General features: G+C 33.2%; 48 protein-coding genes, 1 tRNA gene and 1 pseudogene (1 of these 50 running past the window's edge). 28 read left to right on the forward strand and 22 right to left on the reverse strand.

Annotation, left to right across the window (positions count from 1 at the left end; translation table 11 throughout):
• Together ACXAHM_RS15565 and atpD are read right to left on the reverse strand one after the other, a co-directional pair.
• A partial coding sequence (locus tag ACXAHM_RS15565; protein ID WP_474961403.1) for a F0F1 ATP synthase subunit delta/epsilon occupies positions 1 to 194 on the reverse strand: 194 nt, incomplete at its 3' end.
• Positions 195 to 356: 162 nt separating this feature from the next.
• A complete protein-coding gene (gene atpD / locus ACXAHM_RS15570) occupies positions 357 to 1,862 on the reverse strand; it encodes a F0F1 ATP synthase subunit beta (RefSeq protein WP_474961405.1) in 1,506 nt (501 codons plus the stop codon).
• Between the two features lie 450 nt (positions 1,863 to 2,312).
• Here atpD and ACXAHM_RS15575 point away from each other — a divergent pair, with 450 nt between their 5' ends.
• The 5 genes from ACXAHM_RS15575 to ACXAHM_RS15595 all read left to right on the forward strand — a co-directional run bounded on the left by ACXAHM_RS15575 (position 2,313) and on the right by ACXAHM_RS15595 (position 6,724).
• Positions 2,313 to 2,996 (forward strand): hypothetical protein, encoded by a 684-nt coding sequence (locus ACXAHM_RS15575; RefSeq protein ID WP_474961409.1) that lies wholly within the window; start codon positions 2,313 to 2,315, stop codon positions 2,994 to 2,996.
• A gap of 161 nt (positions 2,997 to 3,157) precedes the next feature.
• The gene (locus tag ACXAHM_RS15580; RefSeq protein WP_474961413.1) at positions 3,158 to 3,820 is read left to right on the forward strand and encodes a carboxypeptidase-like regulatory domain-containing protein; all 663 of its coding nucleotides are present in this window, start codon (positions 3,158 to 3,160) and stop codon (positions 3,818 to 3,820) included.
• 289 nt (positions 3,821 to 4,109) lie between these two features.
• Positions 4,110 to 5,135 (forward strand): rod shape-determining protein, encoded by a 1,026-nt coding sequence (locus ACXAHM_RS15585; protein WP_474961417.1) that lies wholly within the window; start codon positions 4,110 to 4,112, stop codon positions 5,133 to 5,135.
• A gap of 157 nt (positions 5,136 to 5,292) precedes the next feature.
• A complete protein-coding gene (mreC, locus tag ACXAHM_RS15590) occupies positions 5,293 to 6,150 on the forward strand; it encodes a rod shape-determining protein MreC (RefSeq protein ID WP_474961420.1) in 858 nt (285 codons plus the stop codon).
• Positions 6,151 to 6,193: 43 nt separating this feature from the next.
• Positions 6,194 to 6,724 (forward strand): rod shape-determining protein MreD, encoded by a 531-nt coding sequence (locus tag ACXAHM_RS15595; protein ID WP_474961422.1) that lies wholly within the window; start codon positions 6,194 to 6,196, stop codon positions 6,722 to 6,724.
• A 79-nt stretch (positions 6,725 to 6,803) separates the two neighbouring features.
• On the opposite strand, the gene mnmA is transcribed toward ACXAHM_RS15595, so the two are convergent.
• Complete coding sequence (gene mnmA / locus ACXAHM_RS15600; protein WP_474961426.1) at positions 6,804 to 8,009, reverse strand: tRNA 2-thiouridine(34) synthase MnmA; 1,206 nt, start codon at positions 8,007 to 8,009, stop codon at positions 6,804 to 6,806.
• Positions 8,010 to 8,296: 287 nt separating this feature from the next.
• On the opposite strand from mnmA, the gene ACXAHM_RS15605 reads away from it, so the two are divergent.
• The 4 genes from ACXAHM_RS15605 (at position 8,297) to ACXAHM_RS15620 (ending at position 12,262) form a co-directional block, all read left to right on the forward strand.
• Positions 8,297 to 8,378 (forward strand) — tRNA-Leu (locus ACXAHM_RS15605).
• Between the two features lie 212 nt (positions 8,379 to 8,590).
• Positions 8,591 to 10,969 (forward strand): GAF domain-containing protein, encoded by a 2,379-nt coding sequence (locus ACXAHM_RS15610; RefSeq protein ID WP_474961429.1) that lies wholly within the window; start codon positions 8,591 to 8,593, stop codon positions 10,967 to 10,969.
• Positions 10,970 to 11,046: 77 nt separating this feature from the next.
• Positions 11,047 to 11,733, forward strand: coding sequence for a hypothetical protein (locus ACXAHM_RS15615; RefSeq protein ID WP_474961433.1), 687 nt, complete (start codon positions 11,047 to 11,049; stop codon positions 11,731 to 11,733).
• A 1-nt stretch (position 11,734) separates the two neighbouring features.
• The gene (locus ACXAHM_RS15620; protein ID WP_474961436.1) at positions 11,735 to 12,262 is read left to right on the forward strand and encodes a YceI family protein; all 528 of its coding nucleotides are present in this window, start codon (positions 11,735 to 11,737) and stop codon (positions 12,260 to 12,262) included.
• A 79-nt stretch (positions 12,263 to 12,341) separates the two neighbouring features.
• Here ACXAHM_RS15620 and ACXAHM_RS15625 read toward each other — a convergent pair whose 3' ends face one another.
• Positions 12,342 to 14,381: a BatA domain-containing protein gene (locus ACXAHM_RS15625; RefSeq protein WP_474961440.1), complete on the reverse strand. Its 2,040-nt coding sequence runs from the start codon at positions 14,379 to 14,381 to the stop codon at positions 12,342 to 12,344.
• A gap of 229 nt (positions 14,382 to 14,610) precedes the next feature.
• On the opposite strand from ACXAHM_RS15625, the gene ACXAHM_RS15630 reads away from it, so the two are divergent.
• Both ACXAHM_RS15630 and ACXAHM_RS15635 read left to right on the forward strand, forming a co-directional pair.
• Positions 14,611 to 15,210, forward strand: coding sequence for an OmpH/Skp family outer membrane protein (locus ACXAHM_RS15630; protein ID WP_474961443.1), 600 nt, complete (start codon positions 14,611 to 14,613; stop codon positions 15,208 to 15,210).
• A gap of 109 nt (positions 15,211 to 15,319) precedes the next feature.
• Positions 15,320 to 15,853 (forward strand): hypothetical protein, encoded by a 534-nt coding sequence (locus ACXAHM_RS15635; protein ID WP_474961446.1) that lies wholly within the window; start codon positions 15,320 to 15,322, stop codon positions 15,851 to 15,853.
• A 255-nt stretch (positions 15,854 to 16,108) separates the two neighbouring features.
• Here the strand turns inward: ACXAHM_RS15635 and uvrA are convergent, their stop codons facing one another.
• Together uvrA and ACXAHM_RS15645 are read right to left on the reverse strand one after the other, a co-directional pair.
• Positions 16,109 to 18,958, reverse strand: coding sequence for an excinuclease ABC subunit UvrA (gene uvrA / locus ACXAHM_RS15640; RefSeq protein ID WP_474961449.1), 2,850 nt, complete (start codon positions 18,956 to 18,958; stop codon positions 16,109 to 16,111).
• A gap of 191 nt (positions 18,959 to 19,149) precedes the next feature.
• The gene (locus ACXAHM_RS15645; protein WP_474961452.1) at positions 19,150 to 19,539 is read right to left on the reverse strand and encodes an N-acetyltransferase; all 390 of its coding nucleotides are present in this window, start codon (positions 19,537 to 19,539) and stop codon (positions 19,150 to 19,152) included.
• A 223-nt stretch (positions 19,540 to 19,762) separates the two neighbouring features.
• On the opposite strand from ACXAHM_RS15645, the gene pruA reads away from it, so the two are divergent.
• Positions 19,763 to 21,397: an L-glutamate gamma-semialdehyde dehydrogenase gene (gene pruA / locus ACXAHM_RS15650; protein WP_474961455.1), complete on the forward strand. Its 1,635-nt coding sequence runs from the start codon at positions 19,763 to 19,765 to the stop codon at positions 21,395 to 21,397.
• Between the two features lie 214 nt (positions 21,398 to 21,611).
• Here the strand turns inward: pruA and ACXAHM_RS15655 are convergent, their stop codons facing one another.
• Genes ACXAHM_RS15655 through pxpA form a run of 3 tightly spaced genes read right to left on the reverse strand, consistent with a single transcriptional unit; the run spans position 21,612 to position 23,880 of the window.
• Entirely contained in the window at positions 21,612 to 22,475 is an 864-nt protein-coding gene (locus ACXAHM_RS15655) for a 5-oxoprolinase subunit C family protein (RefSeq protein WP_474961458.1), read from the reverse strand.
• Complete coding sequence (pxpB, locus tag ACXAHM_RS15660) at positions 22,472 to 23,137, reverse strand: 5-oxoprolinase subunit PxpB (RefSeq protein ID WP_474961462.1); 666 nt, start codon at positions 23,135 to 23,137, stop codon at positions 22,472 to 22,474. The genes ACXAHM_RS15655 and pxpB overlap by 4 nt, the downstream gene beginning before the upstream one ends.
• A 2-nt stretch (positions 23,138 to 23,139) precedes the next feature.
• Positions 23,140 to 23,880, reverse strand: coding sequence for a 5-oxoprolinase subunit PxpA (gene pxpA / locus ACXAHM_RS15665; protein WP_474961464.1), 741 nt, complete (start codon positions 23,878 to 23,880; stop codon positions 23,140 to 23,142).
• Between the two features lie 257 nt (positions 23,881 to 24,137).
• On the opposite strand from pxpA, the gene ACXAHM_RS15670 reads away from it, so the two are divergent.
• From ACXAHM_RS15670 to ACXAHM_RS15680, 3 genes are all read left to right on the forward strand, one after another.
• Entirely contained in the window at positions 24,138 to 24,590 is a 453-nt protein-coding gene (locus ACXAHM_RS15670; RefSeq protein ID WP_474961466.1) for a hypothetical protein, read from the forward strand.
• Positions 24,591 to 24,828: 238 nt separating this feature from the next.
• Positions 24,829 to 25,272: a hypothetical protein gene (locus ACXAHM_RS15675; RefSeq protein WP_474961469.1), complete on the forward strand. Its 444-nt coding sequence runs from the start codon at positions 24,829 to 24,831 to the stop codon at positions 25,270 to 25,272.
• Between the two features lie 15 nt (positions 25,273 to 25,287).
• Positions 25,288 to 25,746, forward strand: a complete 459-nt coding sequence (locus ACXAHM_RS15680) for a hypothetical protein (RefSeq protein ID WP_474961471.1) — start codon at positions 25,288 to 25,290, stop codon at positions 25,744 to 25,746.
• Between the two features lie 79 nt (positions 25,747 to 25,825).
• On the opposite strand, the gene ACXAHM_RS15685 is transcribed toward ACXAHM_RS15680, so the two are convergent.
• The 4 genes from ACXAHM_RS15685 to ACXAHM_RS15700 form a co-directional block, all read right to left on the reverse strand.
• Positions 25,826 to 26,533, reverse strand: coding sequence for a Bax inhibitor-1/YccA family protein (locus tag ACXAHM_RS15685; protein ID WP_474961474.1), 708 nt, complete (start codon positions 26,531 to 26,533; stop codon positions 25,826 to 25,828).
• A 60-nt stretch (positions 26,534 to 26,593) separates the two neighbouring features.
• Positions 26,594 to 27,286, reverse strand: a complete 693-nt coding sequence (locus ACXAHM_RS15690) for a YggS family pyridoxal phosphate-dependent enzyme (RefSeq protein ID WP_474961477.1) — start codon at positions 27,284 to 27,286, stop codon at positions 26,594 to 26,596.
• Between the two features lies 1 nt (position 27,287).
• The gene (locus ACXAHM_RS15695; protein ID WP_474961481.1) at positions 27,288 to 27,842 is read right to left on the reverse strand and encodes a hypothetical protein; all 555 of its coding nucleotides are present in this window, start codon (positions 27,840 to 27,842) and stop codon (positions 27,288 to 27,290) included.
• Between the two features lie 109 nt (positions 27,843 to 27,951).
• Positions 27,952 to 29,994: a PP2C family protein-serine/threonine phosphatase gene (locus ACXAHM_RS15700; RefSeq protein ID WP_474961485.1), complete on the reverse strand. Its 2,043-nt coding sequence runs from the start codon at positions 29,992 to 29,994 to the stop codon at positions 27,952 to 27,954.
• Between the two features lie 355 nt (positions 29,995 to 30,349).
• Here ACXAHM_RS15700 and ACXAHM_RS15705 point away from each other — a divergent pair, with 355 nt between their 5' ends.
• Complete coding sequence (locus ACXAHM_RS15705) at positions 30,350 to 31,714, forward strand: BamA/TamA family outer membrane protein (RefSeq protein ID WP_474961489.1); 1,365 nt, start codon at positions 30,350 to 30,352, stop codon at positions 31,712 to 31,714.
• Here ACXAHM_RS15705 and ACXAHM_RS15710 read toward each other — a convergent pair.
• The 3 genes from ACXAHM_RS15710 to ACXAHM_RS15720 form a co-directional block, all read right to left on the reverse strand.
• Positions 31,711 to 32,007 carry an ArsR/SmtB family transcription factor gene (locus tag ACXAHM_RS15710; protein WP_474961493.1) on the reverse strand — a complete coding sequence of 99 codons (297 nt, stop codon included), beginning with the start codon at positions 32,005 to 32,007 and terminating at the stop codon, positions 31,711 to 31,713. The two genes, ACXAHM_RS15705 and ACXAHM_RS15710, sit on opposite strands and share 4 nt — an antisense overlap.
• Before the next feature lie 74 nt (positions 32,008 to 32,081).
• On the reverse strand, positions 32,082 to 33,374 hold the full coding sequence (locus ACXAHM_RS15715; protein ID WP_474961497.1) for a DUF2851 family protein: 1,293 nt from the start codon (positions 33,372 to 33,374) through the stop codon (positions 32,082 to 32,084).
• A gap of 139 nt (positions 33,375 to 33,513) precedes the next feature.
• Entirely contained in the window at positions 33,514 to 33,921 is a 408-nt protein-coding gene (locus ACXAHM_RS15720) for a hypothetical protein (RefSeq protein ID WP_474961499.1), read from the reverse strand.
• A gap of 273 nt (positions 33,922 to 34,194) precedes the next feature.
• Here ACXAHM_RS15720 and ACXAHM_RS15725 point away from each other — a divergent pair, with 273 nt between their 5' ends.
• Complete coding sequence (locus tag ACXAHM_RS15725; RefSeq protein WP_474961502.1) at positions 34,195 to 36,273, forward strand: S9 family peptidase; 2,079 nt, start codon at positions 34,195 to 34,197, stop codon at positions 36,271 to 36,273.
• A 262-nt stretch (positions 36,274 to 36,535) separates the two neighbouring features.
• The gene (locus ACXAHM_RS15730) at positions 36,536 to 37,015 is read left to right on the forward strand and encodes a Dps family protein (protein ID WP_474961506.1); all 480 of its coding nucleotides are present in this window, start codon (positions 36,536 to 36,538) and stop codon (positions 37,013 to 37,015) included.
• A 121-nt stretch (positions 37,016 to 37,136) separates the two neighbouring features.
• On the opposite strand, the gene obgE is transcribed toward ACXAHM_RS15730, so the two are convergent.
• The 4 genes from obgE to ACXAHM_RS15750 form a co-directional block, all read right to left on the reverse strand.
• Positions 37,137 to 38,243, reverse strand: coding sequence for a GTPase ObgE (obgE, locus tag ACXAHM_RS15735; RefSeq protein ID WP_474961509.1), 1,107 nt, complete (start codon positions 38,241 to 38,243; stop codon positions 37,137 to 37,139).
• A gap of 267 nt (positions 38,244 to 38,510) precedes the next feature.
• Entirely contained in the window at positions 38,511 to 39,083 is a 573-nt protein-coding gene (locus ACXAHM_RS15740; RefSeq protein WP_474961512.1) for an adenylate kinase, read from the reverse strand.
• A 142-nt stretch (positions 39,084 to 39,225) separates the two neighbouring features.
• Positions 39,226 to 39,750 (reverse strand): RNA polymerase sigma factor, encoded by a 525-nt coding sequence (locus tag ACXAHM_RS15745; protein ID WP_474961514.1) that lies wholly within the window; start codon positions 39,748 to 39,750, stop codon positions 39,226 to 39,228.
• 246 nt (positions 39,751 to 39,996) lie between these two features.
• Positions 39,997 to 41,775: an ABC transporter ATP-binding protein gene (locus ACXAHM_RS15750; RefSeq protein WP_474961517.1), complete on the reverse strand. Its 1,779-nt coding sequence runs from the start codon at positions 41,773 to 41,775 to the stop codon at positions 39,997 to 39,999.
• Between the two features lie 304 nt (positions 41,776 to 42,079).
• Between ACXAHM_RS15750 and ACXAHM_RS15755 the strand changes: the two genes are divergently transcribed.
• The 7 genes from ACXAHM_RS15755 to ACXAHM_RS15785 all read left to right on the forward strand — a co-directional run bounded on the left by ACXAHM_RS15755 (position 42,080) and on the right by ACXAHM_RS15785 (position 50,175).
• Positions 42,080 to 42,598 (forward strand): MarR family winged helix-turn-helix transcriptional regulator, encoded by a 519-nt coding sequence (locus tag ACXAHM_RS15755; RefSeq protein ID WP_474961520.1) that lies wholly within the window; start codon positions 42,080 to 42,082, stop codon positions 42,596 to 42,598.
• Between the two features lie 81 nt (positions 42,599 to 42,679).
• Complete coding sequence (locus ACXAHM_RS15760) at positions 42,680 to 45,088, forward strand: 3-hydroxyacyl-CoA dehydrogenase/enoyl-CoA hydratase family protein (protein WP_474961524.1); 2,409 nt, start codon at positions 42,680 to 42,682, stop codon at positions 45,086 to 45,088.
• Between the two features lie 31 nt (positions 45,089 to 45,119).
• Positions 45,120 to 46,298, forward strand: coding sequence for an acetyl-CoA C-acyltransferase (locus tag ACXAHM_RS15765; protein ID WP_474961528.1), 1,179 nt, complete (start codon positions 45,120 to 45,122; stop codon positions 46,296 to 46,298).
• Between the two features lie 192 nt (positions 46,299 to 46,490).
• On the forward strand, positions 46,491 to 47,444 hold the full coding sequence (locus ACXAHM_RS15770; RefSeq protein WP_474961531.1) for a hypothetical protein: 954 nt from the start codon (positions 46,491 to 46,493) through the stop codon (positions 47,442 to 47,444).
• Entirely contained in the window at positions 47,425 to 48,237 is an 813-nt protein-coding gene (locus ACXAHM_RS15775; protein ID WP_474961533.1) for a DUF6048 family protein, read from the forward strand. Before ACXAHM_RS15770 ends, ACXAHM_RS15775 begins: the two co-directional genes overlap by 20 nt.
• Positions 48,238 to 48,319: 82 nt before the next feature.
• A complete protein-coding gene (locus ACXAHM_RS15780) occupies positions 48,320 to 49,069 on the forward strand; it encodes an outer membrane beta-barrel protein (protein WP_474961535.1) in 750 nt (249 codons plus the stop codon).
• Between the two features lie 11 nt (positions 49,070 to 49,080).
• Positions 49,081 to 50,175, forward strand: a complete 1,095-nt coding sequence (locus ACXAHM_RS15785) for a PCMD domain-containing protein (protein WP_474961538.1) — start codon at positions 49,081 to 49,083, stop codon at positions 50,173 to 50,175.
• 43 nt (positions 50,176 to 50,218) lie between these two features.
• Here the strand turns inward: ACXAHM_RS15785 and ACXAHM_RS15790 are convergent, their stop codons facing one another.
• Both ACXAHM_RS15790 and ACXAHM_RS15795 read right to left on the reverse strand, forming a co-directional pair.
• Positions 50,219 to 52,642 carry a DUF6089 family protein gene (locus ACXAHM_RS15790; RefSeq protein ID WP_474961541.1) on the reverse strand — a complete coding sequence of 808 codons (2,424 nt, stop codon included), beginning with the start codon at positions 52,640 to 52,642 and terminating at the stop codon, positions 50,219 to 50,221.
• 101 nt (positions 52,643 to 52,743) lie between these two features.
• The gene (locus tag ACXAHM_RS15795) at positions 52,744 to 53,388 is read right to left on the reverse strand and encodes an NAD(P)H-binding protein (RefSeq protein ID WP_474961543.1); all 645 of its coding nucleotides are present in this window, start codon (positions 53,386 to 53,388) and stop codon (positions 52,744 to 52,746) included.
• A gap of 143 nt (positions 53,389 to 53,531) precedes the next feature.
• Between ACXAHM_RS15795 and ACXAHM_RS15800 the strand changes: the two genes are divergently transcribed.
• From ACXAHM_RS15800 to ACXAHM_RS15810, 3 genes and pseudogenes are all read left to right on the forward strand, one after another.
• Positions 53,532 to 55,370: an ABC transporter ATP-binding protein gene (locus tag ACXAHM_RS15800; RefSeq protein ID WP_474961547.1), complete on the forward strand. Its 1,839-nt coding sequence runs from the start codon at positions 53,532 to 53,534 to the stop codon at positions 55,368 to 55,370.
• A 5-nt stretch (positions 55,371 to 55,375) separates the two neighbouring features.
• Positions 55,376 to 57,217 carry a glycosyltransferase gene (locus ACXAHM_RS15805; RefSeq protein ID WP_474961550.1) on the forward strand — a complete coding sequence of 614 codons (1,842 nt, stop codon included), beginning with the start codon at positions 55,376 to 55,378 and terminating at the stop codon, positions 57,215 to 57,217.
• Between the two features lie 37 nt (positions 57,218 to 57,254).
• Positions 57,255 to 57,671: pseudogene (locus tag ACXAHM_RS15810) on the forward strand (sulfotransferase family 2 domain-containing protein) (its annotated part continues 324 nt past the right edge of the window); the annotation flags it as partial.

Here is a 57,671-nt window from a genome sequence, read left to right on the forward strand (position 1 = left end):
ATAGTACCACCATCAATAGTGAAGTTAGTAACTGAAGTACCATTAGTAATTCTAACATCACCTTTTGCTAAGCTTGAGATAATGTTGGCGTGTTTGTCTAGCATTTCAAAGTCACCATTAATACCTGGAACTTTCACACCAGAAGCTTCACCTTCGAAATATTTTTTATCAGGAGTAAGTAATTCAACAAACATGATAAATAAATTTATATAGTAAATTTTTTTGAGTGGCAGATATTATAAGTTCATATTTTAATTTATGAATTTGAAATATCAGCTATACAAATTAAAAAAGGCGAAAGTCCGAGAGAAAACCCAGAGACTCTCGCCTTTGAATATTGTGAGCTTATGAAGGAATTACTTCGCTTCAGCAAGCATTTTTTCACCTCTTTCTACAGCTTCCTCGATTGCACCCACGAACATGAATGCAGCTTCAGGAAGGTGATCCCACTTACCATCTAAGATTTCGTTGAAACCACGGATAGTATCTTTAATGTCTACAATTAGACCTGGGATACCTGAGAATTGCTCAGCCACGTGGAATGGTTGAGATAAGTAACGTTGAACTCTACGAGCTCTAGCTACTACTTGCTTATCTTCTTCAGAAAGTTCATCCATACCAAGGATCGCGATAATATCTTGAAGTTCCTTGTAACGTTGGATTGTTTCTTTTACACGTTGAGCTGTATTGTAGTGCTCGTCGCCTAAAACATCTGGAGATAAGATACGTGAAGAAGATTCTAGTGGATCTACACCAGGGAAGATACCCATAGAAGTAATCTTACGTGAAAGTACTGTTTGTGCATCCAAGTGGGCGAATGTTGTCGCTGGAGCAGGGTCAGTAAGGTCATCGGCAGGTACATATACTGCTTGTACCGAAGTAATTGATCCTCTCTTAGTCGAAGTAATACGCTCTTGCATGGCACCCATTTCAGTTGCAAGCGTTGGTTGGTAACCTACGGCTGAAGGCATACGACCTAGAAGGGCTGATACCTCTGAACCTGCTTGAGTGAAACGGAAGATGTTATCAACGAAGAATAAAATATCTCTACCTTCGCCTTCACCTTCACCATCACGGAAGTATTCTGCAATAGTAAGACCTGATAATGCTACACGAGCACGAGCACCTGGAGGTTCGTTCATTTGACCGAACACCAATGTAGCTTGTGAAGTCTGTAACTCATCATGATCTACTTTAGAAAGGTCCCATCCGCCTTTCTCCATATCTTCGATGAATTCTTTACCGTACTTGATTACGCCAGATTCAATCATCTCACGAAGAAGGTCATTACCTTCACGAGTACGTTCACCAACACCAGCAAATACAGAAATACCTGAGTATACTTTTGCAATGTTGTTGATTAATTCCATGATCAATACGGTTTTACCTACACCGGCACCACCGAAAAGACCAATCTTTCCACCTTTAGTATAAGGCTCTAATAAGTCGATTACTTTGATACCTGTATATAGTACTTCTGTTGAAGTTGCTAATTGATCAAATGAAGGAGCAGATCTGTGGATTGGTAATGAAGTTGCACCTGATGGCTGCTTCATACCGTCAATTGCCTCTCCAACTACGTTGAATAGACGTCCTCTTACTTCTTCACCTGTAGGCATTGCAATCGCTGCACCTGTATCAAGTACTTCAGCACCACGCTGAAGACCTTCTGTACCGTCCATCGCTACTGTACGAACGCGTTCCTCGCCAAGGTGTTGTTGAACTTCCAGAATGATCTCTTGACCATTGGATTTCTTCACCTTCAAAGCATTGTAAATCGCAGGTAGCGTAGATCCTTCTGCTTCGAAGCTGACGTCAACTACTGGTCCAATGACTGTGGTAACTTTACCGATATTTGACATCTTGGTATTTTATTATTATATCAATGAATTCAAACACAAGCTTCGAAGCACAAAGACTCCAAAGACTAATTTCAATGCAAAACTATAATACTATCTAATGATTCCAAAGATTATTGACATTTTAAGTGTAAGAATTGTATTTTAATTGCAAATTTTAGTGGAATGGGCTGTGAATTTTGTTTTTTATGCTAATTTTTATCATTTGACAACTATTAAGTCCTATAATAGGTGTAACTTATTAAACTTTATTAGGATTTTACTCGTAAGATTTACTAATTTAGCCAGGACTTTTACATAAATGTTAAAATTTACAGCCAAACATTACACCTATTTAGGCATAATTTTTTAGGTGAATTACACGACCATCAGTTATTCTACGTTACATAATTATGACACTCGCCTAAAGTGTAGGTTACAAACATTTCAGAATAACAACTTACTGTGTGAAAAATGAAATTAAAAGAGACCTTTTATCTATTTCTAGTATTCTCGTTTATTAGCTTGAATGTGCATGCCAATGACCCCTTGAACAAGCCAAAAGTTTGGTCTATGCTTCAGGAGAATCCTACAGATATGAGTTTATGGGCTGCCTATGTTGGCAAGTCATGGATCTGTATGACTATATCTGAGAAAGAAAAAATTGACAATTGGAAATTGATGCTAAAAACAGATGCTCCAATTGCTCAACAAACAACTCATGTCGAGCTTTCAGAGGAACAACAAAAAGAAATACATGAGGAAGTATTCTCTGAAGAAGACGAATTTTGGGAGGGTGAAATTCTTCAATCTGAAGTTCAAGCCAATGAGATTCTAAAAGAAGAAAGAGAATTAAAACAACATTTTGAGGAGATGGAACAACGTATGGTACAAACACCAAGTATCATAACAATGTTGTCTAGAAACCTTAGAGAAAATTTTATTCTTATTGATGATGAGTTCAGAATTGAGTTTGAAACATTGGGATTAGAATACACAGGATATTGGGAAAAATATCCTAAAGGAAACTATTCACCTGAAAAGTGGGTCTATGAAAGAAATGTAGAGCTGAAGAATCTTAAAAAACAAGAGTTTGAAAAGATAAAATCTTCAATGTTAGCCTCAGTTGTTTCTTCAAGAAATACCAGTGGTGACTAAAAACAGAAATAATCAAATGTAAAATCTGATTTTTAAGTAATAAATAAGGGTTTTATTTTAGAAAATATTTAAGAAAAGCCTCATTACACATTTTTTGTATTGAGGCTTTCCTTATATTTGAATAAACTTAATTACATATCATAATTTTTTATAACCGGAGAATGATTCAATTTTTTGAAAAAATAAATATAAAAGCACTTCTGTTCCTTGGGATAGTAGCCTTCTTTGTACAATCTAATGATACATTTGCTCAAGGAGAGCAAAATACCATTCAATTTTCAGGTATTGTCGTTGAAGGAGATAGTTCTTATGGAGTTCCAGGAGCGCACGTTTATATTAAGCAAGCAGGTAGAGGTACAGTAACAAACCATGCAGGTTTCTTTACAATGCCAACACAAGTTGGAGATACTGTTGTTGTCAGTGCTGTAGGTTTTGCTAAGCAAGAAATTGTAATTCCTAGAAGAGATGATTTAGGTTTTACTGTTCTAATTGAAATGAGAGAGGAAGTAACTGAGCTTCCTTTGTTAGAAGTTTTTCCATATCCAACAAAAGAAATCTTTGAGGAAGCATTTTTAGCTTTAGGAGAGCAAAAAGATCAAAGGTTAGAAAATATGGAAAAAAATCTTAGTCAAGATAAACTTACTTATATGTCCAATTCACTGCCAATGGGAGCAAGTGGTAACTATAGGTATTATATGAATTATAGAGCGGATCAAATTGCTACTCAGTATTTTATGGAGACAGCAAACCCACTTCTTAATCCATTTGCATGGGGAGATTTAATCAAATCTATAAAGAGAGGAGATTTTAAGAAGAAAGATTAAGAAAAATTAATTGACCAAAGATATACCATAGGTACATTATTTGTCGTTCATAAAGTAGCCGTATATTATGATACGGTTATTTGTATTGCATTCAACGGTCATTTTTTGAGAATGATCCTAAATAAAATATTAGAGATAGTTTCAATTATTGATCTTATCTTGTTATTCCTTTTCAATACTATTACCTAAATTTAAAAGAGTAACTGATTGAAATCATTATAACTCAGAAGTATTTTTTAACTGCAGTTACACCAATTATCTCGCACAATGAAATTAGAGTAAATTATTAATGGGCTTCTTTGATTTTTTTACAAGTGATCTAGCGATAGATTTAGGAACAGCCAATACGCTGATCCTTACAAAAGGCAAAATTGCGGTAGAGGAACCATCTATTATCGCATTAGACAGACAGACAGGCAAAGTCATTGCTCTTGGTGCAAAAGCGATGCAGATGCACGAAAAGACGCATGAAAATATTAAAACGATTCGTCCTCTTAAAGATGGCGTGATCGCAGATTTCCATGCTGCTGAACAAATGATTCGCGGGTTGATCAAAATGTCTGATGCAAAAAAGAGGTTTTTCACGCCTTCGCACAGAATGGTAATCTGTATTCCTTCAGGAATTACTGAAGTAGAGAAACGTGCCGTTCGAGATTCTGCAGAACATGCTGGAGCAAAAGAAGTATATATGGTACCAGAACCTATTGCAGCGGCAATTGGTATCGGTGTCAATATTGAGGAGCCTATGGGTAGTATGGTTGTAGATATCGGAGGTGGTACAACCGAGATTGCTGTTATTGCAATGTCAGGTATCGTTTGTGATCAATCTGTACGTACTGCTGGTGATGTTTTTAATAGAGATATTTTAGACTATATGCGTCGCCAACATAATTTATTAATTGGTGAACGCTCAGCTGAAAAAATAAAATTTGAAGTAGGAGCAGCACTTGCCGAATTAGATGATGCTCCTGAAGATTATGAAATTAGAGGTAGAGATTTGCTGACAGGAATTCCAAAAGTAATTAATGTTTCTTATGCTGAAGTGGCTTTTGCTTTAGATAAATCCATCTCAAAAATTGAAGAAGCTATTTTAAGAGCATTAGAAACAGCACCTCCAGAACTTTCTGCTGATATTTATGATAGAGGAATTCATCTTACAGGTGGAGGAGCTTTATTGAGAGGATTAGATAAAAGAATATCTCTTAAAACGAAATTACCAGTTCATGTGCCGGACGATCCATTAAGAGCTGTTGTTTTAGGGACTGGACATGTTTTAAAAGATCTAAATAGATATAAAGTGATATTAATTAGCTAATTATTGAAAAAAACGCAGTGAGAACAGAAAGATTCTTAATGCGTTTTTTTTTGGTTCAAATCTTCAGCCTATCTTGCATGATATTTAATAGCATTTCTATTTTATTTACCTATTCTTAATTTTCTGAATAGAAAAACATTTTTTTGCTTGTCATTATATGAGTCAATTATTTGCAATCATATTTAAATACCGAGTGTTTTTAGTTTTTATATTTCTTGAACTTGTTGCAGCAGGTTTAATTGTAAATAATAATAGCTATCAACGTTCAGTTGTTTTATCTTCTTCCAATACTTTAGTTGGTGGTATCTATAGTACATCTTCTAACGTAGAACAATACTTTCATTTAACCTCTGTAAATGAAGATTTGTTGAATGAGAATGCATTATTAAGAAAACAGATCGAACTAAATCAGGTTGCAAATATCTCAGAGGATAGTGTGTCTGATGATAATCAGAAATTATCATCTTTGTTTTATGGAATGAGTGATACCGTAGCGTATGATTTTATTCCTGCAAGAGTCATCAATAATTCGATTTACAGATCAGCAAACTACATTACCCTAAACAAAGGACGGAAAGATGGTATTGTTGAAGGTATGGGATTAATGACAAAAGATGGTGTAGTAGGTCAAGTTAAATCTGTATCTAATCATTTTTCGACTTGTTATTCATTACTACATAGAGATATGGCTATATCTTCAGAACTCAAGAAAAATGGTGCGCTATGTACTGTGAAGTGGGATACTGAAGATCCTACAACTGCTTCTGCAAATTATTTACCTTTGCATTTAGATATTAATGTTGGTGATACTATTACTACTTCTGGTTTTAATACTGTATATCCTGAGGGTGTGATGCTTGGAGTAGTAACAGAAGCAGAAAGAACAGCTTCAGAGCGATTTTGGATTGTGAAAATTGATGTAGCTGTAGATTTTTCTAAACTACACCATGTATATGTTTCTAAATCTTTATTTAGAGCAGAAAAAGATTCATTAGAAGCATTAGAAGATCAATAATTTAATAAGAAAATACTGGACAAGAGACATTCATTCGTAAGTTATGGGAAGAGAAATTTGGTTAAAACAAGCAGGTCTATTTTTGCTCTATCTATTTATTCAAGTATTATTCTTTAGAAATCTTACTTTTTTTGACGGAAACGTAATGGTATTCCCTTATGTAGCCTTTTTAGTCTTACTACCCTTTGGTGCAATGAATATGAGTATTATGCTCATTGCATTTGTAATGGGTTTTGTAATTGATATATTTTATGATTCCATTGGTATACATACTGCATCTTGTGTGATATTGGCGTTTATAAGGACTCAATTAATGCGATGGACAGCACCAACCGGAGGATATGAACAGTTAGAGATTCCTACAATAAATCAAATGGGTATTGGTACTTTTTTAATCTTTGTAATTCCACAAATATTAATACATCATCTAACGCTTTTTATGATTGAGGCAGGAAGAGCAGCATTTATGCCAAAAGCCATTCTAAGAGGTTTTTTAAGTACAATTGCTACCTTAATAATCGTTCTAGCAATTCAATATTTATTTTATGGAAATGTAGGTAGACGAAGACTTTAAGAAAAAAATAATTATAAAAAATGCTCATGTGAATTGAATACACATGAGCATTTTTTCTATAAACAGAAATCAGTCTTTCTTATTGACTAATAACTCCAGAACCAATCAATTCATCCTCTTCATACCAAGAGATAAATTGTCCAGCAGAGATGCCAGATTGTTTATTTTCGAAAATACAATATAGACCATCTTCATTATTGTAAAGTGTCACCTTTTCAAGAGGTTGACGGTAGCGAATTCGAGCCATGTATTCTCGTTTTTCACCAATCTTCATTTTAAGATCTTCACGTACCCAATGAATTTCGTTTGGTTCAACTTTCAAACCAGGTCTATTTAATCCAGGATGTTCACTTCCTTGACCAGTGTAGATTGTATTTGTTTTTGTATCTGTTGCAATAACGAATAAAGGAAGTGGTGTACCACCTACTCCAAGTCCTTTACGTTGACCAATTGTGTAATAATGGGCTCCTTGATGTTCTCCTACCTTTTTACCGTAAGTAGGTTTATAAGAATAAGGCTGAGCTAACAGTTGAAGTTTTTCTTCTTCAGAGGATACATTATTAATGGCCTCTTCACGTTCTTTATAAATAGCATGGTCAGAAGGAATCTCAACAATATTACCCACTTTTGGCATCAATTGTTGTTTTAGGAAATCAGGAAGTTTTACTTTTCCGATAAAACATAAGCCTTGAGAATCCTTTTTATTTGCAGTAATTAAATCTTGTTCTGCTGCAATCGCCCTCACTTCTGGCTTTGTCAATTCACCGATGGGGAATAATGCTTTAGATAATTGTTCTTGATTTAATTGAGATAAGAAATAACTTTGGTCTTTATTTCCATCAACACCGGCTAGTAAACGGAATACCTCTTTCCCATTTTCATCAATGAAAGAATCCTTTCGGCAATAGTGTCCCATGGCTACATAATCAGCACCTAATTTTAGTGCAATATCCATAAAAACATCAAATTTCACTTCACGGTTACAAAGCACATCTGGGTTAGGTGTTCTTCCCGCTTCATATTCAGCAAACATATAATCGACAATACGTTCTTTATATTGTTCACTTAAGTCTACACTTTGGAATGGAATATTAAGTTTGTTAGCAACTAATAAAGCATCATTGCTATCATCAATCCATGGACATTCGCCTTGGATCGTTACACTTCCATCATGCCAATTGATCATAAAAAGACCAATTACATCATAACCTTGTTCTTTCAATAAGTAAGCGGCTACGCTTGAGTCTACTCCTCCAGAGAGACCAACTACTACTCTTTTTGCCATAAAATTAAAATGCTTACAGGGGGTTAAGTTCCCTTTTCACAAACAAATCAGTTTTTTTTTAAAAAAAACTAATATTTTTTTCAAAGATAGGAATAAGTTTTTGATGTTATGCACATTATTTATTTTCAGATACTTAACACTTCTGAATGTGAAACAATTATTCTTTTAGTTCTCTGGAAAATAGTTTCATTTAATTTTATTAAAGAAAGTTTTTTAGAATATACTTGCGTAGAATAATAAAAACGTGCACCTTTGCATCGCTTTAAAACAAAAGGCCACGACAAAAAGCGGGTGTGGTGAAATTGGTAGACACGCTAGACTTAGGATCTAGTGCTTCACGGCGTGGGGGTTCGAGTCCCTCCACCCGCACACAGAAAGGTTGATAGAAATATCAACCTTTTTTTTATGTCTAAATTTCAGTTCTCTTAAAATAGATTCATTTATTATTCGTTTATTTAATGAATAGTTATAAGCTCTCCGTAATAGGAATATCTGCTCTATAATTTTTTAATGTCTTCTAAAGTAATCGTGGTATTTGAATTGCTTTAGATATTAATAGTGAGAAGACATAATAGTAAACTATGAGTGATCAGTCATCAACTTCAAAAAATGTTGGTTTAAGAATAAAAGATTTAAGCATTAGAGTGAAAGTAATGCTTAATATGCTTGTGATTGCAGCATTATCAAGTATTGCTGTTGGATTTTTGGGCTATTATTCAGCCAAGAAGTCTTTAGAAGAAGCAGTCTTTCATCAACTAATCTCTGTACGAGAGGTAAAGAGAAGAACTTTAGAGACTTTTATTGAAGATGCAAAAGAACAGGTAAGTGTATTGGCCCAAAGTAGAATGGTAGCTGATGCAGTGATGGAGTTGTCTCCTGCCTATTCTATCATGGATTATTATTATGCTCCAGGTAAAATTGAGAAGATGAGAAGAGATCTAAGAGAATTCTATCGAACCAATGTAGATAGAAGACTAGGGGATCATGAGTCTTTTTCAAAACAACTACAGAAAAGTACAGATGAACTGAGCGATAAGGCTGTCATTCTTCAAAACTTATATATTGCGAATAATGCAAATCCTATTGGTAAGAAAGATTTGATGAATAGAGCTGAGGATAAAACAGCATATTCTGATATTCATCAAAGGTACCATGCTTCTTTTAGACGTTTTTTGATGGCGGATGGATTTTCAGATATCATGCTTGTCAATGTAAATAGTTCAGAGGTAATCTATACTGTTGCTAAAAATATGGACTTAGGTACAAGCTTGATGGATGGTATATTTAGACAATCTGCCTTGGGACAAGCTTTTACTTTAGCACGTAACTCTATACGTCCAAATATTGTAATCATTTCTGATTTTGTATCCTATGAAGGTTCTTATGGTGACTTACAGTTGTTTTTCTCAGCTCCCGTTTATGAGGATGGAGAAAAAATTGCCGTGCTAATCGCTACAATGCCTTTATCTGCGATTAATAGAATTATGACTGATGATGGAGATTGGCAGGCAGAAGGTTTGATGGGTACTGGAGAAACATACTTAGTTGGTAAAGATCAATTAATGCGAAGCAATGCCCGTTTGTTTGAAGAGTCAAAAGAAAAGTTTTTTGATGAATTAAGAGGAAAAATCCCTACGGAAGAAGAAACCAAGATCAAAGCTTTAAAAACTACTGTGTTAGCCAAAACGGTAAATACAGATCCTGTGATGGATGCACTCAAAGGGCATACAGATCATATGGTGGCCAAAAATTATCTTGGTAATGCAGCATTAAGTGCTTATTCTATTCTTGATATTAGAGAATTGCCATGGATCATTGTTGCTGAAATGGAAGAACAAGAAGCATTTGAATCCATCGAAAGATTGAAATGGAATGTTGCACTAGCAGCCTTTGTTATTTTCATTATCGGTATTATTATCGCTAATGCCTATTCAACTAGTTTTACTAGACCAATTTATAAATTACAAGAGGCAATTGGTAAACTGTCTAAAGGTGATCTTTCTGCCTCAATTCCTGTTACTTCAGGAGATGAAATAGGGCAAACAATTGCTTCTATGAATACTTTAATTGAAAGAACTAAAGATACCTCTGATTTTGCGAGAGATATAGGAAAAGGTAATTTCAATACAAACTTTGATACTTACGGTAACAAAGATATTTTAGGTAATTCTCTTGTGAAGATGAGAGATCGCCTTAATGAGGTATCTATAGAAGATCATCGTAGACAATGGGTCAATGAAGGTATTACTAAATTTGCTGATATTACTCGTCAGTATTTAGATAATGTAGATCAATTATATGAAGTAGTTTTAAGAGAATTGGTCGATTACCTAGGAGCTAATCAAGGTATGCTATTCTTAGTAGAAGACGATACGATTAATGATAGTTCTTATTTAGAATTAAAAGCTTGTTATGCTTTTGATAGACAAAAATATATGAATAAAAAGATTGGTTTTGGTGAAGGATTAGCCGGAAGATGTTGGCAGGAAAACGAATCTTTATTTATTGATGATGTTCCAGAAGGGTATTCCAAGATCGTGACAGGTCTAGGATTGGCCTCTCCTAAAAGTTTATTAATAGTACCATTAAAATTTAATGAAAAGGCTTTAGGAGTTATTGAAGTGGCTTCTTTTGAAGTTTTTGAAAAATATATGATTGAATTTGTAGAGCGTATTTCCGAAAATATAGCTTCTGCAATTACATCGGCAAAACACAATACAAAAACAGCCATTCTTCTTTCTGAATCACAAAAGCTAACCCAAGATTTGAGAACTCGAGAGGAAGAAATGCTTCAAAATACTGAGGAATTACAAACTACTCAGGAAGAAATGGCACGTCGTCAACTTGAGTTAGAAGAAGTTAGAAATTCTTTAAAGAAAGAAATTGCTATGAAAGATGAGCAAATTCTTTACTATAAATCTCAGCTGGAAGAAAAAGGAAATGACAAGGAAGAAAAATAAATTTTAAATTAATCTGTAAGTATTTGAGAATGTTTACGACCAATAAACAAACTCAATTATACTTAAGGTTATTTTTTATGAGAAATTTATTTTTATCAATCGTTCTATTGTTTTCTATCTCAACTGTTTTCGCTCAAGAAGTTGATAATCGAAAGTCTAAATACACTTATTTAGATGGTACTGTTCAAATAGGAAAAGATTTTGTTGGTTCAATTGCTTATGGACAATCATGGGCTCTAGGTAAAAAGAAAAACTTTATCATTGGTACTGGTATACGTTTTTCAGGATTTACTGGATTATCAAGTGATCCTAACGAATTTTACTCTGCTCCTCCAGAATTTTATGGAAATGAAGAGAAACAAGATACTTTGTTTATCAATTCTCCAAGTCAAATGAATGTGGCATTATATATCAATTTGAGTTACCGAATTAAGAAGAAGTTTGAAATCGGGATGAATATTGATGCTATTGGATACACATTTGGTGCAGCTCAAAATGCAACTTATCAAGGTGATGGAGAAGTAGTCAATACTTTAGCAAATTCGAATAGTATTTCTGCTTTACTTATTGCGGCAAATGATATTGGGATGCTAAGTTCAGAATTTTACGCTCAATACCATGTCAATGATATTTGGTCTGTGAAACTAGGTTTTGCTCATACTTTCACGGAGTATTATACTAATACTGAGTTACAGGAAGGAAATACAAGATATAGAGGAGTAAGTGATGGACTTGTTTTGGGTGTTAGATATAATTTAAAATAACATGAAGAGATTATTCATTAGTTTACTTCTTCTTTGTGGTATCTCTCTAACATCTTTTGCTCAAACAATTAATTCAGAGTCTTCTGTTGTAAAATTTGAAATCAGTAATTTCAAAGTCAATACAGTAGAAGGAACTTTTTCAGAAATGAAAGGAGAAGTTGTTTTTGATCCTTCTTCATTATCAACTTCACATTTTGATGTTTGTATTAAATCTTCATCAGTAAATACAGATAATGAAAAAAGAGATAAACATTTAAGAAACGAAGATTTTTTTAATGTAGATAAATATCCTACGATATGTTTTACTTCAAAAAATATTCGAAAAGAAGGTAAGCAATTTTTAACGAGAGGTACATTAGTGCTTTGCGATGTTTCAAAAGAAGTTGAAATTCCTTTTTCTCAATCAGGAAATGTTTTAGAAGGATCTTTAATGATAAAGCGATTAGATTTTAATCTAGGAAGTGATACAGGAACATTTACTGTGGGAGATGAAGTTGCATTAACGATTAAATGTGTCTTGAATCAATAATTATTGAAGAATTTTATAAACGAAAAGGCCAAGTAAAGTTTTAATTTTACTTGGCCTTTTTTGTATGAAAATGCTATCTCTATTTCCAAAATCTTAATATCGCCATTTCAATACCTAAGAAAAGTAAGGCAAATATTAAGAAGATTCTCCATAAAGGCTGTGCAACATTGTCTTCTAAGAATACTTGTTTGAAGCTATCCGCTTTAATGTTATCGTAGATTTTGACATTATTATATTCCTTTAGTTTTTCTTTTAAGTTTTTGGAAGAGAAACCATTTAATTTTGATTCTAGAATATCATAATTGAATGCGATATAGCCAATGAATTTATTATCATCAGTGCTAAGAATAGAATAGCATCCAGCCTGCATATCTTCATTCGGTAATTTTAGCGTCAAAATATCTGCATTTACTTTTTGTGTAGGAATAATTTCTAATTCCTCCTTTTGCAGTTTATACATACTTCCTTTTTGTAAACCGTCAAATCGAATACGAATGTTCTTTTCTCCAAAGTTATAAGAAAGTTGATCTGATTGAGTTTTACTTAAAATAGCCATTCTATACATCACAGGAACAAAAAGAGCATGTTTTGCGAAGTTGGTGTACTGTTCGTCTAATGGAACAGAACTGAAATATATATTTTGCAAGGCATTTTCCTGAACAGCAAGGAAGCTTTGGCTATTCTTATAACTCAATAATGTATGAATCCCACGTCCATTCCATTGAAAATTAAGTGTACCTTCTGGCATACTCATATTACGTGCTCGTTTTTCAAATACATTGGCAAAGAAAGGATCTTTTTTGGGAGGTGGAGTAGTACCAATCATTTTGGTGTCTGCGTTTATTTTGTTTGCAGCGATTAATACACCAAAACTTTTTGCATAACTGTCTGTATCCATATTCGCAGGAGGGAAAACAGCGATATTTGTACCGTTTCTTATCGCATTATTAATCACTTCATTCAAAGATTCAGTAATGGTCTGTACATAATCAATGATCAAAAGATCAGCCCCATTAATAGCAGAGTAATCAATTTGATTTGATCGAAATGAAGTAGCGTTTAGGAAGGGTTCACTTTTATAAACGGTATTCAAGTAATCTTTAGGATTATCTGAAATGATAGCAATATTAATATTAGGAGAGACATTTAAAGTAAAATAATGATCGTTATCAAAATCTACTGGGTAATCATCAATATTTACACGACATCTTTTTGTACCAGCATTTGCAATAGCAAAAGCCATTTCTATTGTTTTTGTTTCATTTTCGTTTAATGAAACGGTAGCATTGGACGATTGCACATCCTCAATAAATAATTTTATATCTCTGTCTTTCACTTCTCCTTGTCCTAGGTTCGAGACTTTTACAAAGAGTTTATTATTTTCTTTTTCTTTTAAGAATGGTTTATCAAGCCATACAGAGTCAATTCTTAGATTTTCTGTATTATCTGCTTTTAGTGGTATTAAATGATATATAGTAGAAGTGTCAAATTCAAATTGTTCAAACCCATTGTTTGTTGATTTTTGAAAATCTGAGATCATAAAAACCTGTTTTCCTTGATCCATTTTTTCTCTGACAAAAGCATCTTGGCTAAATGTATTTACATCTTCTAAAGTTCTTGTGAAGTTAGAATAGTCAAGGCCAATAATCTCTTCTTCTGTACGATCTTGATTTTTGAAGTATCTAGAACTTCCTGCAAATCGGTTATCAATAATTTGATAATTATAACCGACAGGAAATATGCTTGGAATATTCCTTCCGATATCTTTTGCGGCATCAAAAAGAGTTTTACCATTTCTTTCACTTTGCATACTGAAAGAATTGTCAATATAGATACTGATTTTTCCAGTGTCCCCTTTTAACAAGGTACTACCATCTTCTTTTGGAATGTAAGGTCTTGCAAAAGCGAGAATAGCTAATAAAATGAAGAACATACGAGCCAACATGACCAAAATCTTTTTTAATCGATCTTGAGCATTCGACATTTCTTTTACCGTATGAAGAAAGGCTACATTTGTAAATTTAACTTCAGAAGACCTTTGAAAGTTAAAAAGATGTATGATAAGGGGCACTGCGACTAAAGGCAATGCATATAAAAAAGCAGGGTTTACGAAGTTCATAGAAAATCTAGATCTATAACAATTCAGTTTGAGTATCTAATTTCATCATTTTTATGAAATTTATACTATTAAGATACAATGAAAGAATAGGACTTTTTACACTTAGAAGGAATTAATTATATTTGCGGTGGATTAATTTGAAAATATAGGAGAAATTTCCCTTTGTGAAGTGAGTTTTTTATCTTTCAAACTCCATTTTTTTGAGTCACATTCTAAACTAAGAAATAAAGTGAAGAAATTATTAATCGTAGCTGGAATTATTGCTACAATGTTCGCATGTCAACAACCGCAGTCAGTTCAAACATCAACTGCAGGTGCTACTACAAAAATTGCTTATATCAACAATGATACCTTATCAGTTTACTACAAATTTGGTGAGGATAAATATAAAGAGTTCCAAGCGAAAGTAGAGAAGAGCCAAAAGCAATTGCAAACACGTGCAATGAAATTGCAAAAAGATGCTGAAAGCTTTGAAAAAAGAGCTAGAGCAGGTCTTATGTCTCAAAACGACATCCGTAAGAAGCAAGAGCAGTTAGCAATGAAACAACAAGAGATTCAAATTGCTCAACAATCTCAAGCACAAGGTTTAGCTGCTGAAGAGCAAGAAATCCAAGCTGAAGTGCGTAGAAGAGTAAAAGAATTTTTAGATGCTTATTCTGCAGACAAAAACTATAGCATTGTATTAGGTTATAGCGATGGTGTTACTTCAACTGTAATTTGGTCTACACCAAACGTAGAAGATATCACTCAAGCAGTAATCGATGGTCTTAATACTAAATACGAAGAAGAATTAGTAGCTGAGACTTCAGAAGAAAAAGGAGCAAAGTAATTTCTCTTTTTTACAGAAAGATCCACAATAGTTGTTTATGCTGTTGTGGATTTTTTTTATTCAATGTTTTCTCTTCTTACTTTTGTGACTTCAAGAATATTAATTTATCATGAGTGATCGTAAACCAAACTTTTTCGAAGGTTTTAAAGAGCCTTTTGAAATGGTCAACAAACTAAGAATTGTCTTTTATTCCCTAGCTGGAATTACTGTCCCATTCTTTCTTATTTGGTACCTACAATTTAAAAATGCGGAGATTGAAGCTATTATTTCTCCATTAGGTCCTATAGTGGCAGGTATTTGTGCTGCAATAACTTTAGGTATCGCATTTATAGTGTATTTAAAATACAATAATCAACTAAAAGAAATCAGAAAAGAAGCTTCTTTACCTTATAGATTAACGCTGTTGTTAAAGGCGCAGAGCTTTAAATTTGTTCCTTTAGCAATTGCACCAATTGTAATGGTAATCTTATACCGTTTGACTTTAGAACCACTAATGATGGGTGTATATCTAGGTGCATTGGTATTATTTGCTGCAAGTAATCCTTCTATTCATACAGTGGTCTCTGATTTAAGATTAAATAAACGAGATAAAGAAGTAGTACTTCAGAATGTACCTTTTGAGGAAATTGATATGAAATTTTAATTTCTTACTCAAAAATAAAAAGGCCGACTTTCATTATTATGAAAGTCGGCCTTTTTTAATGTAGTGATAATTGAATTGGTTAGTAACACAAATATATATCTAATGTATTTTAAATGCAAATAAATATAAACAGGGTACTACATTAAGTGAAATGTTCTGTAAATGCTTAAATAAGCAAAATAATCATTCATTATAGTCACTTTTTCTTTAGGTGTATAAAATATTATTTTAATGTAAATTCAATTATTTCTTTTCTTATTTCATTTCGTCTTTTAAGAACTTAGCTGTATGACTTTTTTTATTCTTAATGACTTTTTCGGGAGTTCCTGAAACTACTACTTTTCCACCACCTGCTCCACCTTCTGGACCAATATCAATAATATGATCGGCTACCTTAATCACATCAAGATTATGCTCAATGATCAACACTGTATTTCCTTTATCCACTAGTTTATGCAATACATCAAGAAGATGTTGTATATCTTCAAAATGTAGCCCTGTAGTTGGTTCATCTAAAATATAGAAAGTCTTTCCTGTATCTCTTTTTGATAATTCAGTCGCCAATTTTACTCTTTGTGCTTCCCCACCTGATAAAGTAGTGGCATGTTGTCCAAGCGTGATATATCCCAGCCCTACATCTTTTAATGCAGTTAGTTTTCGTAAAATCTTAGGATGTGCTTCAAAGAAATCAACAGCTTGATTGACTGTCATATCTAGTACATCAGAGATTGATTTACCTTTAAAACGAATTTCTAATGTTTCACGATTGTAACGTTTTCCTTTACATTCTTCACAATCGACGTATACATCCGGAAGGAAATCCATTTCAATAAGTTTTTTACCTCCACCTTGACAATTTTCACAGCGTCCTCCTTTTACATTAAAAGAGAATCGACCAGGTTTGTATCCTCTAATTTTGGATTCTGGTAATTGTGTAAACAATGTTCTAATTTCAGAGAACATGTCAGTGTATGTGGCAGGGTTAGAACGAGGTGTTCTACCGATTGGTGATTGATCTACCTCGATAACTTTATCAATATGCTCTAGTCCTTCTATACTTTTGTATGCTTTAGGTGCTTTTTTAGAGCGATATATTTTTTGATTTAAAATAGGATAAAGTGTGTCATGAATTAAAGTAGATTTACCAGATCCCGAAACGCCAGATACGACGATCATTTTTCCTAATGGGAAAGATACATCGACATTCTTTAGATTATTTCCTGTAGCACCTTTTAATAGAATTTCATGACCATTTCCTTCTCTTCTCTTTTTAGGTACTTCAATAGCCACTTTTTCACTCAAGAAATCAGCGGTAGTACTTTCTTGTTGTAAGAAAGATTTAGGATTACCGGCAGCAACTACATTTCCTCCATAAATACCCGCTTTTGGACCAATATCAAGAATATAATCAGAAGCGAGCATCATGTCTTTGTCGTGTTCTACAACAATCACTGAGTTACCTAAATCTCTTAAGTCTTGAAGAGATTTGATGAGTTTGATATTATCACGTTGATGTAAACCGATACTCGGTTCGTCCAAAATATAGAGTACACCAACGAGTTGAGTACCAATTTGTGTTGCTAGGCGGATACGTTGTGCTTCTCCACCCGATAATGTTCTTAAAGACCTATTTAAGGTGAGGTAATCTAGACCTACATTGATTAAGAATTGAGTTCTTTTTCTTAATTCCTTAAGGATCTCAGCACCGATTGTTTTTTGTCTTTCAGTTAGATCATCATCCACATTGTTGACCCAATGTCCGAAAGTGTTGATATCCATTTCGGCTAATTGAGCAATGTTTTTATCCGCTATCTTGAAATGTAGTGATTCCTTACGAAGTCTAGCACCATTACAAGTTGGACACTTTTTGATGATTGTATATTCTTCAGCCCAGTTTTTTACTTTTTCTGAACTGCTTTTTGCATGTCTTTTTAAAAATGGAATTACACCTTCAAATTGGGTAACCCAAGCAGAATCATATTTTGACTCTTTAGCTGTTAAAACTTCAATTTCCTCATCTGAACCGTGTAAAACGATTTCGATCATTTCATCACTCAATTCAGAAATAGGAGTAGAAAGTGTGTATCCTTTTTGCTTCAAGTGTTGTTCAATCATCTTGAAAATATAGATGTCTCTATATTCTCCTAAAGGAATAATACCTCCTGCAAAAATACTTTTAGAAGGATCAGGAATGACAGCTTCTTTTGTTATTTCTTCAATTTCACCCAAACCATTACATGTTTTACAAGCTCCATAAGGAGAGTTGAATGAAAACATGTTAGGAGCAGGCTCATCGTACGAGATACCTGACTTTGGGTCCATCAAGAATTTCGAGAAAAATTTGACTTTTTCTTTCTCAGGAGCTTCAGGAAAGACCGTCATCATAATGCCTTTGCCTTCTTTCATTGCCGTTTTTAAAGACTGAGTAATTCTGAAAATATCTTTTTCATTCACTTTTACTCTATCAATAACCACTTCAATATCGTGTGTTTTGTAACGGTCAACCTGCATCTTAGGAACAAGATCTAAAATCTCCCCATCCACACGAACTTTGCTATATCCTTGTTTACGAAGCTGAACAAATAGTTCTCTATAATGTCCTTTACGACCTTTAATCACTGGAGCCAGAATAATCATTTTATGACCATCATAGTGCGACATAATCCACTCGATGATTTGATCTTCTGTTTGTTTGATCATTTTCTCACCTGTTACATAAGAAAATGCTTCACCTGTACGAGCATACAAAAGTCTCAAAAAGTCATAAATCTCTGTAGTGGTACCTACTGTTGATCTAGGATTTCTTGAAGTTGTTTTTTGTTCAATTGAGATCACAGGACTTAACCCTTCAATTTTGTCTACGTCAGGACGTTCCATATTTCCAATAAAAGAACGAGCGTAGGCAGAAAAAGACTCCATATATCTTCTTTGTCCTTCTGCATAAATTGTATCAAAGGCTAAAGATGATTTGCCACTACCGGACACGCCAGTGATAACAACAAGACTATTTCTTGGGAATTTTAAATCAAAGTTTTTAAGATTGTTTTCTCTCGCACCATAAATGGCGATTTCTTCCTCGATGTATGCTTCTGAATGCTTCTCCAAAGTGATTGATAGGATGATGAAATAACAAATTCACCTTTAAAAATAACAGAAATAGTTGGGGTAGGCTATTATATTTTCATTTTTTCAGAAGAAGTACTTTAAAATGAAATTTTTAAATAAAAATATGATAAGAAACAAGGAGTTGAAACTTGATTATAAATCATTGAAAACTTTCTTCATTTTCAATTCATCTAAACCTTTTCCAAGACTATTTTGAATCGTTTCTCCATCAACTGAGTAGTACTGATATGAATATCTAGAAGTTTACCTTCAGCAATAATTCTTCTTTCGATTTCTTTATAAAAAGTGTCTGCTACTTTTAATAATTGAGCAGCACCAATACTTCCTTGTTGAAACATAACCCATGGTATTCCGTGTCGGTCTTCTTTGGTATAATAACCTCCACAACCTATGATCTTACCGTCATTGTTTTTAACCACTAAATAGTTTTCATCCGTATAATTTTCAAGAAAATCAATGAGGTATTCTTTGTCTTCAAAAGCAAAGTAATTTGGACAATTAGAATGGAAGATTTCTATAATTCTTTTCTTGTGTGATGGAGTGTATGAAAGGTATTGCATGTTGTTTAGTAGTTGATTACTATGAAATTCATTTATGTTGATAGCAAAAAACAATGATTCCTGAAAAGTATCAATAAAAAATGATAAAACGATCCTTAATATTTTAGGGAAATGATGAATATCATTCTCAAATTCATACATTTGTAGCACTAAATTATGCTATCTGAATTCACATACTTCAGATAGTGGAAAACATGTATTCACATAATCAAAAGATTTAACCATGGCAAAAGGATTTTTCAGCGTACCTAAGGCTGTAAACGAACCGATCAAAAGCTATGCTCCAGGTACTCCTGAGCGTGCTGAATTAGAAGCTAAAATTGCAGAAATGTCATCTCAAAAGATTGATGTTCCAATGTATATTGGTTCTGAAGAGGTTCGTACAGGTAACTTAGGAACTTGTGTATCTCCTCACGATCACCAAAATGTTGTAGGTGAATATCACAAAGGTGATAAAGACCATGTAACTCAAGCAATCAATGCAGCATTAGGTGCAAGAGAAGCTTGGGCGGATTTATCTTGGGAGCACAGAGCATCTATCTTCTTAAAAGCAGCAGATTTATTAGCAGGTCCTTACAGAGCGAAAATCAATGCAGCTACTGTTATTGGACAATCAAAAACAGCTCACCAAGCAGAGATTGATTCAGCATGTGAATTAATCGACTTCTTAAGATTTAACGTACAATTCATGACTGAGATCTACCAGGATCAACCTGAGTCAGCTCCAGGCATGTGGAATAGATTAGAGTACCGTCCATTAGAAGGATTTGTATTCGCTTTAACTCCATTCAACTTCACTGCAATTGCGGGTAACTTACCAACAGCTCCTGCAATGATGGGTAACACAATCGTTTGGAAGCCTTCACACGATCAAATTTACTCTGCAAATGTATTGATGGAAGTATTCAAGGAAGCTGGTGTACCTGACGGTGTAATCAACCTTGTTTATGTTTCTGGTCCAGACGCAGGTGATGTAATTTTCAATCACCCTGAGTTTGCTGGTCTTCACTTCACAGGTTCTACTGGCGTATTCCAAGATCTTTGGTCTACTATCGGTAACAACATCGCGAAGTACAACACTTACCCTCGTATCGTAGGTGAAACAGGTGGTAAAGACTTTATCTTAGCACACAAATCTGCTAAAGCTAAAGGTTTAGCTACAGGTATCACTCGTGGTGCATTTGAATTCCAAGGACAGAAATGTTCTGCAGCTTCTCGTGTATATGTTCCTTCAAACCTTTGGGAAGAAGTGAAAGGTTATATCGTTGAAGATGCAAATGATATCATCAAAAACCATATGGGTACTCCACATGATTTCAAAAACTTCTTCACAGCAGTGATCAATGAGAGATCATTTGATAAGTGTGCAGGTTATATCGACAGAGCTAATGCTTCTGATATGTGTGAAATCATCGCTGGTGGTGGATACGACAAATCAAAAGGTTACTTCGTTGAGCCAACAATCATTGTTACTAAAGATCCTAACTACGAATCAATGGTAGAAGAAATCTTTGGACCAATCGTTACAATCTATGTTTACGATGCAGAGTACTTCGATGAGGCTATGTACTTAGTGAACAACACTTCTACATATGCATTAACAGGTGCAATCTTCGCTCAAGATCGTTACGCTATCGAGTTAGCAACTAAGAAATTAGAAAATGCTGCTGGTAACTTCTACATCAATGACAAGCCAACAGGTGCAGTTGTAGGGCAACAACCTTTCGGTGGTTCTAGAGCTTCAGGTACAAACGACAAAGCGGGTTCTGCAATCAACTTAATGCGTTGGACTACTCCAAGAACAATGAAAGAAACATTCGTTTCTCCAGAAGATTACAAGTATCCATTCATGGGATAATTCTTTTGAGTTAAGAATTTAAAGTGAAAAGTTAAGAACTAAGTTTCTTGATGAAAACTTGAAAATATAATAGGGGAGGTAAGCTTTAATTAGTTTACTTCCCTTTTTTATGAATGAAGAGTTTAGAGTTAAAAAATAAGAACTAAGTTTCTTGATGAAAACTGAAAAAACATATGGAGAGAAATGATCTTTAAACATATTAAGTTCTTCATTCTTAACTTTTCATTCTTAATTCAATAACAGCTCCCACTTGTGCTTGTGCCAATTGATCACATGCCCTTTCTGTTAAATTCAAAACTCTTAAATAACCTCCAGAAGTAGGACTATCAGCCATCATTATTATGGGTATTCCCGAACTCGTAATTTGCATAGTGCCTTTTATCATTCCTGACGAAATAATTTCTTTCTGTTGCCCTAGTTCAATTTTTTCTCCCTCTAAACGATAACCTATTCTATTTATATCATTTGAAACATAGAAAATGGATTGCATTAATTGAAGTTGAGAATTTTGAGGTAAAAGTGACCATTCAGGTCCTTGGATCACCTCTAGTTCAATTTGATCAGGAAAAGGTTGCGGCTTAATAACGCTAAAACTATTGTTTAATATTTCAGGTTCAATGATTTCAATTCGATCTCCCTTTTCTAATTTACGTCCATGAAAACCTCCAAAATTGGCTGGTAAATAGGTAGATTGACTATTATAAATAGAAGGTAAATTCAATTTTCCACTAAAAGCTAAGTAGCCATACATTCCTTTTTTTGCAAAGCCAATACTCAATATATCATCAGTGGTAAGTGTAATAATTTTCCCTTGAGGAATGATTTGACTATTTAATTTCAATTCCATATGAGCTCCAAAGAAAGCGACAGAAAACTCTGTATTTGCACGAATGGTACAGCCAATCATGCAGCATTCTATTAAAGAGGTATTGAGATTATTTCCTAAAAGTGAATTAGCAATTTGTGCAGAAGATTCATCCATTAAACCAGATACAGGAATTCCTTGGTCTTGAACCCCATATCTACCACCATCTTGAATTGTAGTTAGAAAACCACCTTTTATCACTTCGAAACTCATAATTCTTCTTTTAATTGGTGGAAAGTATCAATATCAATTGAAGTAAAACGAATTTCATCTCCCATTTGCACTAATGGTTTTTGATTTAACTGAAAAATTGGAATAGGTGTTTGTCCTATAATTTGCCATCCTCCAGGAGTAGCAGAAGGATAAATACCAGTTTGTTGGTCAGCTAAACCAACAGCTCCAGCTTCAATTTTTAAACGAGGTGTTTTTTTTCGAGGAGTAAATAATTGAGGGTTTAATCCACCGAGATACATAAACCCAGGAGAGAAGCCTAGCATATAAACAGTATAGGTCTGTTGTGTATGTAATTGAATTATCTCCTCAACGCTTATTCCTTTAGCAATAGCAACTTCTTCAATATCAATACCCAATGAAGGATGATAGCAAATAGGAATCTTTACGATCTTAGTAGGTTCAGACTTTTGTGTATCAATATCCAATGCATTTATTTTTCCTTTAATTTCTTCTAAATCAAGAATCTTTTGATCAAAAATCAATGTGATAGAAGTATAGGCAGGGATGATAGACAAAAGGCCATGAATGGAAGCTTTAAGCAATGCTTTATATAAACATTTAATTTCACGATGAATTGTAAGGTCAATTTTGTTTTCAAATTGAATAAGCACACTTTTTTCTCCAAAGGCTTTAATTTCCATACCTAAAATGATTTTACTTCGATTGAATTTTCTTTTAATTTTTGTCTCACATGGTTTAAAAGTGAAAGCGCTTCAAGAGTATCACCATGAAAACAAATAGAATCAGTTTGGAGAGGAATTAATACTCCATTTTCACTTTTTATTTTTTGATGAATAATCATGTCATTAATCTGCTCCCAAACTTCCTTCTTGTCATGAATTACAGCATTACTTTTTGAACGAGGGACGAGAAAACCTTCATGCGTATATCTTCTATCGGCAAAGCTTTCTTGTATAAAAGGAATATTGTTTCGTTGGCAAAGTGATGCTAATGTTGAATTCGACATTCCCATTAATGCTAATGGATAGGGTAATTGCTGAACACTTTCCAAGATAATTTCTGCAGTCTCAATATCTTTCATGGCTTTATTATAAAGTGCACCATGAGGTTTAACATAGGTTACTTTACATTCTAATTGAGAAGCTATATTTATTAAATCCTCCATTTGCTTTTGAAGGGATACTCTTAGTTTTTCTACATCAATATCCATTTCTTTCCTTCCAAAATTAATTTTATCAGGGTAAGATGGGTGAGCGCCAATATTCACATCATATTTTTTCGCCATTAAAATAGTTTGTGTCATACTGTTGATATCCCCTGCATGACCACCACAAGCAATATTACAAGAAGAAAGCATTTTTAATAACTCTTCATCATGTGGGAATCCTTCACCTAAGTCAGCGTTTAAATCAATGAAATTCAATATAATAAAGTTTGTTACTGTCGTAATTTTATGGTTTTAATTTAATAAAAATAGAATTGAAATATTAATTTACATTTATTTATTACATGGTATTTGAATGTAAATGAATAAGTATGTTTGTAATGGAGTGTAAAAGCATATACTTACATTAAAATCAGTATAAATTTTAGTACATAAGTAGTATTTCACTGTAAATCATTCATTGTAATGTTTTCGTGTATGTATGTGTTACCTAATTACATGAATTACTTTTTGCTATGAAAAACCTAAGAAATACATTATTACTATTCTTCGTTTTACCTCTTACACTTACATCTTGTTTTGAAGACTCAAATGATGAAGTATCTGCAGATTTAACTCAAGCTATTGTCGGTCAATATTTGATTACTGGATTTCAATATGAAGGTATTCAAGAAATCGATTCTCTGGATGAAGAAGAGTTTGGAAATAGCTATATCTCTTTGATCAAAGATAACGATACACAGGTAACGGTTCGTTTAGTTTTTGAGACTGAAGAAATTGATTTTTCTTGGAATTTAAAAAATCAAAATGTAGTTCAATTGAACACAAGTGAATATTCTCATAGAGTAACGCCAGGAGAGACAAGTCTTAATAATTTGCATTTGAGTATATCAGAGACAGGAGAATTAAAAGCAACATTCTCACCTATTTTACAGCCGAATATTACAGTAATACATGCAAGGATGTAATAATTTGTAAGACCTATTCTTAATAAGAGTAGGTTTTTTTATAGTTAATATTTTTTTGATTAAAACTTATTTTAAAAATTTATGTAAAAGATCTGAAATAAACTAAAACATCGTTACTGATGAAACTTATATCACTTATCTATGTAACATAATTGAATTAGGTGAACCAAATGATTATTGGTCTGCTAGACCTAATCCTAACTTAAGTATTAAGAAATTTTAATCAAAAAAATACATTATGAAATCTAATTTTTATAGATTCTTATTATTACTTAGCTTGTTTATTTCATCTACACTTCTTCAGTCATGCAATAAAGAAGAGCCATATGAAATTCAAGGTGTAAATGGGTTTTATGTGCAAGAGAATTCAGGATTTACTAATGAACCCATTACAATTACAATTTTTGATAGAGATGATACAGAAGTAGCAAAAGGTGTAATTAGTAAGTTTACTGATACTCCAGATTTAGGAATATGTGAAACTGTAGTCAATGATTATTATTATTCGATACAATTGCCAGATGGTGTATATTATGCATATATCATTGAAGGCGATAAAGGTTCACAAAAAGGAGCATGGTTTAATGATCAAGATGGATTGAAATTAATTTTTAGTGCTGGTCAATGTATGAAATATAGTATCGGCAGTACTTTAGAAGCTAGAGAAAACCCCAATCAATAATTAATCAAGAAAAGAATGAAAATAGCTATATTAAATTTTAAATTTTTAGGTTTAATCTGTACTTTTTTAATGATTTTTCAATCATGTGATAAGAATGAGGAACCTGCTATAGTTAATGAAGGTAATATCACTTTTTATGTTGGAGGCAAAGGGGGATATACTAAAGAACCTATTGCCATCACAGTTTATAATAGTAATCAAGAACTTGTTGCAGAAGGAGAGATTAGTATATTTTCTTCATTAAGCCCAACAATGTGTGATATTTATAACACAGAGGAGTATTTCACTGTTGATCTACCTAAAGGTGAATATAAAGTATTCATAATTGAAGGTAATTCTGAAACAGTAGAAGGTGCTTGGTTTACAGATGTAGAAGGAGCAGATTTATCATTTGGTTCAGATTTCTGTAGTAATATAAGTATTGGTGAATCTGTAGATTGGTTAGCTAGACCTAACCCTAATTTAGAAGATTAATAAGTAATACTTTGATCATACAAAAAAAGCCGATCACCTCTAAAAGATGATCGGCTTTTTTGTAATTATGGAGATAACCTTAGTCTCTATTTCCTCCGAAGAAGCGTAACAGGTATAAGAATAAATTAATGAAATCTAGGTATAAGCTTAAAGCACCAAGGATAGCCATTTTTTGCGCTGATTCACCGTCAGCAATAAAATAAGACATCTCTTTCAATTTTTGAGAATCATAGGCAATTAGACCAGTGAAAATTAAAACACCAATTCCTGATGATATCCAATAAACTAGAGGGCTAGCTAAGAATATGTTCACGATTGAGGTAATAATTAAACCAACTAAGGCCATAATCAAAATATTCCCCATTGAAGTGAGGTCTTTTTTTGTTGTTAAGCCATAAACGCTCATTGCGATAAATGTACCTGCAGTTACAAAAAGAGTTGATACAATACTATTTAATGAGTAAACATAAAAAATAGTAGATAATGTAACTCCAGTCAGTGCAGAATATAATATGAATAAAACTGTACCTGTAGCGGCAGACATTTTATTGATACGTGCACTAAGGAAAAATACTAATCCGATTTGTGCTATGGCTAAAATCCAGAAGTTATTTGTAACAAAGGGCATATTGCTTGCATTGTCAGCGACAAACATTGCGACTAATGCAGTAATAATGATACCTGCACTCATCCAGCCATACACTTTTGTCATGAACGAACTTTGTATATCAGTAATTTCCTTTCCAGATCGATGCGGACGTTGGTACGCATAGTTTTGCTCTCTCATCTAGGTAATTTTTTTAGATTTTATGTTAATTTATTGATGTATTAAACGAAAATGAGAAGGTTATTGTTGCGGTGTTCCGTAGTTTCTTGCACCAAAAATAGCACTTCCCACTCGTATCATTGTACTTCCTTCTTCAACTGCAATTTGGTAGTCACCACTCATTCCCATTGAAATTTCAGAAAGTTCAACATTATCTAATTTACTAAAATTCTCTTTTAGTTTTGAAAAGAGTGTCTTTAATGAGGCGAATTCTTTTCTAACTTGATTTTCATCAGACGTATTTGTAGCCATTCCCATTAATCCGACGATACGGATATTTTTCATAGCTTGAAATTCCTCAGAAGCCAAAAAGTCAGTTACTTCTTCTTCAGAAAAACCAAATTTAGATTCTTCTTCAGCAATATATATTTGTAGAAGACAATCGATCACTCTATCATTTCCTTCTGCCCTTTTTTGTACTTCTTTTAATAATCTAGGACTATCAATAGAATGGATTAAAGAAATAAAAGGAGCGATATATTTCACTTTATTTCTTTGTAAATGACCAATCATATGCCATTGAATATCCTTTGGAAGAACTTCATGCTTATCAACAATTTCTTGCACCTTATTCTCTCCAAAAATTCTTTGATCGGCATCATATGCCTCTTGTAGCATTTCTACAGGTTTTGTTTTACTAACAGCAACTAATTTGCATGGAGTTCCTTCTAGTTTTTGTCTAAAAGAAATAAGATTTTCAGCAATAGATGTCATATTATTTTTGTTTTATGATAAGCATGAAAAGGAACGTAAGAAATATACCAGTAGCTAACAAGCCAAATACTTGATCTTTTGCTAAAATATCAGCTGAAAGATTAGCGACACCTACTAAATTCTCTTCGTATCCTTTTTCTCCTAAGCCTTCGATTAAAGTATCTTTTCCTTTAATCATTAACTCATTTAAGTCAATTTTATGTCTTTCAATCATGGTTTGACCGATTCCTTTTGTACTTAAAAGAATATAAATAAAGATAGAGTACAAAGTTGTCGTCATAGTACTTAAAGTGATTCCAATAAGAATACCTTGAGGACCAGCCATTCTACCATTATTCATCTTTAACCTAAAATAAGACATACCTCCGGCAAAGAAAAGACCATAGATAGGAAAAAACATGAATTTTAATCTACCAAAAGGGTTATCTCCAATACTGTATATAACGATAGAATAAATAAGGATGGCAATAGCTGCTAAAACACCACTAATAGCCCCGACTTTAAATAATTCGGGTCTTATAAATTTTAACTCTGTTGTTGTTGTTTGTTCTTTCATAATTCGAATTTATGCATGCAAAAGTAGCATAAGAAGGATGAACTAAGAAGAATGAGGTAAGATATTACGATCTGTTGAAGAAAAAAAAGAGAGATTTTTTAGAAGTGGCTTAAAGACGTATGATTAATAGCGTAAAATCATCATCCATTGCCTTTTTACCCATAAAAGCATAGATATCTTCCAGTATCGTATTCGCAATTTCTTTTAATGGTTTATCGACATTCTGTTCAAGAATTTCTTTCATGTAATCATAACCATATTCATCTACACCATTTTTACTTCTGGCTTCTGTAATACCATCAGTATATAGAATCATTAAATCGCCTTTTTGATAGTTGATTTCATGATTATGGATAAATTTCTTGTACGATTTATTACGAACGATACCAAGACCTAGACCTCTATTGTCTAAGAAGGTAGCTTCTTTCTTTTCTTTACTATAATAAAGTGTAGGGCAATGTCCTGCTCTAGCATAATCCACTTTTTGTGCTTCTGTATTGATATGAAGATAAGTGGCGGTGATAAAGGTATCTCTTTGGATACAGCCTGTTAATGCCGCATTTGCCTTGGTAAAAAATTCATCAGGTTTAATACCTTCCTCTCTGGCTAATGAATGATAGATACCTTTCATTTGTGCCATGTTGAAAGCTGCTTTGGGTCCTTTACCCGATACATCTGCAATGATAAAGCTTACTTCATGATCATTAAGACGATGCATATCATAATAATCACCCCCAACTACAATTGCAGGTTCCCAAGTGACAAAGACCTCAATATTTTCGTTGATTTCTTGTTTCTTAGGCATTAAGGCTTCTTGCGTTTGTTTTGCAATTTGCATACTGTTTTTATACACCTCATTCTTTACTGCATTAGAAAGTAAGTCAAGGTTAAATAAAGCAATACCAGCCTGAGCTACATAAGTATTTACAGTAGATTGCATTACAGAATCAATTGCATTGTGAAGTTTTTTCACTAATACTAGAGATCCTTTTACATCAGTATCAACATAAATTGGAATCGCTAAAATCGAACGATAGTTTCGATTGACATTCGCTTTTCTAAAGTAAGGTTGAAAATTTAATTTAATAGGTTGAGTACCATTATAATTAGCAGATTTAAGATCTTGATTCACAATCAAAATATCTTCTTTGTCAATTCCATAAATGACTTTGACATTAAAATCATTGTCAATAATCCAACCAGCATCCGCCTGTATACTTTTTAAAGAACTATGCAATAACACTTTATACACATCGGTATCTTTCTTCCCATCTCGAACAGCCAAACTCAAGTCTTTGAAGCTACTAATCTCTTGTTCTTTCTTTTCAAAAACAGAAGATGTAGGTAAACTGAAGAGCATGAAAAGGGTAGAAGATGCTGCGTAGACAAAAACAAAAAGAAATAATGTAACAGGAAATAAATTCTTTATGAGGTCATCACTAATTAGAGCTTGCTCATAAAAATAGAACCTAAAACTTGCTACAAAATAACTGAAGGCTAACATGATAAAAGCCAATTTGAATATTCCTTGCACCTTCTGCTGGAAGTTCAAATGGGGTACCCAACGTACATTTACTGAGATCATTAAGATCCAAATAATTAAAAAAGCTATTGGGATTTTGAAATAAACATCATTGATTGTTCCTATTCTTACAAAATGAGCAATCATTGTAAGACCTAGAAATATTTCAAATGCTAACCATGTATAATGTGTAAAACGTGTCTGTTCAAATAGAATTAATTTTTTCCATGTTACAAAAGTACTAATCAATAAGGTCATCAAAAGTGAGAATTCGACATGGAAAAATATAGCATAGAGGAAAGGTAAATCATATTTCAATTCATCTCTTAACCATGTTAAGAGTAGATTTACGCCCATACTAAGTAATGTAGACAGTAAAGCAACAACAAAAATTTGCCATAATAACCCTTGAAAATCCCTTTCTTTTGGCTGAAAATAAAGCCAAATCAGAAAATATGAAGAAATAATCCATATATTAAGGATAAGTCCTTTTACAAATGCTGGAAAAGGAGCATGAGCAATATTATAGTCTGTTAGATATTGTTCGCGTACACCGATCATCAAAAGTAGAATCCAACTTACGATACATGCGATCGTGCCGATTCTTTTGATGCTCTTGTAATTGAACATATCGTTTATTTTTGATGCTTTGTTAATGATATCTGTCTTTAAATATTAAAAATTTATTGGTATAATATATGTCACCTCTAAAAACATATTATATTAGTATTCTCATATCTAGATAATTTCTAGAAGGACTTATTACAAATATAATTGACTAATTGTGCTTTTTCTATCTTTATCGTGACAATATTACGGATAGATTAAATTGCTTGGTTTTTTTTGACAAGCCTCTGTGGTTAAATACAAAACAAATATATATAGATCCCCAAATTTTACATGGGTTATTAAGATAATTTTTTTAGCCTTTTTCTTATCTTCTAGTTTATTTGTTCAAGCTCAAAATGACTTATTATTGACTGGCTTGGATCGATACGAAGAGGATACGATCGGTTATGTCCATATAAATACGATAAATTTTGTTGGAAATAAAAAAACAAAACCTCAAATCATTTATAGAGAACTGGACATCCGTGAAGGTGGATTAATACCTAAAAAAAATATCAAAGAATTTATTACTTCTGAACGAAATAAAGTTTTTAATACTCAACTTTTTGAAACTGTAGATGTTATGGTGATTCATATGGGAGTTGATTCAATAAGTATAGACTTTATTTTGGTTGAGAGGTGGTACACATGGCCTGTCCCATTAATTGAACTTGCCGATAGGAGTTTTAATGAATGGTGGAATAACAGAGATGCTGACCTAAGTCGTATCCAATATGGATTAGATTTCAAACAAAGAAACATGAGAGGCCGAAATGAGACTTTAGATTTTTTAGTAAAATTAGGTTTCTCAAGACAGTTTAGCTTAGGATATTCATTTCCTTATATTGATAAAAAACAAAAAACATCTCTTTCATTTAGAGGTACTTTTAAAGAAGAAACTACTGTTGCTTACATCACGGAAGAAAATAAATTTATTGAAGTCCAAAAAGATACTGAGGTCTTAAGACGAACCTGGAATGGTATCATCAATTTTGGTAAGCGTTATGGATTTTATGATCATCATAATATCAAATTAGAATTTACAAGTGATTGGGTGGCAGATACTGTTGCGATGTTAAATCCTGATTTTTTCTTAGAAGGTAGAACGGAATTAAAATATTTCTCATTAGGATATACTTATACTAGAGATAGAAGAGATATTACAAGCTATCCTATGAATGGTTACTTTATTGAGCTAGGCTTAGAGAAAAAGGGTTTGGGCATATTCGGAGATTTAAATACTTTGACCATTGATTGGTCATTGTATAAATTTTTACCTTTAGATAAGATACAACGATTCTATTATACAATTGGGTTTGCAGGTAAACTAGGCTTTCCAGAGAAAGTACCTTACAATGATATGCGTGCTATTGGGTATGGAAGTCTTTTTGTGAGAGGATATGATAATTATGTAATTGAGGGACAAAATGCAGGGGTATTAAAAAATGAACTTCGATTTAGAGCATTATCTACAGCATTTAATTTTCAGAATATTCTAAAATCTAAACATGCGAAAAGAGTACCTATTGACATTTTATTCAAAGCTTATATCGATGCAGGGTATGCTCATTTCCCAGATGTAGCACCATCAAATGCTCAATTTACAAATACACCACTTTTAGGATATGGTGTAGGTATGGACTTTGTCACTTTCTATAGTTCAGTATTGAAGTTTGAATATTCTTTCAATCGTCACGGAAAAGGTGGAGGTTTATACTTTTACTATGCCATGGATCTTTAACCCATATTGCAGTTGCAATCATCTAAACATGCTATGATGTTGACAACAGCTTTTTCTTTTAAAGAATAATAGATGTTTTTTCCTTCTCTTTGAGAAGAAAGAATTCCTTTTAATTTCATATTAGATAAATGATGAGAAGTTAGTGACTGCTCACAGTTTAATTTTGCACAGATTTCACTTACTGATAAGCGATTGGTACAATCTAGAAGTTCTAAAATTCGTAGACGTACAGGGTGTGCAATTGTTTTTAAAATAAAAGCAGCTTTCTCAATTTTATCGTGTTCTATGGACATATTCTACTATTATTCAGTTTGATGGAATATGACAAATATACATACTTATGATTACATGTTCATGTATCGAAGTGTTAACGCTTATTTTTGAATCCTAAAATTTGTGTGCCTATACTACACTCTAGGCATTTGTCTTCCTGACAATAATTAGTATAAAGTTCAATAAGACCTTGTGAATCAAGAGAAGAATTATTTTTAATAGACAATGCTTTCCAAGCTTTCGTAATCTTATTATTTTCTGGAGGTAAAGATTCTAGTAGTTCAATTGCCTTTTCTTTATATCGATTATCTCCTTTGTCCATTCCATAAGCAAATTGTAAAGGAATAATTACATTAATCAGTAAAGACTGTAATGCTGACTTACCAATATAAGGACTAATTTCTTTCTTTGATTTTTTATTAAAATGATAATGTTGATGCCAATATTCGGAAGTAGGATAACTCATAAATCGATAAAAGCTTTCCTTGGATGAAATATGTAAAAAGGCAGAGCAAAGGTGAGGAATATTGGAGAGTATCGCCGATAATTGAGCAATTCTTAAGGTAGGAAAATTAGCAGGTCTCAATCGTAGATATTTCCATTCATGAATTTGCATTTTCAATTCTGAAATATTGTATTTATGACTCAAAAAACGATATTCAGATTGTAATTTTCTTTCATAATTAGTTCCAGAAAGTTGATCTAAAAAACCAGCACTGCCAAACAGAAGAGCTTCTACTTGAATAGGTTGATAAGAGTGAAGTTTTAAAAGCCTAAAAGGAACAATTCTCGATAATCTTTGAAATGCATCATTGTTCACTTTAAAACCAAAATAAGATAATAATGTACGGTAAGTACATTCTTCCCAATCTCTATTACTTTGTTCTAATTCCTTTAAAATATGTCTTGCTTTTCTTTCTAACCTTTCCATGAAAACACGATCAAGCATTGCAATTTTATACATCCTTTCAATCTGATCTAATTGATTTTCACAAGTGATAATGGATTGATTTTTAACAAGATTAGAATAACTACTAAAGACTTTTTGATGAACATTATTTTCAAGGCTCAAAGATGAAATATAGGAGTGATCAGTTCTCTGTATAGTACAGTCATTTTTCCAGACTACATGTAAAATGACATTTTGGTAGGCAGGATCTGAAGAATGTTTATGCTTATTCCAGTCAGAGGTATTGATATGCATTTCCACTTGACCATACCAATCAATGCCATTTATTTTTATATGAGCATTTAAAAAGTCTGGGCCTGCATCATAATTTTGAATGCCAGGAGAGATGATTTCAAGTGTTTCTTGTTGGTCTGTAATAAGATTAAAATGTTGGAAGTATTGGAACTTCCAGATGAAGTACAAAAAGTTTTCTTGCATGAGAGAATCGTTAGTTTGAATCGTTTATGATACTCGAAGATAAAAAAGAAAAGCCAAGTGGCAAAACTAACCACTTGGCTTACTAGGAATTATGATAGTATTCAGCTTGTATTCGATTATGAACGATAGTTCAGAACTTTTATTTTAATCTTGCATACACAAGAACTTTTCTTTGTAATCTATGAATATCTTCTTCTTCAAGATTTGTGACGCCTTTTTCTAACGCTTCAAAATAAGTTGAAGTAGCTTTTTCTACATTTCCAACTCTTACATAATAATCTCCAAGAACTTCTAACGTCAAAGCATTTTTATCAATTGCGATGGCTCTATCAGCCCATTCTTTTGCTAACTCTAGATCACCGTTCCAGTTGATAGTTAACTGTGCGGCATTCTTTAAAGTTTTCCAATCATTCTTGTCAGCATTTTCAACCATTTTTACAAGCTTTGCACTTCCTTCGTATGCTGGTGCTTCTAAATCTGATGTGTTTGCAAATACTGAAACAAAGCTAGAGATTAATACTGTAAGAGTTAAGAAAATAGTTTTCATGATATTTAAGTTATTTTTTTAGTAATTAATTTGACACACTACTATAGATTCTATATCCGTGCCATAAAAATATAACTAACTGATTATTAGTTGCATAAACTAATATTTGTTAATAATTCACTTAAATTCACGTTCGAAAACGAACAGTATTTTAAAAGTATGAACAGATAATGTGTTCGTTTTTGAAATTCTTTGAATTCTGTAAATAAAAGGTTGTTGAAAGGGTTATTTATTTCAATAACTGCTTATTTTTGTACGAATAAATAATGAAATATGAATAAGAATATCCAAGCCCCAATAGCTCGTAAAGAGTCTAAAGTTTTAGAAAAACACGGTGACCAAAGAGTTGATCCATATTATTGGATGCGTGATCGAGAAAATCAAGAAGTAATAGATTACTTAAATGCTGAAAATAAATATATCGATGATGTAATGTCTGAACATAAGCAATTCGAAGAAAATTTGTTTGAAGAGCTTAAAGGACGTATTCAAGAAAAAGATGAATCAGTACCGTATAAGGCGAGAGATTATTATTATTATGTACGTTATGTCGAAGGAGGAGAGTACCCTATTTACTGTCGTAAAAAAGGATCTTTAGAAGCTGAAGAGGAAATTTTGATAAATGCTAATATTGAAGCAAAAGATAAATCTTATTTCAAAATTGGTGGTTTAACGATAGGTGAAGACCAAAATATGCTGGCTTACGCTGAAGATATTGTTGGACGTAGAATATATACCGTTCGTTTTAGAGATATTAAAACAGGAGAAAATCTTTCGGATATTTTAGAAGAAACTTCTGGAGATGCAGTATGGGCTGCAGATGGAAAGACTGTTTTTTATACTACACAAGATAAAGAAACTTTACGTCCTGATAAAGTGTGGAGACATATATTAGGTACTCCACAATCTGAGGATGTAATGGTATATGAAGAAAAAGATGATACTTTCTGGATTGGTGTAAGAAGAACTAAATCGAGAGCTTACTTGGCAATTGAATCAGGTTCTACATTGACAACAGAAACTAGAATTTTAAAAGCGGATGATCCATTCGGTGAATTCAAGGCATTTATACCTAGAGAGAGAGAACATGAGTACAGTGTATCTCACTTTGAAGATCATTTTTATATCGTGACAAATTGGAAAGCTAAAAACTTCCGTTTGATGAAAGTAGCCGCTAATGTTGATACTTCTGATAGAAATAATTGGGAAGAAGTGATTGCACATCGTGAAGATACGCTACTTGAAGGTTTAGATATTTTCAAAAACTTTTATGTAATCGAAGAAAGAAGAGATGGTTTGATTCATATCCGTATCATAAAATGGGAGGATGAGTCAGAACATTATCTTGATTTCGGAGAAGAAACATATAGTGCTTGGTCAGGAACGAACCCTGATTTTAATACAGATATCCTACGTTTTGGCTATAATTCTTTAACGACACCATACTCAGAGTACGATTACAATATGGTAGACCGTTCGAAGACCTTATTAAAGCAACAAAAGGTTTTAGGTAAATTTGATCCTCAAGATTACGAGGCAAAAAGATTGTATGCTACCGCAAAGGATGGAGTGAAAGTTCCAATATCAGTAGTCTATAAGAAAGGATTTGAATTAAATGGTCAAAATCCATTATACATGACAGGTTATGGTTCTTATGGAATTTCATACGATGTCGCTTTCTCACCATCAAGAATTAGTTTGATGGAAAGAGGTTTTGCTTTTGCAATTGCACATATCAGAGGAGGTGAAGACTTAGGTAGAGCATGGTATGAAGACGGTAAAATGTTGAAGAAGAAAAATACATTTACTGACTTTATTGCTTGTACAGAGTTTTTGATTCAGGAAAAATATACTTCAGCTGATAAATTTGTCATTAATGGAGGATCTGCTGGAGGACTTCTAATGGGTGCGGTAGTAAATGAAAGACCTGATTTATATAAGTTCGTAATTTCAGATGTTCCTTTTGTGGATGTAGTGACAACGATGTTGGATGAATCTATACCATTGACCACAGGCGAATATGATGAGTGGGGTAATCCTAATGAGAAAAAATATTATGACTATATGCTTTCTTATTCACCTTATGATCAAGTAGAAAAGAAAAATTATCCACATATGTTGGTCACTTCTGGTTTACATGATTCGCAAGTACAATATTGGGAACCAACAAAATGGGTGGCAAAACTTCGCCAAGAGAGCACAAGTGATAATTATATTATGTTGAAAACAAATATGGATGCTGGACATAGCGGTGCCTCAGGAAGATTTCAACGCTTTAAAGAAGTTGCATTCGAATATGCGACAATCTTTGCAATAGTTGCTCCTAATAAGATGCATGCTATTGATAGATAAAGTAGAAGAATAAACAATGGCACAAGTCTTTAGATTTAATGGAGATTTGTGCCTATTTTTTTGAATTATACTAACTATAAGTCCTCAGACATATTATAACTGACAAGTACAAGTCACGCTTTGCATAAGACTTGTTCTAGTAGAATGATGTATAGTTTTTTCTTATGTCAATATAGAAAGTTATGATTTTTATTTATAACTAAAATCACCCACCTTTGCTATGTAATCAATCGGAAACAAGGAAACTAAAATATAGATTAAGATGAATACAGTAGCATTAAACATTATCGGAATAGACGTAGAAAAAGCTTCAGATTTAGGAAATGGATTAAATACATTATTGGCTAATTTCCAGATGTATTATCAAAACCTAAGAGGTTTACATTGGAATATTCAAGGTAAAAACTTCTTTGAATTGCATGCGAAATTTGAAGAATTATACACAGGAGCAAATGATCGTGTGGATGAAATTGCAGAGAGAATTTTGACATTAGGCGTTCAACCTTTGCATACATTTTCAGATTATTTAGAAACATCAGAAATCAAACAAGGAAAAAATATCGTGACAGACATAGCATCAGTTGAATTAGTGGTAGACAACTTATCAACATTATTAAAAATCGAAAGAACTGTTATTGAGCAAGCAGGAGAAGCAGGCGATGAAGGAACAGTAGCTTTACTTTCTGAGTTGATTAGTGAGCAGGAGAAGACGATTTGGATGTTAGCTGCTTGGTTGAAATAAGACACTTTAGTATTAGTAATATATAGTAAGATTGAAGAGAATAGAGGTTATTCCTGATTGGGATAACCTCTTTGTGTTTACAAAAAAAGGCAATCTCTTTCGAAATTGCCTCTTATATTCTTTAGTCCTCGTCTTCATTTGCCTCATTTTCAAGATCAATTCGATCTTGGTAAGGATTATAATCAGGAAGAGGGTCGTAATCTTCTTCAACAAAAACTTCAGGTTCTTCTTCAACACCTTCGTTGATAGCTTCCCAAAGCATGTCTTTTAGTTCAGGAATACCTTTTTGAGCTAACGATGAAATAAATACATGAGGAACACCTTCTGGTAATGTTTCCGTGATCATTTCTTCTAACTCATCATCAAGCATATCACTTTTTGTAATAGCTAAAAGACGGTTTTTATCCAATAACTCAGGATTGTATTTTGTCAATTCATTGACTAATACTTGGTAATCGTGTGCAACATCTTCACTATCTGCAGGTACCATAAATAACAATACCGAGTTTCGTTCGATATGTCTTAAGAAACGGATACCTAAACCTTTACCTTCAGCAGCCCCTTCGATAATACCAGGAATATCTGCCATTACGAATGAAAGATTATCACGATACGAAATTACACCTAAGTTTGGTACCATTGTCGTAAATGGATAATCTGCGATTTCAGGTTTTGCCGCTGATAAAACAGAAAGTAATGTAGATTTACCTGCATTAGGGAAACCAACAAGACCTACATCTGCTAATACTTTCAATTCAAGGATAACCCAAGCTTCTTGGCATTCTTCACCAGGCTGTGCATATCTTGGTGTTTGGTTGGTAGCAGTTTTAAAGTTTCTGTTACCTAATCCACCGCGACCACCTTTCATTAAGATGATTTCTTGTCCATCTTCCGTAAGCTCACATATTTTTTCACCTGTTTCTGCATCTTTGGCAATTGTTCCCAAAGGTACATTAAGGATGATATCTTCTCCTTCAGCACCACTTTTACCAGTACCTTGGCCACTTTCTCCATTGTGACCATGAACGTGTTTACGGTATTTTAAGTGCAATAACGTCCAAAGTTGTTTGTCAGCTTTAAGGATGATGTGACCGCCTCTTCCACCATCACCACCGTCAGGACCACCTTTCGGTACGTGTTTTTCTCTACGAAAAGATACAGCGCCAGATCCACCTGAACCTGAACGAGTAAATATTTTTACGTAATCTATAAAATTTGATGAAGCCATTTTTTCTATGCTAAATATCGAATAATAAGGCTCTTAAGAGAGGGAGGTGCACAGGACAAAAATGCAGCGATGCAATACTCACTATAAAGCCAAAGTACAAAGTTAGGTAAAGAACTTAAATCCTAAGGTTATTATTAACAACTGATTGGAATAAGTAGATAAAAATCAATGATTTATTCAATAATTACCCAATTATCAAGTTCTTACCAATAAAAAAGAGGTATTGTTAGAACAATACCCCCTTCATTCTATCTCAAAAACTGAGAATTATAAGCTATCAATAGCAGAACATAAGTTACCGAAGATTTCTTCGATAGAACCTACACCACTGATTGCTTTATATTTACCCTGAGCATCGTAAAAGTTTGCTACAGGAGCAGTTTTAGAATTGTATTCTTTTACACGGTTTCGAATTAAATCTTCGTTTTGGTCATCTGTACGACCTGAAGTTTCACCACGCTTTAAGATTCTCTTTGTTAATTCTTCTTCATCAACATCTAATCCGATCATGCCAGACACAGCGATATTGTTAGAAGACATTAAGCCGTCTAATGCTTCCGCTTGAGCAACTGTACGAGGGAAACCGTCAAAAATAAATCCGTTACCTTCTTTGTTTGCTTTAATTTTAGAATCAATCATACCAATAACCACCTCATCAGGAACTAATTGACCTTGATCCATTAGTTCTTTAGCTTTGATTCCAAGTGGAGTACCTGCTTTGATTTCACCACGAAGTAAATCACCAGTTGACAAGTGAACAAGGTTATATTTTTCCTTAATCATGTCACTTTGAGTACCTTTTCCTGCACCTGGAGGGCCAAATAATACAAGATTGATCATAACTTATATTGTATGTTTATTTGTTATAAAATTTAAACCGAATAAAAGAGGATTTTATCCGAGTTGGCAAAAATACGAAAATGTATCAAAGTTTTCTAATGATAATTATCGCTATTTTTGTTAGAAATAAGTGTATATGCGGTTAAATATAGATATTTAACTCTTTTCGAAGAATGCTTAATGCTTTTGACATTCTTTTTTCGATGGCTTTCACGCTAACATCAAGACGTTCACTGATCTCATTATAAGTCAAACCATCAATTCTATTCATCAGAAAAACGGTTCTACTCTTCTCAGGTATAGCACCTATAGTTTCATTCAATGTTTTTTGAAACTCATCCAATTCCATTTTATATTCTGGATTAGTTTCTACTTCACCGTCTTTTTTGTTTTGTTTTTGTTCAAATTGTAATACCACTTTACCATGTTTAATATGATTAAGCATGATATTGTTGGCAATTGTGTACAAGTAGGTCTTAGCAGTTTCAAGGATTACTTTTTCCTTCGACTCCCAAAACTTCACAAAAGTTTCTTGTGCAATGTCCTCTGATAGGTCGATATCTCCAATCTTGTAGTAGATAAAACTTTTAATGCTTTCGTAGTATTTATCAAACAGATCTTTGAACTCTTTTTCAGAAATGTTATGTATTTGATTTTGAGTATTCAATGTTTACTTTTCAAATGATAGTTTTGTTCGCTTGTACAGAGTATTAATTTACGATAGAAAATTAATATTTCAGTTACACGCTGATAATTAATTTAAATTAGGTCCTTTTAAGTGGTAGCTAGACCCCCCTAAAATTATAAGAATCACATAAAAGGTATTAATAGTACTAGAACCTATTGTAGCCAATTTCTAATTATAGCCTTTATGAACCGTGGGCAAATCTAATCAATTATTTGTAAATATTCCTTAAGTATTCTTTTCTGATTGTTGCTTGTATAAAGCTTGATAGTGCCCTTCTATCTTAAGTAGTTCATCATGAGTACCTTGTTCTATAATTTTACCTTCATGAAGAACGATAATTTTATCTGCCAATTTTACAGAAGAAACTCTATGAGAAATAATTACGGAGGTTCTATCTTTCATCACTTCCTGTAAATTATTTAAAATCTCATTTTCAGTATTGGTATCAACGGCAGATAAACTGTCATCAAGGATTAATATTTTTGGCGTTCCTAGAATTGCTCTGGCAATGGTAGCTCTTTGTTTTTGACCTCCTGATAAGGTAATTCCACGTTCACCAACAACAGTGTCTAGTCCATTATCCATATTTTGAATATTTTCCCACAAGCCAGCATTTTTTGTAGCTCGTATGATATCCTCTTCAGTTGCACCTGCTTTCGCAAAAGCAATATTACTTCTTAAAGTATTTGAGAATAAGAATACATCTTGTGGTGCCATATTAATTTGTGACCTCACATCATGTAGATTTAAAGTCTTCAGATCTTGGTTGTCGATATAGATAGTTCCTTCAGAAGGATCGTATAATCTTGAGATCAAGTTTGCAATTGTACTTTTACCCGAACCTGTAGTACCAAGTATCGCTAATGTTTTTCCCTTTTCAATATCAAAAGAAACTTGATCTAATGCCTTAATACCAGAATCAGGATAAACCAGGGAAACTTTATCAAATTTAATCGTTCCTTCAATATCGTAAGGTTTATTTGTTGGAGAAACAATTTCGGGTTCAATACTTAAGAATTCATTGATTCTTTTTTGAGAAGCAGCAGCACGTTGAACAATACTTGTAACCCAACCTAATGAAGTTACAGGCCAAGTTAATAGTGTTACGTACATGATAAATTCGGCAATTACACCAGGGGTAATCGCACCTTTTTCAACTTCTAAACCACCAACATAAACAGTTAGAATAGTACTTAAACCAATTAAGAAAAGCATCAAAGGATAGAAAAGTGAATTTACTTTGGCTAATTCTAATTGACGCTCCTTGTACTCATTGGCGTTTTCAGAAAACTGATCTAATGATTCTTTTTCTCTTACAAATGCCTTTAAAACTCTGATTCCTGAAAATGCTTCTTGAACAAAAGTGGACATCGAAGAAAGTTGTTGCTGTATTAATTCAGACTTTTTATTGATGATATTATTGACGAAATAAATACTTATAGAAAGTAATGGAAGTGGGAAAAGTGCCCAAATAGTCAATTCTACATTGATACTTGCCATTAATGAAATAGTCAACACAAATGAAATAACCATGTTGATACTATACATTATTGCAGGCCCAAGATACATTCTCACCTTACTAACATCCTCAGAAATACGTGCCATCAAATCCCCTGTGTTGTTTTTTCTATAAAAACTCAATGGTAATTTCTGATAGTGCTCAAAGATGTCATTTTTCAAATCATACTCAATATGTCTTGACATCACAATAATAGTCTGACGAACCAAGAAAAGGAAAATACCTCTCATTAAAGCCATTCCGACAATAACACCACCGTAAAGTAAGACGACTTGGAAAAATTCATCAATATATGGAGTATAAACATCAGACCCTTTTAGTAAAGTCTGTGTTTTTAATGTTTCAACGACTAAATCTAAAGCGTATCGTACAACTTGTGCAGGAGCAATGGCAAAGATGTTGGAAATGATCATAAAGATAATCCCCATTGTTAATCTAAAGCCATAACGATAAATATATTTATTAAGATAAGCGAGTTCTTTCATTCAGCTTTCTATTGAATCTATTTCGATGATTTTCTAAAACTGTTGTTTGCACAACTAAGATAGTATACAAATGTAATTAAATGTTTGAAAGCATCCTTTTATTGTGCGTAATGTGATACAACTTTTACGATTATTACTAGTTTTCTGAACAAGTTTTAATAAATCTTTTTGAAAAATGTTATGCTTGCATACTAAATATTTATATATTTGAAATTAGAAGGAGACGATAAGCGTATTTTAGACGTAAAATATTCCTATGCATCTCACCAATAAACACACACATCACAAAAATTATTATGAACGCATGGGCGAGTTACGCAGATCTGAAAAAAAGAAAAAGTCGATAGATTTAAGTATTAAAGCAACCTGGTTAGCCATCTCTAAAATGTATAATGTTTTAGGGGCTGATTATGAAATCTCTCACTCTATTGGTTTCGTACTTTTGAATATTGATCCTGTTGAAGGAACTCCTGCCACTAAAATTGCTCCTTTGATGGGGATGGAGGCAAGAAGTTTGACAAGAATGTTGAAAAATTTCGAGGAGAAAGGATTGATTGAAAGAGTAGCGGACAAAACTGATAAACGAAAAGTCATCATCCGTCTAACAGACTATGGTCAAGTAAAAAGGGAGATGTCGAAGCAAACCGTTAAAGTATTTCAGCGAAGAGTAGAAGAGAAAATTTCTCAGGAAGACTTAATGACATTCTTCAAAGTCATGGACGGGATTAATGAAGTGATCAAAGATCCGAAAGGACAGATGTACGAAGAAATCCGAGATCAACTGAAGAGTTTTGGAATAACAGAGGAAAACGTTCCTAAGTAATTATATTAAACTAACTACTGAAAAACGTTTACACCCCATTCAAAATAAATATCAAAATAAACAACACCAATCGGTAAACCGATGAAAAACAGAACTATCAATAAAGTGGCGGTACTGGGTTCCGGCGTTATGGGATCGAGAATCGCATGTCACTTTGCCAACATTGGCGTAGAGGTTTTATTATTAGATATAGTACCTCGTGAATTATCAGAAAAAGAAGCAGCTCAAGGTCTAACTCTTGAGACGAAAGCAGTTCGTAACAGAATTGTAAATGATGCTTTAAAGACAGCGTTAAAATCTAAGCCTGCACCTATTTTCAAGAAAGGAATTGAGCGCTTAGTGTCAACTGGAAACTTTACGGATGATATGCCTAAAATCGCAGAGTGCGATTGGGTAATCGAAGTAGTAGTTGAAAACTTAGACATTAAGAAGAAGGTTTTTGAACAAGTAGAAGAATTCCGTAAGCCAGGAACATTAATTACTTCGAATACTTCTGGTATTCCAATGAAGTTTATGTGTGAAGGTAGAAGCGAAGATTTTGTGAAAAACTTCTGTGGTACTCACTTCTTCAACCCTCCACGTTACTTACGTTTATTAGAAATCATTCCTGGTCCAAGCACTGACCAAGATGTTGTTGATTTCTTAATGCATTACGGTGATGTTCATCTTGGAAAAGAAACTGTATTATGTAAAGATACTCCTGCATTTATTGCCAATCGTATTGGTGTTTATGCAATCATGTCAGGTATGCATACTATCCAAGAAATGGGCTTATCTGTAGGTGAAGTGGATAAATTGACGGGTCCTCTTATTGGTAGAGCAAAGTCAGCAACTTTCCGTACAAGTGATGTTGTAGGTTTGGATACAATGGTGAAAGTATCAAATAACCTTCATGCAGGTTTACCACAAGATGAATCAAAAGAGCGTTTTGTTTTACCAAAAATCGTTAGTGAATTAAGCGAGCGTCAATGGTATGGTGACAAAACAAAGCAAGGTTATTATAAGAAAACAAAAGATGAGAATGGTAAAAAAGTCATTCTTGAAATCAACCTTGAAACATTCGAATATCAACCAAAAACTAGAGCTAAATTCAAAGCTTTAGAGGCGGTAAAAGATATAGATAACCTAAGAGAACGTCTTCCTATTCTTCTTAATTTTGAAGATAAGGCAGGTGAATTCTATCGTAAGACATTCTTCGATGTGTTCCGTTATTGCTCTAACCGTATTCCTGAGATTGCTGATGAATTATTCAGAATTGATGAAGCGGTAGCAGCTGGTTTTGCTTGGGAATTAGGTCCATTTGAAACATGGGATATTCTTGGCGTAAAAGAAACGGTAGAAAAAATGGAAGCTGCAGGTGAGAAGCCAGCTGCTTGGGTGTATGAAATGCTTGAAGCAGGACATACTTCATTCTACAAAAACGAAGATCGTAAGCGTTTGTATTACGATATTCCTTCTAAATCATATAAAGTTGTTCCTGGTACAGAATCATTAGTAATGTTAGAAACATTGCGTGGTGAGAATGTAGTTTGGAGAAATGCGGGTGCTACCTTATTTGATATTGGAGATGGCGTACTGAACCTTGAATTCCATACAAAAATGAATGCTTTAGGTGCTGAAAACATCGAAGGTATTAATACGGCAATTTCTATTGCTGAAGAAAAAGGATGGAAAGGTTTAGTGATTGGTAATGAATCAGCAAACTTCTCGGCAGGAGCGAACTTAGCGATGCTATTTATGTTTGCTTGTGATCAGGAATATGATGAAATCAATTTAATGATAGCTCAGTTCCAAAAAACAATGATGAAAGTTCGTTATTCTTCAGTACCTGTAGTAGCAGCAACTTCTGGTTTAGCACTTGGCGGAGGTTGTGAACTTTCTATGCACTGTGATGCTATCCAAGCACATGCAGAGACTTATATGGGTCTTGTAGAAGTTGGTGTAGGTCTAATTCCTGCTGGTGGTGGAACAAAAGAAATGGCACTTCGCGTTTCAGATTCATTCCGTTCAGGAGATCCAGAATACAACCGTCTTCAAGATGCATTTATGAGTGTTGCGACAGCAAAAGTTGCAACTTCAGCAGAAGAAATGAGTGACATGGGCTTCATGAATGCTCATTCTAGAGTAACATTAAACCGCAAGCGTGTTATTGCTGATGCTAAAACTCGTGTGTTAGAAATGGCAGCTTTAGGTTATGCTCAAGCAAATCAAAGAAGAGATATTAAAGTACAAGGTCGTGGTGGTATGGCATTGTTTGAAGCAGGTGTAGCAGGTATGCAATATGCACACTGGGCTTCAGAGCACGATGCTAAGATTGCTCGTAAATTAAATTATGTGATCAATGGTGGAGATCTTTCAGCTCCAACTTTAGTTTCAGAGCAATATTTATTGGACTTAGAGCGTGAAGCGTTCTTGAGTTTATCAGGTGAGAAGAAAACGTTGGAGCGTATCCAAAGTATTTTATTCAAAGGTAAACCACTTAGAAACTAATCTTTAACAACGATCATTAATAATTAAAACAATGGAAGCTTACATAGTAGCAGGATATAGAACAGCAATTGGCAAGGCGAAAAAAGGTGGATTTCGATTCACACGTCCTGACGATTTAGCAGCAGATGTCATCCAACATCTCGTTCAAAGTGTACCCGCTTTGGACCCAACACGAATTGATGACCTAATTGTAGGTTGTGCAATTCCAGAAGCAGAACAAGGTATGCAGATGGCAAGAATGATTTCATTATTGGCTTTTGCTCCAGATAATTTAAAAGTACCAGGAGTTACAGTAAACAGATATTGCGGTTCTGGTGTAGAAACAATCTCTATGGCAACGGCAAAAATCCGTGCAGGTATGGCAGATTGTATCATTGCAGGTGGTACCGAATCAATGTCTATGGTTCCAATGATGGGTTACAAGACTGGTTTGAACTACAAAATTGCAACTGAGACTCCTCAATATTACTTGAATATGGGTCTTACGGCAGAGGAAGTGGCAAAAGATTACGGTATTGATCGTGATGAAGCAGATGAATTTGCAGTTAAATCACATGAAAAAGCTTTAGCAGCAATTGCTGAAGGTAAATTTAAGGATGAGATTGTTCCGATCACTGTAAAAGAGACTTACTTAGACGGTGACCGTAAGAAAACAAGAGAATTCGTTGTAGATACAGACGAAGGACCTCGTAAGTCAGATGCTGCCGGTTTAGGTAGATTAAAACCTGCTTTCAAGCAAGGTGGACAAGTGACAGCAGGTAACTCATCACAAACTTCAGACGGAGCAGCATTTGTAATGGTAATGTCTGAGCGTATGGTGAAAGAATTAAAATTAGAGCCTATCGCAAGAATGGTATCTTATGCTTCGGCAGGGGTTGATCCTCGTATCATGGGTATTGGTCCAGTAGATGCTATTCCAAGAGCAGTAGCTCAAGCAGGTCTTAAATTATCAGATATTGAGCAAGTAGAATTAAATGAAGCTTTTGCAGCACAATCATTAGCTGTTTTGAAAAACATTGATATTGACCCAGGTATTGTAAATGTAAACGGTGGAGCAATTGCATTAGGTCACCCTCTAGGATGTACAGGTGCAAAGCTTTCAGTTCAGCTTTTCAATGAAATGAGAAGACGTAATCAGAAATACGGAATGGTTACAGCTTGTGTCGGTGGAGGCCAAGGTGTAGCAGGTATTTATGAATTATTAAAATAGTCTTTTAAAAGATAAATGTCATCAGGTAAAGCGACTCTTCGGGGTCGCTTTTTTTTGCTTTTAAGTTACCTAATCTTAGAAGAAGCAATTTTTTATAAAAAGAATTGATTGATTTGTAGTACGAAATCTTAATCCAATTTCAAAAATGCTTTTATATTGTGAATTGCTCCTTAAATTTGTTGTATGAACTTGATGAAATTAATCAAAAGGGGATTGCTGTCATTGGTACCCTTGTCTATATTTTTTGTAATCCCATCATGTAGAGATTGTGATGCCTATTCTAATCCATCTTCTTTTGCAGTGGGAGCTTTTTATGATAAAAATAATCCATCATCAGCAATCGATGTTGATTTTGAGTCTGTAGTTGGGGTTGGTAGTGATGTTGAAATCACAAAAATGGCGAACAATAAGTATTTATTACCATTAAAAGTTACGTCAAGAGAAACTGGTTTTTCTTTTATTACAAATGGTACAGTCGATACAACTTACATTAGTTATGAGAGTTCTGTGGAAGTAAATGGACCTGATTGTGGTGCATATGAACAATTGACAGGATTAAAAGTATCTCCTAATGCAGGAGGACCTGGAATGACAAGTTACAAAGGAGGAGAATTATCATTATTCGATTCAGTAGTCGTAACAAGTAGTACAATTACAGCTGATACAATTACAGAAAATGTACGTTTTGTGATCGATGTGTGTGACGCAACAGAAAAGACAGCAAGTAGAAATTTGATCTGTACATACTATGATTATGAAGATGGTATTCAACAAGAATATTCATTTGATTCAATTTATATAAAAGGAAAAGAAATTACTCCAATTTATACTTCTTCAGATAGATTCAGTACAATTTATTTACCATTAAATGGAACATCGAGTACTACCTTTGTATTTGTTAGAGATAGTGCAAATACTACGATTACTCAAGAAATGAAAGTAGTATTTAATACGAATACAACCATAAGTGATGATGAAACAGGATGTATCTTTTTTGATGGTGTAGGAAATATTTTATTAGATACAGGAGGAGTACAATTACCTGAAATTGAATATCCAAATGGCCCTAACATAAGGCGAATGGAAATTGATCGAACTACTATTAATACTAACCCAAATTGGCCAAATGTTAAACTCTATATCTAAAATATTTGCATTATGTCTATTCATTTTGGGTATTTCTCTTGAAACTCTGGCTCAGGATGATCAACTCAAAACAGGACAAGAAACTGCGACTGGATTATCAGAAGATTCGGTAGAGGTAGAAAAACCTTGGCCATTAAACAAAAAGGGTGAACCAAAAGGCTCAGAGTTTTTTGTGATTTCAGCTATTCGTCTCGGTGCAGATATGAGACCATTGATGCAATCAGCATTTATTGATGGAATGAATGCCTATACACTTTATGGAGATATTATGATTCGTAATGCTTATTATATTACGGCTGAATATGGGCAAATGGATAGAACTCGAGAAAATCCTGAATCTAATTATTTTAAATACAGAAGTAACGGTTCTTTTTATCGAGTAGGTGTGGAATACAACGTGATGAAAAGATCATCAGAGACAAGTGGCCTTTCTTTCGGTTTTAAATATGCGAATTCTACCTTTGATCAATCTGCAGACTACTATAGTACAGGTAATGGTTACTGGGAAGAAGGTGCTACATTAAAACATCTTACAGAGAAGAATGTAAATGTGGACTGGTTTGAGGTGACGGTAGCGATTAAGGTATTGTTGGTAAAAAATTTTATTGCTGATTTTGGTTTTGCTTATACAATAAAAAAGGATTTTCCACCTACAGCTATTACTAAAAATGATATTCCAGGCTGGTATTTTAATAAAGATGATCGTTCAAGATTAAACTTTCAGTTTAGATTACTTTATAGGATTCCATTAATGAGAATGTATACTCTATCAAGACCACCTAAAAAGTTCTAGTTTATTTCTTAATCTATTCCAAATATTTAGTATCTTATTTAGATAAATAAAACTCTCTATTTTTCTTATCTAATTACTAAATATGAAAAACTTATTTTATACACTATTCATTTATATGATCAGTGTATCTATTATTAACGCTCAAGATAGTGTTAGTAGCGAGCAACCTACTAAAACCGATACAGACCAAGACCCAAGAGATTTAGATTTTAATCATAATGAAGGAAGAGGGCAATGGTATACCTCATTAACTCTTCAACTGTCGACAAGTTCTGCAGAAAATGAAGATCAATTTATTAGAGAATTACACAGTCAAGATAATGGTTCATTCCAAGTTGGAGTTCAAGGAGGATATTTTATTAAAGACTTTTTTATGGTCGGACTTGAGTTTCAGTACAAAAGCTCTAATAAAGATGAACTTTATACTGCTAATGACGAAACAACACATTTAAGGGAGATATCACATGGGTATTTCTTTGCACCTTATTTGAGAAATTATATTCCTTTGAGTGCTAATAGACGATTTAGTTTATTTAATCAAACAGCTCTACAAGTTGGAGCAACGAGAACTTTGACTCAAAATGAAACAAATGGTAGTACAAGTAAAGTTTTGACGGATAAGGTACTTTTAGGTATTGGAATCCAGCCAGGATTAGCCGCTTTTATTGCGGACGGTTTTGCTTTTGAAGCCTCTGTAGGTTTACTAGGATTAGAGATGGATCATAAGACTTCGACAACTGATTATGTAGAAGAGTCTACAAAAACTGACTTTAATTTAAATTTTAGAATTAACCTATTGCAAATCAAATTAGCAGTTGCTTACTATTTCTAATTAAATGGCTCATGAAAAATATTAAACTATTACTTATTAGCATTTTACCAATTGTATTTACCTCATGTGTAGATTGGGATTATTTTGGGTTATCAAATCAAAGTGAAATTCAAGGTTTTGAATTAGAAATGCAATCCGGAACAACCGTTATTGATTCTGTGAATAGAATAATTGTCGTTCCAGTTAATGAGAGAGCAGATAGATCAAATTTATCCCCAACTTCAATTACAACTTCTAGTTTGTCGACCGTAAATCCAGGAGTTGGAGAACCTCAAGATTTTAGAGATACAGTTTTATATACTGTAACTGCAGAAAATGGTGATTCTTCAGTATGGAAAGTACATGCAGATCTTCAAGCAGACGTGATACCAAATTCGAGTTTTGATGAATGGTATCAAGTGAATAGTTATTTTCAACCGTCACCTGGAGACGCAACAAATGGTTCTCAATATTGGGATACTCCAAATAAGGCGGCAACTATTGTCAGCTCTGCAACATTTTTAGTTTCTCCAGACTCAACGGATGATCGTGGAGTTTATGCAAAGATGGAAACAAAAATGGTTGGGTTAGGAGCACTTAAATTATTATCGGCAGGAAGTATTTTTTCAGGAAAATTTACGGATGATTTTCCTGATGCAAATCACCCTAGAAGTAATATTAATTTTGGTAGACCTTTTGGAAGTAAACCTTCTAGTTTTACAGTAGATTATACTTATGTTCCAGGAACAGATTATAGAGAAGGAGATGTGGAAGGTCCTGGCTATGATATTACAGATATTTATGTGGTTCTTCAAGTAAGGCAGGATGATGGAACAAGACAAAGGTTAGGAACTGCATGGTTTAGAAGTGGAGATGAAGTGGCGGATTGGACTTCTTTGGAAATGGATTTTATTTACGGAGAAATACCTGCAGAAACATTAGCCGAAAAACCATATATGGGATTAAATACCTGGCCTGGTGAAGAAGAGGATAGTTGGGCAGATCCATCAGAGTTTCCAACTCATATAATCATTGTCTTCTCATCAAGTGCTCTAGGAGATTCATTTACTGGAGCTGTAGGCAGTGTTTTAACTATTGATAATTTTGATTTACAATATGACAATTAAAAAAAAGAGGATGTTTGATTGATTTTCAAACATCCTCTTTTTTTTATTCCATCTCTTTAGGGTCCAATCGAATATTATATTTCATCGAAGTAACAGTTCTAAATTTAGATAAGTCTGGAATTTGATAATTCTTTTCCAGGAATCCCTTTTCCTCAACAAAGAAATAGTATTTTTTATCCTTTACGATTTCCATACTATAATTACCTTCAGCATCAGATTTTACATAAATATTTTCGTTTTCATTTGGTGAAATAAATACTAACTCAATATTTTTTAAGACTTCACCTGTATTCTTATTTGTTACTTGCCCATATAATTTAACTTTTTGTGCAAGTGGAGCTATTTCCAATGTTTCATCAATAGTATGTCGTCCAAATACACCAACTGTGGAGATTTGAGTAGGTTTCATCCTCTTATACCCAAAAGCTGAAGGAAAGATTTCATAGTTTGATTCATTAGAAATATCAAATTCATAATTTCCATTATCATCAGTCCTTTTTGTGATAAGAGCATTAGTTTCTAGATTTTTTAAACTGACTAAAATTCTAGGCAATGCAACTTTTGAATCTTCCGAAACTACTTTTCCCTTTAGTTTCATAGCTTCAATAGTAAAGAGGTTTTCATGCTCATCTGTCAACATCCTTGACAAATTGATTTCATTGACATTTAATTGATAAATATCATTTCCACCTTTCCCTCCTAAACGGTTTGAAGTGAAATAGCCAATTCTTTTTACAGGATTTAAGATTAAACCAAAATCATCATATTGTGAATTTACAGGTGCTCCTAAATTAGCAATGGCAAAAATCTTCCCGTCTTTTATGTAACTTTCGTATAAATCAAGACCTCCCATTCCTTCATGTCCATCTGAAGCAAAATATAACGAACCATCTGGATGAATGTATGGAGAAACTTCATCTCCAGGAGTATTGACAATTTCTCCAAGGTTAATAGGATAAGTCCATTGATCATTTAAGCGGTAGCTTACATAAATGTCTGTTCCACCAAATCCTCCTTCCATGTCAGAGACAAAATACATTGTATTTCCATCTTGACTTAATGTTGGTTCCGATATAGAATAATGTTCATTATTAAATGGTAATTCCTGAATATTAGTCCAAATATTTTCTCCCAGAATATCAATCATAAAAAGTTTATGTTGAGCAATTTCTTGATTTGGAGCATCAGCATGATAAAGAGTCGCAACGATATGTTCATCATCAATTTGTACTGCAGAATGATGATGATAATGATTGAAACTAGAACTATCTATTGCAATCGGTCGGGTCTGCTCATTACGATATAAGTCATGCAACGGAGCAAAGTAGAAATTGTAATAAGATTTTCTGTAATGTTTATTGAAATGTTTTCTATCGTTTCTATCCGTAGAATAAATTAAACCATCTTTATAAAACTGAGGAGATTTTTCAGAACCTTCAGTATTGATTGCTAAATTTTGAATGTTATATCGATCTTGATATTTCGTGAATTTTGAACCTCCACGAGTATTACTTTCTACCTTTTTAGCATGTAATGTTGGTTTGAAGTGTTCATGATTTTTGTGTAACCAAGAAAGATCTTTTGGTGGTTTATTTTTTGAAAGAATGTATTTTACTCTAATAGAAAAATTTGAGTAACCATCTCGTTTATCATTACTACCTCTTTTGTCCCCTGCACTAAACTTCATAGCAGGAACTTGTCTTGGATCTCCTGTTAGAATAGCAGTACTTTCGATAGATCTATCCGCCATCGCTGCAGCAAAAGTATTTTCGCCAAAATGAGCATCTCCTACATAACTACGACTAACATCATCTAAATAATCCGTAAAAGTAAATCGAGTTACCCATTCGAGACCAATATCTATTCTATCTGTTACTTTAATATTTACCCCTAAGCCAAACGGAATTGCTAACCCTAACTTATTATAGTAATCTCTATATAGTTCACTGCCTTGTCCTTCTGTACCCAAAGGAGAGAGATCTACCCAAGTATCACCATATTGTGCTGTTGTTTTTCCCATAGGATTATGAACAAATCCAGTAATACCAGTGAGAATATAAGGAGAGAATCTTTTTCTTTCAGAAAAATGACCATAATGAGGAAAAATATCAATTTGGGCTAAAGCTGATAATTGGTAAACATCATTTCTAAAGTGTAGATTTCTATTGTATTCAAAACTACCAACTTCTGCTGTTTGAGCGTCATCTCCCCATAAACGAGACCATCCCCATTCAGCTCTAAATAAAAAGCGATGTGCAAATCTTTTTTCATATGCAAAACCTAAACTCGCTCCTGATAATGAAGGATCAATACTAAAAGGAGAAGCCTTTGATGTTAAGTCTCCAAAATAGTTACTAGTACCTCCATAGATTGCTATACTCCAATGTTTATCAGTAGTGGGTGCATAATCATGGATATCTTTTTTTTGTTGTGCTAAACCGTGTTGGTGGATAAAAAAGTAACACATCAACATGAATAGAAAGTTTAGCTTATGATTAAAACTTTTGGGATACATAAGTTTAAAGTAGAGTTTGATAGTTAAAAAATGAAGAGTGTTTATTGAAAAAATTACTGCATCATATCTGAAGTAAAGAAATTAATTTCTCTTTTATTAATTTCTTGTGCTTTTTTTATCATAAAGTAGGCGACTTTTTTTCCTTCTATGCCTTTGTATTTTTTAGGTATCATAAAAGAAAAAAGAGAATTGAGTACTTTTCCAAAATCTTCTCCAGCTCTATTTTCATTTCTTTCTCCTAGTAATAACGACGGTTGAAAGATGTTTAGTGTAGAAAACTTACATTTTGAAAGCTCTTTCTCCATCATTCCTTTTACTTGATTATAGTAAAAAGGTGATTTTGCATTGGCACCCATTGCAGAAACGACTTGGAAGGTTTGAGCTCCTTCTTTTTTTGCTAGATTGGCAAACTCAATGACATAAGTATAATCTACTTTGTAGAAAGCTTCTTTGCTACCCGCTTTTTTCATTGTAGTCCCTAAACAACAAAAAGCATCATCTATATTTTGCTGTAAGGATAAAGTAGATAATGTATCAAAATCTATAATCATTTCAACATATTTTTCATGTTGAATACCGGAGGACTTCCTATTCAAAGAAATGACTTTATGATATTGATCATTTTGAAGTAATGCTTGTAGTAAATGATTACCAATCAGACCTGTACTTCCAACTATTAATGCCGTTTTTGTATTCATAATGATGATGTTAACGCTTCAAAAATAATAAAGACTTTGAAATAAATGTTATTATCTGATAAATAAGTAGGGAGGTTTATGAAAGCAATGATTACATTTGTTGCTCAAACAAATACGAATAACATTTTTAGCTCGAAGAGCATATGAATATATACAAACGACTTTTAACATTCAGAGGTGACCTTGCTTCTTTTCTAGTTCCCTACTTTTTTGTGTCATTATTCATGAGTGTGTTTAGTTTACTAAATTTCACGTTCATGATTCCTCTATTAGATATTTTATTTAATAGTGAAAAATCATTCGAAATTCCAGAAAAGCTTTTAACCTTAAATGAATTCGATTTCACTGGAGCATTTATAAAAGATTATGCATATCAAGAATTTGGTTTATTAATTCTAGCAAAAGGAAAATTAAGTGCCTTGATGTTGATTTGTATATTCACTTTCTTGGCTTCATTGTTTACAAATACATTTCGATACATCGAGAGAAGATTAGCCGAAAATTATAAAAGAACAACTATCGCAAAGCTACGTACTAGTATTTTTGATAGAGTTTTAAGTTTAGATATTGGTTATTTAACTAATTCTAAAAAAAGTGATATCATAGCTCGATCAACAACTGATATTACTGAATCTGAAAAAGCTTTTGGTTCTTTAGTAACATTTATCAAAGACCCAATTATGTTGGTGATATTCTTTAGTACACTTATTTACTTATCACCGAAAATGACCATGTTTGTATTCCTGATTTTACCTGTTTCAGGTATATCAATTGGTCTTATTGCAAAAAAATTAAAGCAAGTTTCTCATAATTTACAAGATATCTCAGCAGATCTCTTAGGTGTACTAGATGAGACGATTGTTGGTATGAGAGTCGTTAAAGGCTTCAATGCTGATAAATATGTAAAGTCTTCTTATGAGAAGAATAATCAAGGTTATGTTAAAGCATTCAAAGAATTCGCTTCAAAAAGAGAATTAGCTTCTCCTTTGTCTGAAGTTATGGGGGTTTTCTTTGTTGGTGTTCTTTTATACTTAGGTGGTACTATTGTATTATCTGCTGATGCATCCCTTACTGCTGCAGAATTTATGGCTTACTTGGTTTTGTTTACGCAGGTATTAAACCCTGTAAAAGCGATTTCAGGAAACTTAAGTTCAATTCAAAGAGGTATGGCAGCAACAGAGCGTATTTTTGATTTGTTAGATACAGAACCTACTATCAAAAATGCAGCTGATGCAAAAGAATTGAAAGACTTCAAAGAAGGAGTAGAATTTAAAAATGTTCGTTTTGGATATGAAGATAAAGATGTTTTAAAAGGCATTAATTTCGAATTGAAAAAAGGACAAATGGTTGCTTTGGTAGGTCCTTCTGGTGGAGGTAAATCTACTTTAGCTGATTTAATTCCTAGATTCTATGATCCAAGAGAAGGAAGTGTAGATATTGATGGACATAATATTAAAGATTATACATTAAATTCTTTACGCTCTCATATGGGGATTGTAACACAAGAATCTATCCTGTTTAATGATACAATCTTTAATAACATTGCATTCGGTACTGAAGCTACAGAAGAACAAGTAATTGAAGCTGCAAAAATTGCGAATGCTCACGAGTTTATTGTGAAAACGGAAGAAGGTTATCAATCTATTATTGGTGATCGCGGATCAAAACTTTCTGGAGGACAAAAACAAAGATTAAGTATTGCGAGAGCGATCTTAAAAAATCCAGAAATTCTTATCTTAGATGAGGCAACTTCAGCTTTGGATACAGAATCAGAAAAATTAGTACAGAATGCCATTCAACATTTAATGAAAGGTAGAACTGTACTTGTCATTGCACATAGATTGTCAACTATTCAAGAAGCAGATAAAATTTTGGTTGTGAAAGAAGGGGAGATTGTGGAAGAAGGTAATCATGCTTCATTGATGAACATTGAGAATGGAGTTTACAAAAAACTTCAAGAGCTTCAAGAATACACTAAATAACGTATATGATAAATATTACACATATTTCAGCTGTAATGATTTTGAAAAATGCTGAGAAATCATTGAAAGCAACATTGAAATCTTTACAATCATTTCAAGAGGTAATCATCTTAGATAATGGTTCTACAGATTCTTCATTGTCAATTGCTGAACAGTTTGATAATGTGAAAGTTTTTCATTCACCGTTTACTGGTTTTGGTCCCCTAAAAAATTTAGCAGCTTCTTATGCCAAGAATGATTGGGTTTTTTCTATTGATTCAGATGAAATTATTTCTTCAAAACTACTAAAATCTATAGCTAATTATGACCTATCAAATAAGAATTCAGTAGGAATAATTCATAGAGTAAATGAGTATTTAGGTAAGAAAATTACTACTACAGATTGGGGGAATGAATTTGTTTATAGGATCTATAATAAAAACATCACAAACTTTACTGATGTACAAGTTCATGAGACGATAATTGTTAAAAACTTAAAGAAAATCAAATTAAAAGGTGAACTTTATCACGAATCTTACACATCTATTTCTGAAATAATAGAAAAGATGCAATTTTATACAACGTTAAATGTTGAACAAAATATCAATAACAAACGTGTGGTTCCTCCTTTCATGATTTTTCTAAAGACTGTCTTTGCTTTCTTCAGAAGTTATATTTTAAAAAGGGGCTTTCTTTCAGGTTGGAGAGGTTTTCTTATTTCAGCCTATGTATCTATCACAGTATTTTTTAAGTATTTTAAAATGTTCGAACATGCAAAAGTTACCAAGATGAAGAATCTTCATCAAGGTAAATATAGAGATACTATTGCATTTGCTAACCTTTCAAAAACATGGGGAGGAGGTGAAGAATGGTTTTATTCATCTGGCAAAGTTTTTTTTAATAGAGGTCATAATATTTTATTTATTGTTACTAAAGGAAGTAAATTAGAAGAAAAGATTAAACAAGATAATTTACCTTATATAAGCATTCATTTACCTATACTACCTATTCCAATTTTAATTATGAATAAAGTGGAATTAAAAGATAGGTTAAAAACAGTATCATCCATCATTCTTAATTCAACATTAGAATTAAAATTAGTTGCACCTATAGCGAGGAATAAAGGTGTTTCTAATATCATCTTTAGAAGAGGTATTCCGATTTCACCAACATTTAATTTTTGGAATAAATTTTTATTTAAAAAATATGTTGATAAAATAGTATCAAACTCACTTGTTACAGACTCTGCTATGAAAAATTTCAAGCAGTATAGTAATGTAGACAACAGTATTCTACACAATGTAGTCAAATATCAATCTTTACCCTCACCTAAGAAAACTCCTACAGCTATAATAGTTAGTCGATTAGCGAAAGAAAAAGGTGTTGATTTAGCTATTAAAGCATGGGAAAAAGTAATAAAAAAGGTTCCAGATGGTAAATTATTAATTGTAGGTGACGGAATCGAAAGAATAAATTTAGAATCTCAAGTTAAGAGTTTGAAACTTGATAATTCTATTGAGTTTCTTGGGTTCCAAAAAAATGTTAGGTTTTTCATCCAACAAGCAAAAGTCCTTGTATTACCATCTCGGTGGGAAGGTTTTGGATTTGTGCTTTTAGAAGCTATGAGTTGTAACTTACCATGTATTGCTTTTGATAAAACATCTGCTCTTGAAATTATTGAAAATGATAAATCAGGATATATTGTCGACTATTTAGATATTGATGCAATGGCAAATGCTATTACTGATGTATTAGTTGATGATGAAAAAGCTAACAAAATGGGACAAAGAGGTAATCAAATCCTCTTTGAAAAGTTTAATCAAGATGATTTGTATTCTAGGTTAAAAGAAATACTACAATTAAATTAAAATTGCTTGTATTCGTTCATATTGAAAAACTGCAGGAACATCTTTAAAGTTTATTTTGAGAAATACATTTGGGAAAAAACATGTAGATTCATTGAAAAATAAAAAAGCAATTTTTACACAATTGGATTTAGATTTTGCAAAAAAAATATTTGGGGAAATAAAATGTATTTCAGGACATAATTTAGAAGAGCCTACCAAAAACCTTAGTGAGCCTAATCTCCATTTTATGACATTTCTCCGTGATCCTATAACACGAACAGCTTCTCATTATCAAGATCAATGTATTAGAAATAATTATCAGAAAAGTTTTCAAGAGTGGGCTAAAGATAATTATAAACATAATATGCAAACAAAAATGATTACAGGATGTGATGATGTAGAAAAGGCAAAAAAAAAAATCCTGACAGATAAATATTTCTTTGTAGGTATTACTGAAAAATTTAATGATTCATTA

This window comes from Flammeovirga sp. AWQ4_249, from assembly GCF_056161045.1.

Bases quoted from the DNA above. Each gene is read 5' to 3' on its own strand.
- atpD (WP_474961405.1), bottom strand. From the start codon at position 1,862: ATGTCAAATATCGGTAAAGTTACCACAGTCATTGGACCAGTAGTTGAC.
- ACXAHM_RS15575 (WP_474961409.1), top strand. From the start codon at position 2,313: ATGAAATTAAAAGAGACCTTTTATCTATTTCTAGTATTCTCGTTTATT.
- ACXAHM_RS15580 (WP_474961413.1), top strand. From the start codon at position 3,158: ATGATTCAATTTTTTGAAAAAATAAATATAAAAGCACTTCTGTTCCTT.
- ACXAHM_RS15585 (WP_474961417.1), top strand. From the start codon at position 4,110: ATGGGCTTCTTTGATTTTTTTACAAGTGATCTAGCGATAGATTTAGGA.
- mreC (WP_474961420.1), top strand. From the start codon at position 5,293: ATGAGTCAATTATTTGCAATCATATTTAAATACCGAGTGTTTTTAGTT.
- ACXAHM_RS15595 (WP_474961422.1), top strand. From the start codon at position 6,194: ATGGGAAGAGAAATTTGGTTAAAACAAGCAGGTCTATTTTTGCTCTAT.
- mnmA (WP_474961426.1), bottom strand. From the start codon at position 8,009: ATGGCAAAAAGAGTAGTAGTTGGTCTCTCTGGAGGAGTAGACTCAAGC.
- ACXAHM_RS15610 (WP_474961429.1), top strand. From the start codon at position 8,591: ATGAGTGATCAGTCATCAACTTCAAAAAATGTTGGTTTAAGAATAAAA.
- ACXAHM_RS15615 (WP_474961433.1), top strand. From the start codon at position 11,047: ATGAGAAATTTATTTTTATCAATCGTTCTATTGTTTTCTATCTCAACT.
- ACXAHM_RS15620 (WP_474961436.1), top strand. From the start codon at position 11,735: ATGAAGAGATTATTCATTAGTTTACTTCTTCTTTGTGGTATCTCTCTA.
- ACXAHM_RS15625 (WP_474961440.1), bottom strand. From the start codon at position 14,381: ATGAACTTCGTAAACCCTGCTTTTTTATATGCATTGCCTTTAGTCGCA.
- ACXAHM_RS15635 (WP_474961446.1), top strand. From the start codon at position 15,320: ATGAGTGATCGTAAACCAAACTTTTTCGAAGGTTTTAAAGAGCCTTTT.
- ACXAHM_RS15645 (WP_474961452.1), bottom strand. From the start codon at position 19,539: ATGCAATACCTTTCATACACTCCATCACACAAGAAAAGAATTATAGAA.
- pruA (WP_474961455.1), top strand. From the start codon at position 19,763: ATGGCAAAAGGATTTTTCAGCGTACCTAAGGCTGTAAACGAACCGATC.
- ACXAHM_RS15655 (WP_474961458.1), bottom strand. From the start codon at position 22,475: ATGAGTTTCGAAGTGATAAAAGGTGGTTTTCTAACTACAATTCAAGAT.
- pxpB (WP_474961462.1), bottom strand. From the start codon at position 23,137: ATGGAAATTAAAGCCTTTGGAGAAAAAAGTGTGCTTATTCAATTTGAA.
- ACXAHM_RS15670 (WP_474961466.1), top strand. From the start codon at position 24,138: ATGAAAAACCTAAGAAATACATTATTACTATTCTTCGTTTTACCTCTT.
- ACXAHM_RS15675 (WP_474961469.1), top strand. From the start codon at position 24,829: ATGAAATCTAATTTTTATAGATTCTTATTATTACTTAGCTTGTTTATT.
- ACXAHM_RS15680 (WP_474961471.1), top strand. From the start codon at position 25,288: ATGAAAATAGCTATATTAAATTTTAAATTTTTAGGTTTAATCTGTACT.
- ACXAHM_RS15685 (WP_474961474.1), bottom strand. From the start codon at position 26,533: ATGAGAGAGCAAAACTATGCGTACCAACGTCCGCATCGATCTGGAAAG.
- ACXAHM_RS15690 (WP_474961477.1), bottom strand. From the start codon at position 27,286: ATGACATCTATTGCTGAAAATCTTATTTCTTTTAGACAAAAACTAGAA.
- ACXAHM_RS15695 (WP_474961481.1), bottom strand. From the start codon at position 27,842: ATGAAAGAACAAACAACAACAACAGAGTTAAAATTTATAAGACCCGAA.
- ACXAHM_RS15700 (WP_474961485.1), bottom strand. From the start codon at position 29,994: ATGTTCAATTACAAGAGCATCAAAAGAATCGGCACGATCGCATGTATC.
- ACXAHM_RS15710 (WP_474961493.1), bottom strand. From the start codon at position 32,007: ATGTCCATAGAACACGATAAAATTGAGAAAGCTGCTTTTATTTTAAAA.
- ACXAHM_RS15715 (WP_474961497.1), bottom strand. From the start codon at position 33,374: ATGCAAGAAAACTTTTTGTACTTCATCTGGAAGTTCCAATACTTCCAA.
- ACXAHM_RS15720 (WP_474961499.1), bottom strand. From the start codon at position 33,921: ATGAAAACTATTTTCTTAACTCTTACAGTATTAATCTCTAGCTTTGTT.
- ACXAHM_RS15725 (WP_474961502.1), top strand. From the start codon at position 34,195: ATGAATAAGAATATCCAAGCCCCAATAGCTCGTAAAGAGTCTAAAGTT.
- ACXAHM_RS15730 (WP_474961506.1), top strand. From the start codon at position 36,536: ATGAATACAGTAGCATTAAACATTATCGGAATAGACGTAGAAAAAGCT.
- obgE (WP_474961509.1), bottom strand. From the start codon at position 38,243: ATGGCTTCATCAAATTTTATAGATTACGTAAAAATATTTACTCGTTCA.
- ACXAHM_RS15740 (WP_474961512.1), bottom strand. From the start codon at position 39,083: ATGATCAATCTTGTATTATTTGGCCCTCCAGGTGCAGGAAAAGGTACT.
- ACXAHM_RS15750 (WP_474961517.1), bottom strand. From the start codon at position 41,775: ATGAAAGAACTCGCTTATCTTAATAAATATATTTATCGTTATGGCTTT.
- ACXAHM_RS15755 (WP_474961520.1), top strand. From the start codon at position 42,080: ATGGGCGAGTTACGCAGATCTGAAAAAAAGAAAAAGTCGATAGATTTA.
- ACXAHM_RS15760 (WP_474961524.1), top strand. From the start codon at position 42,680: ATGAAAAACAGAACTATCAATAAAGTGGCGGTACTGGGTTCCGGCGTT.
- ACXAHM_RS15765 (WP_474961528.1), top strand. From the start codon at position 45,120: ATGGAAGCTTACATAGTAGCAGGATATAGAACAGCAATTGGCAAGGCG.
- ACXAHM_RS15770 (WP_474961531.1), top strand. From the start codon at position 46,491: ATGAAATTAATCAAAAGGGGATTGCTGTCATTGGTACCCTTGTCTATA.
- ACXAHM_RS15775 (WP_474961533.1), top strand. From the start codon at position 47,425: ATGTTAAACTCTATATCTAAAATATTTGCATTATGTCTATTCATTTTG.
- ACXAHM_RS15780 (WP_474961535.1), top strand. From the start codon at position 48,320: ATGAAAAACTTATTTTATACACTATTCATTTATATGATCAGTGTATCT.
- ACXAHM_RS15785 (WP_474961538.1), top strand. From the start codon at position 49,081: ATGAAAAATATTAAACTATTACTTATTAGCATTTTACCAATTGTATTT.
- ACXAHM_RS15790 (WP_474961541.1), bottom strand. From the start codon at position 52,642: ATGTGTTACTTTTTTATCCACCAACACGGTTTAGCACAACAAAAAAAA.
- ACXAHM_RS15795 (WP_474961543.1), bottom strand. From the start codon at position 53,388: ATGAATACAAAAACGGCATTAATAGTTGGAAGTACAGGTCTGATTGGT.
- ACXAHM_RS15800 (WP_474961547.1), top strand. From the start codon at position 53,532: ATGAATATATACAAACGACTTTTAACATTCAGAGGTGACCTTGCTTCT.
- ACXAHM_RS15805 (WP_474961550.1), top strand. From the start codon at position 55,376: ATGATAAATATTACACATATTTCAGCTGTAATGATTTTGAAAAATGCT.